53 protein-coding genes and 1 tRNA gene (2 of these 54 cut by a window edge) are annotated in these 57,671 nt (G+C 56.8%); 36 read left to right on the forward strand and 18 right to left on the reverse strand.

The features are described from left to right. The 4 genes in view from BM395_RS17750 to BM395_RS17765 are tightly spaced (each overlapping or abutting the next) and all read left to right on the forward strand, a layout consistent with a single transcriptional unit that may run on beyond the window. Positions 1-4,942, forward strand: the 3' portion of a protein-coding gene (locus BM395_RS17750) for a PAS domain S-box protein (protein WP_244529006.1). 218 nt of this gene lie to the left of the window's left edge; only the last 4,942 of its 5,160 coding nucleotides appear in the window; its start codon lies off the left edge, out of view; it ends in the stop codon at positions 4,940-4,942. Further along, positions 4,942-7,857 carry a CHASE domain-containing protein gene (locus tag BM395_RS17755; RefSeq protein ID WP_090514335.1) on the forward strand — a complete coding sequence of 972 codons (2,916 nt, stop codon included), beginning with the start codon at positions 4,942-4,944 and terminating at the stop codon, positions 7,855-7,857. The genes BM395_RS17750 and BM395_RS17755 overlap by 1 nt, the downstream gene beginning before the upstream one ends. Then, entirely contained in the window at positions 7,850-8,236 is a 387-nt protein-coding gene (locus tag BM395_RS17760) for a response regulator (RefSeq protein ID WP_090514338.1), read from the forward strand. The genes BM395_RS17755 and BM395_RS17760 overlap by 8 nt, the downstream gene beginning before the upstream one ends. Beyond that, on the forward strand, positions 8,229-9,866 hold the full coding sequence (locus BM395_RS17765; RefSeq protein WP_090514341.1) for a diguanylate cyclase: 1,638 nt from the start codon (positions 8,229-8,231) through the stop codon (positions 9,864-9,866). The genes BM395_RS17760 and BM395_RS17765 overlap by 8 nt, the downstream gene beginning before the upstream one ends. A 13-nt stretch (positions 9,867-9,879) precedes the next feature. On the opposite strand, the gene chrA is transcribed toward BM395_RS17765, so the two are convergent. Beyond that, the gene (gene chrA / locus BM395_RS17770) at positions 9,880-11,076 is read right to left on the reverse strand and encodes a chromate efflux transporter (RefSeq protein WP_090514344.1); all 1,197 of its coding nucleotides are present in this window, start codon (positions 11,074-11,076) and stop codon (positions 9,880-9,882) included. A gap of 361 nt (positions 11,077-11,437) precedes the next feature. Between chrA and BM395_RS17775 the strand changes: the two genes are divergently transcribed. From BM395_RS17775 to BM395_RS17815, 9 genes are all read left to right on the forward strand, one after another. Continuing rightward, positions 11,438-12,070, forward strand: coding sequence for a class I SAM-dependent methyltransferase (locus BM395_RS17775; protein ID WP_090514348.1), 633 nt, complete (start codon positions 11,438-11,440; stop codon positions 12,068-12,070). 142 nt (positions 12,071-12,212) lie between these two features. Beyond that, a complete protein-coding gene (modA, locus tag BM395_RS17780; protein WP_090514351.1) occupies positions 12,213-12,956 on the forward strand; it encodes a molybdate ABC transporter substrate-binding protein in 744 nt (247 codons plus the stop codon). Positions 12,957-12,973: 17 nt separating this feature from the next. Beyond that, entirely contained in the window at positions 12,974-13,654 is a 681-nt protein-coding gene (gene modB, locus BM395_RS17785; RefSeq protein WP_069902252.1) for a molybdate ABC transporter permease subunit, read from the forward strand. Then, on the forward strand, positions 13,651-14,754 hold the full coding sequence (gene modC / locus BM395_RS17790; RefSeq protein ID WP_090514355.1) for a molybdenum ABC transporter ATP-binding protein: 1,104 nt from the start codon (positions 13,651-13,653) through the stop codon (positions 14,752-14,754). Before modB ends, modC begins: the two co-directional genes overlap by 4 nt. Positions 14,755-14,916: 162 nt before the next feature. Then, the gene (gene siaA / locus BM395_RS17795) at positions 14,917-16,887 is read left to right on the forward strand and encodes a biofilm regulation protein phosphatase SiaA (RefSeq protein WP_090514499.1); all 1,971 of its coding nucleotides are present in this window, start codon (positions 14,917-14,919) and stop codon (positions 16,885-16,887) included. 48 nt (positions 16,888-16,935) lie between these two features. Continuing rightward, positions 16,936-17,478 (forward strand): biofilm regulation protein kinase SiaB, encoded by a 543-nt coding sequence (gene siaB / locus BM395_RS17800; protein ID WP_069902250.1) that lies wholly within the window; start codon positions 16,936-16,938, stop codon positions 17,476-17,478. 16 nt (positions 17,479-17,494) lie between these two features. Further along, positions 17,495-17,881: a biofilm regulation phosphoprotein SiaC gene (gene siaC / locus BM395_RS17805; protein ID WP_069902249.1), complete on the forward strand. Its 387-nt coding sequence runs from the start codon at positions 17,495-17,497 to the stop codon at positions 17,879-17,881. 4 nt (positions 17,882-17,885) lie between these two features. Further along, on the forward strand, positions 17,886-18,713 hold the full coding sequence (gene siaD, locus BM395_RS17810) for a biofilm regulation diguanylate cyclase SiaD (protein ID WP_204881719.1): 828 nt from the start codon (positions 17,886-17,888) through the stop codon (positions 18,711-18,713). A gap of 238 nt (positions 18,714-18,951) precedes the next feature. Then, the gene (locus tag BM395_RS17815) at positions 18,952-19,695 is read left to right on the forward strand and encodes a hypothetical protein (RefSeq protein WP_090514358.1); all 744 of its coding nucleotides are present in this window, start codon (positions 18,952-18,954) and stop codon (positions 19,693-19,695) included. 37 nt (positions 19,696-19,732) lie between these two features. On the opposite strand, the gene BM395_RS17820 is transcribed toward BM395_RS17815, so the two are convergent. From BM395_RS17820 to arsS, 10 genes are all read right to left on the reverse strand, one after another. Next, on the reverse strand, positions 19,733-20,245 hold the full coding sequence (locus BM395_RS17820) for an Mpo1 family 2-hydroxy fatty acid dioxygenase (RefSeq protein ID WP_090514361.1): 513 nt from the start codon (positions 20,243-20,245) through the stop codon (positions 19,733-19,735). Between the two features lie 94 nt (positions 20,246-20,339). Then, positions 20,340-21,653 carry an NAD(P)/FAD-dependent oxidoreductase gene (locus BM395_RS17825; protein ID WP_090514364.1) on the reverse strand — a complete coding sequence of 438 codons (1,314 nt, stop codon included), beginning with the start codon at positions 21,651-21,653 and terminating at the stop codon, positions 20,340-20,342. A gap of 334 nt (positions 21,654-21,987) precedes the next feature. Continuing rightward, the gene (locus tag BM395_RS17835; RefSeq protein WP_090514370.1) at positions 21,988-23,352 is read right to left on the reverse strand and encodes a glutamine synthetase family protein; all 1,365 of its coding nucleotides are present in this window, start codon (positions 23,350-23,352) and stop codon (positions 21,988-21,990) included. A gap of 382 nt (positions 23,353-23,734) precedes the next feature. Further along, the gene (locus BM395_RS17840; RefSeq protein ID WP_090514373.1) at positions 23,735-24,811 is read right to left on the reverse strand and encodes an FAD-dependent oxidoreductase; all 1,077 of its coding nucleotides are present in this window, start codon (positions 24,809-24,811) and stop codon (positions 23,735-23,737) included. A 119-nt stretch (positions 24,812-24,930) separates the two neighbouring features. Then, positions 24,931-25,644: a DUF3047 domain-containing protein gene (locus BM395_RS17845; protein ID WP_090514376.1), complete on the reverse strand. Its 714-nt coding sequence runs from the start codon at positions 25,642-25,644 to the stop codon at positions 24,931-24,933. Next, a complete protein-coding gene (locus tag BM395_RS17850) occupies positions 25,644-27,785 on the reverse strand; it encodes an FAD-dependent oxidoreductase (RefSeq protein WP_090514379.1) in 2,142 nt (713 codons plus the stop codon). The genes BM395_RS17845 and BM395_RS17850 overlap by 1 nt, the downstream gene beginning before the upstream one ends. After that, entirely contained in the window at positions 27,782-28,753 is a 972-nt protein-coding gene (locus BM395_RS17855) for a hypothetical protein (RefSeq protein ID WP_090514382.1), read from the reverse strand. Before BM395_RS17855 ends, BM395_RS17850 begins: the two co-directional genes overlap by 4 nt. A gap of 2 nt (positions 28,754-28,755) precedes the next feature. Next, positions 28,756-29,271, reverse strand: coding sequence for a redoxin domain-containing protein (locus BM395_RS17860; protein ID WP_090514385.1), 516 nt, complete (start codon positions 29,269-29,271; stop codon positions 28,756-28,758). After that, positions 29,268-30,665, reverse strand: coding sequence for an SLC5/6 family protein (locus tag BM395_RS17865; RefSeq protein WP_069902237.1), 1,398 nt, complete (start codon positions 30,663-30,665; stop codon positions 29,268-29,270). The genes BM395_RS17860 and BM395_RS17865 overlap by 4 nt, the downstream gene beginning before the upstream one ends. A gap of 11 nt (positions 30,666-30,676) precedes the next feature. Further along, on the reverse strand, positions 30,677-31,645 hold the full coding sequence (gene arsS / locus BM395_RS17870; RefSeq protein ID WP_212633033.1) for an arsenosugar biosynthesis radical SAM (seleno)protein ArsS: 969 nt from the start codon (positions 31,643-31,645) through the stop codon (positions 30,677-30,679). Positions 31,646-31,782: 137 nt separating this feature from the next. On the opposite strand from arsS, the gene BM395_RS17875 reads away from it, so the two are divergent. Beyond that, a complete protein-coding gene (locus BM395_RS17875) occupies positions 31,783-32,199 on the forward strand; it encodes a hypothetical protein (protein WP_090514393.1) in 417 nt (138 codons plus the stop codon). Positions 32,200-32,325: 126 nt separating this feature from the next. Then, positions 32,326-35,208: an EAL domain-containing protein gene (locus tag BM395_RS17880; RefSeq protein ID WP_244529007.1), complete on the forward strand. Its 2,883-nt coding sequence runs from the start codon at positions 32,326-32,328 to the stop codon at positions 35,206-35,208. Between the two features lie 71 nt (positions 35,209-35,279). Here the strand turns inward: BM395_RS17880 and gabT are convergent, their stop codons facing one another. Then, on the reverse strand, positions 35,280-36,560 hold the full coding sequence (gene gabT / locus BM395_RS17885; RefSeq protein ID WP_090514396.1) for a 4-aminobutyrate--2-oxoglutarate transaminase: 1,281 nt from the start codon (positions 36,558-36,560) through the stop codon (positions 35,280-35,282). 248 nt (positions 36,561-36,808) lie between these two features. Next, entirely contained in the window at positions 36,809-38,257 is a 1,449-nt protein-coding gene (gene gabD / locus BM395_RS17890) for an NADP-dependent succinate-semialdehyde dehydrogenase (RefSeq protein ID WP_090514399.1), read from the reverse strand. Positions 38,258-38,700: 443 nt separating this feature from the next. On the opposite strand from gabD, the gene BM395_RS17895 reads away from it, so the two are divergent. From BM395_RS17895 to BM395_RS17970, 16 genes are all read left to right on the forward strand, one after another. Beyond that, a tRNA-Arg gene (locus BM395_RS17895) sits at positions 38,701-38,777 on the forward strand. Between the two features lie 167 nt (positions 38,778-38,944). Further along, positions 38,945-40,171, forward strand: coding sequence for a tyrosine-type recombinase/integrase (locus tag BM395_RS17900; RefSeq protein WP_090514401.1), 1,227 nt, complete (start codon positions 38,945-38,947; stop codon positions 40,169-40,171). A gap of 101 nt (positions 40,172-40,272) precedes the next feature. Next, the gene (locus BM395_RS17905) at positions 40,273-41,172 is read left to right on the forward strand and encodes a hypothetical protein (protein ID WP_090514404.1); all 900 of its coding nucleotides are present in this window, start codon (positions 40,273-40,275) and stop codon (positions 41,170-41,172) included. Between the two features lie 120 nt (positions 41,173-41,292). Further along, a complete protein-coding gene (locus tag BM395_RS17910; protein WP_170860619.1) occupies positions 41,293-41,568 on the forward strand; it encodes a helix-turn-helix transcriptional regulator in 276 nt (91 codons plus the stop codon). Then, positions 41,565-42,212 carry a KilA-N domain-containing protein gene (locus BM395_RS17915; protein WP_090514410.1) on the forward strand — a complete coding sequence of 216 codons (648 nt, stop codon included), beginning with the start codon at positions 41,565-41,567 and terminating at the stop codon, positions 42,210-42,212. Before BM395_RS17910 ends, BM395_RS17915 begins: the two co-directional genes overlap by 4 nt. A gap of 3 nt (positions 42,213-42,215) precedes the next feature. Then, positions 42,216-42,521, forward strand: a complete 306-nt coding sequence (locus tag BM395_RS17920) for a helix-turn-helix domain-containing protein (protein WP_212633032.1) — start codon at positions 42,216-42,218, stop codon at positions 42,519-42,521. Beyond that, a complete protein-coding gene (locus BM395_RS17925) occupies positions 42,518-43,174 on the forward strand; it encodes a KilA-N domain-containing protein (protein WP_090514415.1) in 657 nt (218 codons plus the stop codon). The genes BM395_RS17920 and BM395_RS17925 overlap by 4 nt, the downstream gene beginning before the upstream one ends. 299 nt (positions 43,175-43,473) lie before the next feature. Then, positions 43,474-43,641: a hypothetical protein gene (locus tag BM395_RS23405; protein ID WP_170860620.1), complete on the forward strand. Its 168-nt coding sequence runs from the start codon at positions 43,474-43,476 to the stop codon at positions 43,639-43,641. After that, complete coding sequence (locus BM395_RS17930; protein WP_090514417.1) at positions 43,638-43,943, forward strand: hypothetical protein; 306 nt, start codon at positions 43,638-43,640, stop codon at positions 43,941-43,943. Before BM395_RS23405 ends, BM395_RS17930 begins: the two co-directional genes overlap by 4 nt. A 3-nt stretch (positions 43,944-43,946) precedes the next feature. Further along, the gene (locus BM395_RS17935) at positions 43,947-44,234 is read left to right on the forward strand and encodes a hypothetical protein (RefSeq protein ID WP_090514419.1); all 288 of its coding nucleotides are present in this window, start codon (positions 43,947-43,949) and stop codon (positions 44,232-44,234) included. Continuing rightward, a complete protein-coding gene (locus BM395_RS17940) occupies positions 44,227-44,697 on the forward strand; it encodes a hypothetical protein (protein ID WP_090514422.1) in 471 nt (156 codons plus the stop codon). Before BM395_RS17935 ends, BM395_RS17940 begins: the two co-directional genes overlap by 8 nt. Further along, the gene (locus tag BM395_RS17945; RefSeq protein ID WP_090514425.1) at positions 44,690-45,568 is read left to right on the forward strand and encodes a toprim domain-containing protein; all 879 of its coding nucleotides are present in this window, start codon (positions 44,690-44,692) and stop codon (positions 45,566-45,568) included. The genes BM395_RS17940 and BM395_RS17945 overlap by 8 nt, the downstream gene beginning before the upstream one ends. Beyond that, positions 45,555-47,348, forward strand: coding sequence for a DUF927 domain-containing protein (locus BM395_RS17950; RefSeq protein ID WP_090514429.1), 1,794 nt, complete (start codon positions 45,555-45,557; stop codon positions 47,346-47,348). The genes BM395_RS17945 and BM395_RS17950 overlap by 14 nt, the downstream gene beginning before the upstream one ends. An 817-nt stretch (positions 47,349-48,165) precedes the next feature. Next, positions 48,166-48,774, forward strand: a complete 609-nt coding sequence (locus BM395_RS17955) for a hypothetical protein (RefSeq protein ID WP_170860621.1) — start codon at positions 48,166-48,168, stop codon at positions 48,772-48,774. 190 nt (positions 48,775-48,964) lie between these two features. Further along, positions 48,965-49,489 (forward strand): hypothetical protein, encoded by a 525-nt coding sequence (locus tag BM395_RS17960; protein WP_090514435.1) that lies wholly within the window; start codon positions 48,965-48,967, stop codon positions 49,487-49,489. A 377-nt stretch (positions 49,490-49,866) separates the two neighbouring features. After that, complete coding sequence (locus tag BM395_RS17970) at positions 49,867-50,610, forward strand: hypothetical protein (RefSeq protein WP_090514441.1); 744 nt, start codon at positions 49,867-49,869, stop codon at positions 50,608-50,610. A gap of 52 nt (positions 50,611-50,662) precedes the next feature. Here BM395_RS17970 and BM395_RS17975 read toward each other — a convergent pair whose 3' ends face one another. The 5 genes from BM395_RS17975 to BM395_RS23410 all read right to left on the reverse strand — a co-directional run bounded on the left by BM395_RS17975 (position 50,663) and on the right by BM395_RS23410 (position 53,790). Next, the gene (locus BM395_RS17975) at positions 50,663-51,022 is read right to left on the reverse strand and encodes a hypothetical protein (protein WP_141124109.1); all 360 of its coding nucleotides are present in this window, start codon (positions 51,020-51,022) and stop codon (positions 50,663-50,665) included. 141 nt (positions 51,023-51,163) lie between these two features. Then, positions 51,164-51,772, reverse strand: coding sequence for a hypothetical protein (locus BM395_RS17980; RefSeq protein WP_090514445.1), 609 nt, complete (start codon positions 51,770-51,772; stop codon positions 51,164-51,166). Further along, positions 51,769-52,080, reverse strand: coding sequence for a hypothetical protein (locus tag BM395_RS17985; RefSeq protein ID WP_090514448.1), 312 nt, complete (start codon positions 52,078-52,080; stop codon positions 51,769-51,771). The genes BM395_RS17980 and BM395_RS17985 overlap by 4 nt, the downstream gene beginning before the upstream one ends. A 3-nt stretch (positions 52,081-52,083) precedes the next feature. Beyond that, complete coding sequence (locus BM395_RS23200; RefSeq protein WP_141124110.1) at positions 52,084-52,290, reverse strand: hypothetical protein; 207 nt, start codon at positions 52,288-52,290, stop codon at positions 52,084-52,086. Positions 52,291-52,323: 33 nt separating this feature from the next. After that, positions 52,324-53,790, reverse strand: a complete 1,467-nt coding sequence (locus BM395_RS23410) for a hypothetical protein (RefSeq protein WP_170860622.1) — start codon at positions 53,788-53,790, stop codon at positions 52,324-52,326. 602 nt (positions 53,791-54,392) lie between these two features. On the opposite strand from BM395_RS23410, the gene BM395_RS18000 reads away from it, so the two are divergent. The 5 genes from BM395_RS18000 to BM395_RS18020 all read left to right on the forward strand — a co-directional run. Beyond that, the gene (locus BM395_RS18000) at positions 54,393-55,580 is read left to right on the forward strand and encodes an alpha/beta hydrolase (protein ID WP_090514454.1); all 1,188 of its coding nucleotides are present in this window, start codon (positions 54,393-54,395) and stop codon (positions 55,578-55,580) included. 309 nt (positions 55,581-55,889) lie between these two features. Continuing rightward, a complete protein-coding gene (locus BM395_RS18005) occupies positions 55,890-56,300 on the forward strand; it encodes a type IV pilin protein (protein ID WP_090514457.1) in 411 nt (136 codons plus the stop codon). Next, entirely contained in the window at positions 56,294-56,776 is a 483-nt protein-coding gene (locus BM395_RS18010; RefSeq protein WP_090514460.1) for a pilus assembly FimT family protein, read from the forward strand. Before BM395_RS18005 ends, BM395_RS18010 begins: the two co-directional genes overlap by 7 nt. Next, positions 56,751-57,173 (forward strand): type II secretion system protein, encoded by a 423-nt coding sequence (locus BM395_RS18015; protein ID WP_141124111.1) that lies wholly within the window; start codon positions 56,751-56,753, stop codon positions 57,171-57,173. The genes BM395_RS18010 and BM395_RS18015 overlap by 26 nt, the downstream gene beginning before the upstream one ends. Before the next feature lies 1 nt (position 57,174). Next, a protein-coding gene (locus BM395_RS18020) for a PilW family protein (RefSeq protein WP_090514466.1) crosses the window boundary here: on the forward strand, positions 57,175-57,671 show its 5' portion. The gene runs 190 nt beyond the window's last position; 497 of the gene's 687 nt are visible here — the first part of the coding sequence; the start codon lies at positions 57,175-57,177; its stop codon lies off the right edge, out of view.

Genomic DNA, 57,671 nt, shown 5'->3' on the forward strand with positions numbered 1-57,671 from the left:
AACCATCGCCGCCGACTCATGGGTAACCGAGCTGGTGCGACAGGCCCACTCGCTGCGCCAAGGCGAGTTCAACCAGCGCTACCTCGACAGCATTCGCAACCAGCTCAAATCTCGGCTCACCCCACGCTGGCGCGGCATGCAGCAATACCAGCAGTTTCAATTGCTGATATTCCTGGCGCCCCAGGGCGAGATGTTCCTGCAGATTCCAGCGCAGTCTGGTGGCGAGCAGATTACCCATAAACAAATGCTCAGCGATGCACTGACCAGCCAACGCAGCGTGGCCGGCCTTAACCTGACTGAACACCAATTTGCCATCAGCGCCATCACGCCGCTGCATGTGCCGAACCTCAAAGTTGAAACCACGGTCGGCGCCGTCGAAGTGCAACTCGGCTTGCAAGCCAATATCAAGCAACTGGATCAGGAGTTGGATGCCGGCGTGGCCTTGCTCGGTAATCTGCCAGGCACCAGCGGCTCGCCAGAAACACAGTGGAAAATCATCAGCCACTCACGTGATCAGGTTTTGAACTGGCAACAGCGCGCAGCATTGCCAAAACCTTCCGCAGACAACACGTTGAAGCTGCTTGAAGACGATGGCCGCACCTACTTGCTCAATCAGGTACCGCTGTCCGGCTATTCGACCAGCGCTCTCGCTCCGGCGCCCATCAGCGCCTATGCCTTGGTGTGGCGCGACATCAGCGAACTCTATGCACTGCACATCAGTGATAACCAGTGGCTGGTCGGCAAATGGATTTTTGCCTGGCTAGGGGCTGAAGCGCTGTTGTTACTGCTGCTTCTGGCAACCCGCAACAGTACCCGCTCAATGATGCTCAGCCACCAGCATGCGCTGCAACAGAAGCACCAGCAAAGCGAATACTCACGCGAGCTGCTGACCATCATCACCGAAGCGCAGTCAGCCTACATCGATACCCAGAATCAGCAAACTGCCTTTGCCGCGTTGCTGCAACGCATCATCGGCTTGACCAGAAGCCAGGCCGGCATGATTGGCGAAGTCCTCAAGACTGACCACGGTTCGACGACTTTGCGCACCCTTGCGCGCCACGACAGCCGCTTGGGCGAAACCGAGAACTGCTACTGGCTCAAGGACGATGAGCATCCACAACAGCGCACGCTGGAGCAACTGCTGGAGCCGGCTATCCGCGGCGGCCAGTTACGCGTTAATCAACCTGAGCAATTGGTGAGCGATGAGCCGCAGGCAATCAGCTCATTGATCAGCCTGCCGATCCAGCATCAGGGTGAGGTCATCGGTCTGCTGGGCCTGGTCAACCGCGCTGCGGGCTATTCAAATGAGCTGATCGAGCAGCTACAGCCGCTGTTATCGACCCTGGCGCAATTGCTCGCCGCCTTGCAGCGCGACATTCAACGTGAGCATGCCAACCTGCGCATGCAGCGCCAGCAACAAGCCTTGCACGCACTCAATGAAATCGCCGCGTTATCGGGTAATGGTACTCAGCACCAACTGCGCAAAGCCTTGCAACTGGGCGCGAGTTTTTACCGGATGCCACTGGCAATCATCAGCCAGATCGAGGACCAGAACTACACGATAAAGGTGCAGGTTTCGCCCAATAATGAGCTGTACGACGGCCAGCATTTTGCCCTCGGCGAGACCTATTGCAGCCTGACGTTGCAACAAGACAGCGTGCTCGCAATCGAGGCCATGCAGGTGTCTGCTTATGCAACGCATCCCTGCTACGAACTGTTCGCACTGGAAAGCTATATTGGCTCGACTATCTGGGTGAATGGCCAGCGTTACGGCACGCTCAACTTCTCCTGCAGCAAGCCACACCCCACTTCATTCGACGAATCCGACCGTGAGTTCATGCGCCTGTTTGCCCGCTGGGTGGGCAGCACGCTGGAGCGCCAGCAGCAGGAGCAAGCCAAGCAAACCTTATTGGCGCGACTTGATGAGGCGCAGCAACTGGCCAAGCTGGGGCATTGGGAAGCCGATCTCGAAACCAGAGAGCTGTTCTGGTCGGGCATGATTTACCAAATTCTGGGTATCGCTCCCGGGCAGTACAAACCGAGCATGGACGATGCCTTGGTGCACGTGCATCCGGAAGACCGCGTGCGTGTAGACAAGAGCAACGAGCGGGCGCGTGCGGGCGAACCCGTGGCGATCAGTTACCGGATTATCTGCGCCAATCAGCAAGTGCGCTGGGTGCATTGCACCACCAAGCTACAAGCCAACCAGCAAGGTGAAATGCTCAAACTGACAGGCACCGTGCAGGACATCACTGAGCGGATGGAAACCGAAGCCATCAGCAAAGTTCAGAGCCAAAGGCTGGCGAACGTGATCGAAGGCACCCAACTGGGCACTTGGCAGTGGAATGTGCAGACCGGCGAGACCGTCATCAATGAACGCTGGGCGAGTATTCTCGGCTACTCGCTGGACGAGCTTGAACCCGTAACAATCGACACCTGGCTCAACTTGAATCACCCGGATGATTGCCGCCACGCGCAAGCCTTGCTTGAGCAGCACTTCAGCGGACAAACGGCGTACTACAGCGTGCAATGCAGAATGCTCCACAAGGCGGGGCACTGGGTTTGGGTGCAGTCGAGCGGGCGCCTCGAAAGCTCAACCGCCGATGGCCAGCCGCTGATGATGTACGGGACGCATACGGACATCAGCGAACAAAAGATTCGTGAGCAGGAAACCCAACAGACGCGCCGCTATTTACAGACCGTACTCGACTCGGCCATTGGTGTTTCAGTCATTGCCACCGACGCCGAGGGTTTGATCACCCTGTTCAACACCGGCGCTGAACGCCTGCTCGGCTATCAGGCTGACGACGTAATCGGCGTGCACACCCCATTGCTGTTTCACCTCAAAAGCGAAATTGACCAGCGCGCCCGCGAGCTGAACGCTGAGTCCGGCATTGCCGTCAAAGGCTTTGAGGTATTGACTCACCTGCCGCGTGCCGGCGAACCCGAAACACGCCAATGGACCTACCAACACAAAAGCGGACAAGCGCTGATCATCAACTTGACGGTCAGCGCAATCACCGACAGCGCCGGGCATGTCACTGGTTTTCTGGGAGTCGGGAGCGATATCAGCGCACTGCATTTCACCACCCACGCCCTGCAAAAAAGCGAGCAGCGTTTTCGCAGCATGGTCGCCAACCTGCCAGGTGTTATTTATCGCTGTGACAACGACGCGCAATGGACGATGCGTTACATCGGTGGCGAAATTGAAACCATCAGCGGCTATCCGGCCAGCGACCTGATCGACAACCATAAGCGTAGTTTTTCCAGCCTGATTCATCCGGATGACATGGAAACAACGCGTAATGCAGTCGAGTCGATCGCCCAGCACAAAGCATTCGAACTGACCTACCGCCTCGTGCATGCCGATGGTCATGCCGTATGGGTGCGCGAAAAGGGTCGGGGTGAGTACGACAGCGAGGGCAACCTGCTGTGGATCAACGGATTCATCTGGGACATCAGCACCCGCAAGGCGGTAGAAGATGAACTACAAGTTAGCCAGCAACGCTTCAGCAGCGCATTCAGCACCGCACCGCAAGGCATGGCCCTGGTTTCAATCAGCGGTGAGCTAATCGAGGTGAATGACGAGCTTTGCCGCATTCTTAAGTATGACCGTGAGACCTTGCTCACTACCTCGGTTGCGCAGATTACCCATCCGCAAGACAGAACCAGCGACACACAAAATATTCGCGATTTGCTTGCCGGGCGATCCAATGCCTACCAGATAGAAAAGCGTTATCTCGACAGCCAGGGCAAAACGCTATGGATATTGCTCAGCGTCTCACTGGTGCGCAACAGTCAGGGACAAGCCTTGCACTTCGTTTCGCAAATCCAGGATTTCACCCAGCGGGTCGCCGCAGAAATGGCCATTCGCGAGCGTGAACACTACTTGCGCACGCTGCTCAACAACGTCGTCGATGCCATTATCACGCTGGACAATCAGGGCATTGTTGAAACCTTCAACCGGGCTGCCGAGTACATTTTCGGCTACAGTCCGGCGGCCATTATCGGCCAACCTTTCAGCACGCTCATGCCGCCTGTACGGGACAACGATGCCTCCACAAAACCAGCGATAGAACTGCTTGCTGAGCTCTCTGAGCTGACCGGAAACACCCGCGAACATATCGGGCTCAAGTGCAGCGGTGAAGTGTTCGTGATGGAAGTTGCAGTGTCTGAAATTCACCATCAGGGCGAACGACGGTTGATTGCGGTGATTCGGGATATCAGTGAGCGCAAGCGCATCGAACAGATGAAGACCGAGTTCGTCTCGACCGTCAGCCACGAACTGCGCACCCCACTGACGGCCATTGCTGGCTCTTTAGGATTGATTAACGGCGGTGCACTCGGTGAAGTCCCGCAGACTATGCGATCAATGCTGCAAATTGCCGCCGACAACAGCGCGCGCCTGGGCATGCTGATCAACGACTTGCTCGACATGGAAAAACTGGTCGCCGGGAAAATGAGTTTTAACTTTCAGTCCCAGGCGTTGCAGCCACTGATTGAAAAAAGCATTGCGCTCAACCAGCCCTACGCGCAGCAATACAAAGTGCAGCTGGTTCAGGTTGAGCAATGCGCCAATGACTGGGTATCGATAGATGCGCAGCGACTGCTGCAAGTACTGGCTAATCTATTATCGAATGCAGCTAAATTTTCACACCCCGACAGCATTGTCGAAGTTCATGTCACTCAAGCCGAACAATCCGTTCGCGTTGCGGTGCGCGATCACGGCAGCGGAATTCCGCTGGCATTCCAGTCGCGGATCTTCAGTAAATTCTCGCAGGCAGATTCGACCAGCACCCGTCAGAAAGGCGGGACCGGGCTGGGTCTGGCAATCAGCAAGGAACTCATCGAACAAATGAATGGCCGCATCGGTTTCGAGTCAGTCGAAGAACAAGGCAGTACATTCTGGTTTACCTTGCCTCTACAGGAGCGATCAGTGTGATGAGATTATCGGATCGCTTCAGCAGCACTTTTGGCAGGCTGTTCAGTCGTCGCAACATGACGGCCTGGGTCACGCTGATTCTGAGTCTGTGCATCGTGTTCTTCATGGTCTACAAACTCCTGAGCAACCAGCACGAGGCCGCTGAACAGCAGTTCGATCTGCTCACGGAACAACTGAGCAGGCAAATCCACACCCGCATGGTCGACCATGAAAAGATCCTGCTGGCCGCCGCCGGGCTGATGGACGCCAGCAACAAGGTCACCCGCCAGGACTGGAAGCGTTTTACTGATCGCCTGCAACTCAGCGACCGTTATCCGGGCATTCAAGGCGTAGGGTTCAGCCAGATACTGCGCCCTGATGAAATTACCGAGCTGGAAGTCCAAATTCGCAACGAAGGCTTCTCCGATTTTAAGGTTCACCCGCAAGGTGAGCGCCAATGGCGCAGCGCGATCATCTACCTGGAGCCTTTCAGCGGCCGCAACTTGGCGGCATTTGGCTTCGACATGTTTTCCGAGGCACGGCGCAGCAAGGCCATGCTGGCAGCGGCCACCAGCGGTGAAAGCCGGCTGACCGACCGACTCACTCTGGTTCAGGAAACCGAAGGCAAAGTGCAGGCTGGCCTGCTCATGTATGTCCCGGTGTACCAACACGGCATGCCGATATCTAACCCGCAGGAACGCCTCAAGGCACTGCGCGGATTCGTCTACAGCCCGTACCGCATGAATGACCTGATGACCGGGATTCTCGGCAGCGCGTTGCGATCTCAGGACTTTGAAATTTATGCGGGCGAGCAAGTCGATCCCGAGCGCTTGCTTTTTAACAGCCACGAAAGCTTGCCGCAGCATTCGGAGCCGACCGATCGCAGCTTGCAGTTAGACCTTTACGGGCAGACCTGGACGCTGGTGTTTCATCGTGACCCGGCATTTACCGCAAGTTTTGAGCAGGGCCATAACCTGCTGCTCTGGCTGGGCATTTGTATCAGCCTGCTGTTGTTCTTTCTGGTCAGCAGCCTGAGCCAGCGCGGCGAACAAGCACGCTCAATCGCCAGACAAATGACCGAGCAATTGCGGCAAAAGAAAGAGGCCTTGCGGCGCAGTGAAGAGCGCCTTGAGCTTGCCATAAAAGGCAGTAACGATGGGCTCTGGGACCTTGATCTGGAAACCGACAAACTGTTCGCCTCACCACGCGCCACGGAAATGCTTGGCTACAGCAAAAATGCTCCTGCGCCGGACAACTGGCATGCGCTGATTCACCCGGACAGCCTGCAAAATACATTAGCGGCCATAGAGCAACTGCTTAAGAGCCGCAGAACTCATATCAATGCCGAGTGTCTGCTGTTACACCGCCAGGGATTTTCCGTGCCGGTATTGCTGCGCGGTTATATTTTGCGCAACGAACACGGTGAGGCGACGCGTATCAGTGGCACCAGCATGGACCTGACCGAACGCAAACGGGTTGATCGCATGAAGGTCGAATTCGTCTCGACCGTCAGCCATGAACTGCGCACCCCGCTAACGTCGATTGCCGGTGCACTGGGTCTGGTCAACGGCGGCGCACTGGGCGAAGTACCTGCCACCATGAAACAGATGTTAGACATCGCACATCAAAACAGCTTGCGCCTGTCCCATCTGATCAACGACCTGCTGGACATGGACAAGCTGGTTGCAGGCAAGATGAACTTCAACCTGCAGAATATCGACCTCAGTAAGCAGATAGATGATGCCATCTCCAGCAATCAGTCGTATGCCGAGCAACACGATGTGCAGCTGAGCAAACAGACCTGTGAGCCGATCACGGTACGTGCCGATGAAATGCGCGTGCAACAGGTGCTGGCCAACTTCTTGTCAAACGCCATCAAGTTCTCGCCCGCAGGCAGTCAGGTGGACGTGAGCTGTGAACGCCGGGATCAGCGGATGCGCATCAGCGTGACTGACTCGGGGTGCGGCATCGACCCTAAATTTCATGAACAGATATTCCAGAAATTCTCCCAGGCCGACTCCACCGATAGCCGCCAGAAAGGCGGTACCGGGCTGGGGTTGGCGATTAGCAAAGAGTTGGTTGAGCGCATGCACGGCAGTATCGGCTTCGAGTCGGTACCGGGCGCTGGGTCTACGTTCTGGTGTGAACTGCCAATCGCCCAGGCTTTTACAGAGGTTGATCAAACCTCTGCTCAGCACACACCACTGTTGCTGGTGGTAGAAGACGAGCCGGACATTGCCTTGTTGCTCGAGCAGATGCTCACCTCAGCCCAGTACAACGTGCGCATTGCGAGCAGTCTGGAAGAAGCCCGCGAACTGCTGCGCAAGCATAAATTTGATGCACTCACCCTGGACTTGCGTCTGCCCGACGGCAGCGGCCTCGAACTGCTGCGCGAGTTACGTCAGTGCGCCGCCACGCAAGCGTTGCCAGTGATCGTGGTCACGGCAACCGAGCATCAGGGTCAACTCGATTTCGGCCTCAGCTTCGAGGCGATTGACTGGCTCGGCAAACCGATTGATCAGCAACACCTGTTAAACAGCCTCAGTCACGCCTTGCGCAGCATGCCCAGCCGGCCGCGGGTATTACACGTGGAAGACGATGCTGATTTGCGTGCCGTGGTGGCCGAACAAGGTCGCCATCTGGCCGAATTCTATTTTGCCGGTAGCCTGGCGCAGGCCAGAAAATCTCTCGCCAGAGAGCATTTCGATATGGTCCTGCTAGATATTTCGTTACCTGATGGCAGCGGTCTTGAGTTGCTTGATGAACTGCATGCTCAGTATCCTCAACTGCCCGTGGTGGTGCTCTCTGCAAACGAATTACCGGCGGCACGCCTGGGCCAGGTACATAGCGTGCTGGCCAAATCGCGTACCGACTCCAATCACTTCCTCGGCTTGCTTTCGCGCCTGCTGACCGCCAAAGAGAATCAAGATGTCTGAACTACGCCGTATTCTCCATGTAGAAGATGACCCCTCTATTCAGGCGGTGGCCAAGGTCGCGCTGGAGGCCGTTGGCGGCTTCACCGTGCTTACGTGCGCCAGCGGCCAGGACGCGCTGGATCAGATACAAGGTTTTGCGCCGGACTTTATTCTGCTGGATGTCATGATGCCCGACATGGACGGCCCGCAGACTCTGAAGAATCTGCGCGCTATTGTCGACCTCTCGCAGATTGCCGTGGCCTTCATGACCGCCAAGGTTCAGCCGGATGAAATCGAGTACTACCGCACGTTGGGTGCGTTGGATGTAATTATCAAACCTTTCGACCCCATGCAGTTGGCAGCGCAAGTTCGCCGTATTTGGAGTCAGGCTTATGGATGAGAAAACCCCGCCGCTCAGTGAGTTGCAGCAACACCTGCAACTATTGAGCGCTAAATTTTCCGAGCGTTTGAAGCACGAACTGCCCGAACTCAGAGGCATGGCCCAGGCGCTGCGCAATACGCAGGATCCGGCAGATCGCAAACAACTGCTGACTCGCGTGCGTGAACAGCTGCACAAGCTTTCCGGCAGTGCCGGTACGTTCGGCTTCGGCACGCTCGGCAAGCAAGCCCGCGAACTGGAGTTACAGGCTGTCGAATGGCTGGAGCATCTGGTCAAACAGGAGCAGGGCCACAGCGCCTTCCTCGACCGGCTTGAAGAAATGACTCAGCAAAACTTCGTCATGGAACTCAATGCGGCCAGTGGGCAAACCGTCACGGCAGTGAGCCAGGCGGCGCTAAATCAGCGGCATATTTATATCCTTGAACATGAAGTGGAGCTGGGCGAGAACCTGCGTCAAACGCTGAACAACTTCGGCTATATCGCCAGCCATTTTGCCAGTGTCGAAGCGCTGGATGAGGCGATCCGGGAGCACATGCCCGATGCCTTGATTATTGAGTCACAGGGATTGGAATACGCCGCAAAACTACAGGCTCAACGCAACGACGCTCTGTCGCTGCTGGTGGTTGCCCCGCAAGACGACTTCAGCACGCAACTGCAGGCAGTGCGCGCCGGGGCAATGGGTTTCTTCTGCAAGCCGCTGAATTTCTCCCAACTGGAAAACCGCCTTGAGCGTTGCTTTGCACAGCAACAAGGCGACCCCTACCGCGTATTGATTGTCGATGACGACCTTGAACTGGCTACGCGCTACAGCCTGGTTCTGCGCGGCGCAAACATGCAGGTAGAGATTATCAATGACCCGGCGATGATCTTCGCCCACATGCGCGACTTCAATCCGGAAGTGGTGCTGCTCGACGTCAACATGCCAACCTGCAAAGGCCCCGAGCTGGCGCAAATTATTCGCTTCAATGACGACTGGTTGCGCATCCCGATCATCTATCTGTCCGCCGAAACCGACATCGTCCGGCAGATGAGCGCGCTGCTCAAAGCCGGTGATGACTTCGTCACCAAACCGATCTCGGATAACGCCCTGATTGCCACGGTGTTTGCCCGTGCCCAGCGCGCACGCCTGCTGAGTAATGCGCTGTCGCGCGACAGCCTGACCGGTTTGCTCAAGCATGCCGATATCAAGGATCAGCTCGCGGTAGAACTTGAGCGCACTCAGCGTAAGTCTTCGATTGCCAGTGTGGTGATGCTCGACATCGATCACTTCAAGCAAGTTAACGATAACCATGGCCACAGCGCCGGTGACAACGTCATTCGCTCGCTCGCCAACCTGCTGCGTCAACGCCTGCGCCGCGTTGACTGCCTCGGTCGTTACGGTGGCGAAGAGTTTCTGGCGGTATTACCCGACTGCGACGCTGAACAAGCGCTGCGCGTTCTCGACGAGATCCGCCAACGCTTCTCCGAACTGTGTTTTCTGAGTAAAGACGGCCAGTTTTCAGTCACGCTGAGCGCAGGCATTGCCATGACGCGCAGCGCCGACACGGCCGGCGAGTTACTTGAGCGCGCTGACAGAGCCCTGTACGCGGCAAAACATAACGGCCGCAATCAGGTTCAACTCGGCGGCTGACCCAACCAACCGGTCAGGCCAGCACGCCGGCGATTAACGCGCTGCCAATGACCACCAACCACGCTGGCAACTTGAAGTACATCAAGGCCAGCAGCGCAGCAGCCGCCAGCAGAATATCGGCCGGCTGCTCGATTGCGCTGGTCCAGACCGGCTGATACAGCGCTGCCAGCAACAGGCCGACCACTGCCGCATTCACGCCGGCAAGCGCGGCCTGTGCGCGCACGTTGCTGCGCACCTGTTGCCAGAACGGCAACGCCGCTGCCACCAGCAAGAATGACGGAAGAAAAATCGCCAGCAACGCAATAAGCCCGCCAAGCCAACCGGTCGGAAAACTGTTCATGGATGCGCCGAGAAATGCACTGAAGGTAAACAACGGACCAGGCACGGCCTGCGCTGCACCGTAGCCCGCGACAAATACGTCATTAGAGATCCAGCCGGGGCCAACGACTTCGGCCTGCAACAGCGGCAACACCACGTGGCCACCGCCAAACACCAGCGCGCCCGCGCGATAGAAACCGTCAATCATCGCCAGCGCCTGCCCGCCCACGCTGTAGGCAAGCACAGGTAAACCCAGCAACAAGACCAGAAAGAGTGCAAAGCACAGCACGCCCACACGCGGGCTGACGCTCACTGATAATTCATCGCTACTGTCTTTTGGCGCCGGGTGCAGCCATATCAGCCCGGCCACAGCGCCCAACAAAATAACGGCGAGCGGGCTCCACGCAGAGGGCACCAGCAACACCCAAGCAGCCGCCAGCACAGCCAGCAACTTACGCGGCCAATCCGGGCACAGGCTTTTACCCATCCCCCAAACGGCTTGCGCCACAACCGCCACGGCAACAACCTTGAGGCCATGCAACATGCCGCCTGAAACCAGCTCGCCGTATTCACTGATACCCAGTGCAAACAGAATTAGCACGATGGCCGATGGCAGCGTAAAGCCCGCCCAGGCCGACAGTGCCCCGGCATAACCTGCACGCGACAAACCCAGCGCCATCCCGACCTGGCTACTGGCCGGCCCCGGCAAGAACTGGCACAAGGCAACAAGGTCGGCGTAACTGTGTTCGCTGAGCCAGCGCCGGCGGCTGACGAACTCCTCGCGAAAAAAACCGAGGTGCGCCACCGGCCCGCCGAATGAGGTGAGTCCCAGCTTGAGAAATATCAGGAAAACCGACCAGCAACTCCGGTCGTGATTATGAATGTCGCGCATGCCCTGCCCTGTTAGAACCCACTACCGATTGCGCCAACATAGCGGACTCGGTAACAGCGGTATATCGTTCGATGACGTTGCGTGCAGCTTAAAAGAACCTGCAACAACGCAACCTAACCTACGCCGTTGGCGTTAACAGATGATGAATGCAATTCAGTCAGGTGAGTTTCTGGGCATCCGCCACTGACCTTGACCAACGCCAACTGAACAATACTGCCGCCCCTTTGGCGCCTTGGTACGCGTTGAGAGTTAGCGCGGTTGAATCCCGAGAGTCTACAAGTCTTAACCCGCCGCACATTACCTGCCGCACCAGCACTGAGTTACGATAACCAGACATCCACGCCCGTCAGGCTTATTTCGCATGCCGCTCACCCCGCAACAACTGGCCCTCATCAGCGCCTCGACCATCGGCCATTACGAAAGCCGCGCCGAAGCGTTTCGCGATGGCACGCGCGACCATGACGTGAGCCAGAACATTACGGCCCTGCTGCGCCACATCGATGCGCCAGCGCCGCTGCAAATCCTCGATTTCGGCTGCGGACCGGGCCGTGACCTGCGTACCTTTCGCGCTCTCGGTCATCACCCGGTTGGCCTGGATGGCTCGGCGAGCTTTGTTGAAATGGCGCGCACCGAAAGCCAATGCGAGGCCTGGCAGCAAGATTTTCTCGCACTGCAACTTCCCGCCGAACGCTTTGACGGCGTGTTTGCCAATGCAGTGTTATTCCACATTCCCAGCGAAGCCCTGCCGCGTGTTTTGAGCCAACTGCATGCCACGCTTAAACCCGGTGGCGTGCTATTCAGCTCCAACCCACGCGGTGACAATCAGGAAGGCTGGAATGCTGAGCGCTACGGCGCGTATTACGACCTGACGCACTGGCGCGAACTGATGCAGGCGGCCAATTTCAGCGAGCTTGAGCATTACTATCGCCCGGCCGGATTACCCCGCGAGCAACAACCCTGGCTCGCCAGCGTGTGGCGCAAAGCCAACGTCTGAGCCCGAGCAAACGTCCACAGCGAACCCGCGTCGATGCATAAGTAACAAATCAACAAATCGCTATATACAAAAGTAGATAGCGCTACTTAGAATCCAGTCCTACTCTCTGTCGCAGCAACAGACTCGGAACAAGGACCCGGCAATGCAAAAAACTCTACTCAGCGTTATCGGCCTGCTGCTCTCCGGCACGGCGTTGGCCGACCAGGTTCAGGTTGCAGTCGCAGCCAACTTCACCGCGCCGATGCAAGCCATTGCCGAGCAATTCAGCCAAGACACCGGCCATGAAGTGGTTGCCGCTTACGGCGCTACCGGCCAGTTGTATGCGCAAATCAACAACGGCGCGCCGTTCGAAGTGTTCCTCTCGGCAGATGACAGCACTCCGAAAAGACTTGAAGACGCAGGCGCCACGGTTGCCGGTTCGCGCTTCACTTACGCCACCGGCACGTTGGTGTTGTGGTCGGCCAAAGCCGATCAGGTAGACGCTGCAGGTGATGTACTTACACGCGGCCAGTTCGATCATCTGGCCATCGCCAATCCGCAAACGGCCCCTTACGGTCTTGCTGCCACACAGACCCTGGCCAAACTTGGCTTGAGCGAACAGATGGCAAACAAACTGGTGGTCGGCCAGAGCATCAGCCAAACCCTGCAATTCGTCTCGACCGGCAATGCCGAACTGGGCTTTGTCGCGTTGTCGCAGATTTCCAAAGACGGCAAGCTGACGCAAGGTTCGGCCTGGACAGTACCTGAGTCTTATTACCAGCCCATCAAGCAAGACGCCGTGCTGCTCAACAAAGGCGCTGCCAACCCGGCCGCCAAGGCCTTGCTCGAATACCTCAAAGGCCCGCAAGCCGCCAAGGTAATCAAGGCTTACGGTTATAAAATATGAGCATGAGACGCTAACCCATGCCCCTCGGCAAAGATGACCTCAGCGCGATTCTCCTGACACTGGAGCTGGCCTCGCTGACCACCGTGCTGCTGCTGTTGCTGGGCACGCCAATCGCGTGGTGGTTGGCGCGCACCCGCTCGTGGCTGAAAAAACCAATCGGTGCCATCGTCGCCCTGCCCTTGGTGTTGCCGCCGACGGTCATCGGTTTTTATCTGCTGATCAGCATGGGCCCGAACGGTTTTTTCGGGCAGCTCACCGAGAGCCTTGGCCTTGGAATATTGACCTTCACGTTTAGCGGACTGGTGATTGGCTCGGTGTTTTATTCATTACCCTTTGTCGTGCAACCGCTGCAGAACGCCTTCGAAGCCATCGGCAATGCTCCGCTTGAGGCGGCGGCCACTTTGCGTGCCAGCCCGCGCGACTGTTTTTTCAGCGTGGTCGTACCGCTGGCCCGCCCCGGCTTTATCACCGCAGCGATTCTTGGCTTTGCCCACACCGTTGGCGAGTTTGGTGTGGTGTTGATGATTGGCGGCAATATTCCGGGCAAAACCCAGGTGGTCTCGGTGCAAATCTACAACCACGTCGAGTCGCTGCAATACGCGCAAGCACATTGGCTGGCAGGCGGCATGCTGCTGTTCTCGTTCGTGATATTGCTGGCGCTTTACTCCAGCCGCCGCACACAGCAGGGCTGGCAATGAGTGCGGCAAATGGACAAATAAAGGCGCGCTTCAAGCTGGGTTACAGCGCTTTCAGCCTTGATGTAGACCTTGATCTACCCGGTCAGGGAATTACTGGCCTGTTCGGAGATTCAGGCTCGGGAAAAACCAGCTGCCTGCGCTGTGTTGCCGGGCTTGAACAAGCTGATGAAGGCTTGCTGGTGGTCAACGGAGAATGCTGGCAGGACAGCAGCCGGGGAATATTTCTGCCCACGCACAAACGCCCAATTGGCTATGTCTTTCAAGATGCCAATCTGTTTGCCCACCTGTCTGTCGAGGCCAATCTCCAATACGGTCTCAAACGCATAGCCAAAGCACAGCGCGAAGTGCCGCTGGCGCAAGCCGTCGAGTTGCTGGGTATCGGCCATCTGCTCTCGCGCATGCCGGCCAAGCTTTCCGGTGGTGAGCGCCAGCGCGTGGCAATCGCCCGCGCCCTGCTGACCAGCCCCAAATTATTGCTGATGGATGAACCGCTGGCGGCGCTCGATTTGAAGCGCAAAGCCGAGGTGCTGCCTTATCTCGAACGCTTGCATCTGGAACTGCGCATCCCCATTTTGTATGTCAGCCACGCACCCGATGAGGTCGCCCGGCTGGCTGACCATCTGGTGGTTTTGCAAGACGGGCGCGTTGCAAGCAGCGGGCCGCTCAAGGAGAGCCTGCTCAACGCCAACTTACCCTTTATGCATGACGACGATGCACAGGCGGTTGTCGATGGCGAGGTAAAGCATTACGACAGCGAATACCAGTTGCTGCATATCCAGCTTGAAAACAGCCCGGTCATGCTGCAAATAACTCACGCCCCGCTGGCCTCCGCAAGCGCAGTGAGAGTTAAGCTTAAAGCCCGCGACATCAGCCTCAGCCTGAGCCGTGCCGAGGACAGCAGCGTGTTGAATCTGCTGCCCGCAACAGTTGCAGGCTGGGTCATGCTTGAAGATCAGGCGCAGGTTCTGGTCACCTTGACCATCGGCAGTCAGCAAATTCTTGCGCGCATCACCCGCTACTCGTTCAACCTGCTGGGCATTCAGTTACACCAGCAGGTCTGGGCACAAATCAAGTCGGTTTCCCTGCTCGCCAATCAATAGCGCCTGCCATTGAATGATGTAGTTTGTGACGTGTCTCTCGCTGTGCCGACAATCGGCGGCCCTTAGCCACTGCATAAGTTTGCCTGTATTCCCAAGCAGCGGCACAATGCGGGTCACAGATCCGGCCCGCAGAAGTCGGTTATGAAACAAGGGATGTTGTGCATGGGAGCTCGTTGGGGGTTGCGCAGCAAGTCGGCGGTTGCACTGCTGTTGGCTTGCGTAGTGGCATTAATACCGGCATTACTGTTCGGTTGGGGAGCGATGAAGGATATCCGCGATCATTCTGCGGAAGCCTACGCACGCAATCTGACCCAGCTCAACCGCCAACACATTGCCGCGCCAATCAGCCGCGAACTGGCGCTGTCACAGCGTCTTGCCCATTCGCTGGGCACCCGCCAATGGCTGCAAGATGAAAGCAGCTCACTTAAACGCACGCGTTTTTTTGATGAAGCCGAAGGCTTTCGCAGCGAATTTCTCGACAAGAGTTACTTCGTTGTAGTCGACGCGACGCGCAATTATTACTCAAACACACCCGACAGCCCGGTCAGCCAAATCCGCCGCTACAAGCTGGGGCCGGAAAGTGCCGCCGATGCCTGGTACTTCAAGGCCCGCAACATTTCCGACGATTACCAGTTGCTGGTCTCGCAGAACGAGCGCGATCAGACCCTGCAAGTGCGCTTCAACGTGCTGGTACGTGACGCGCAGAGCAATTTGCTGGGCATGACCGGTAGCGATCTCAACCTGCAACCGTTCATCAAAGCCATTCTCAGCGACCTGGAGCCGGGCGTGGAGCCGATGCTGATCAACAGCAACGGCATTATCCAGGTCAGCAGCGATGCACATCCGGCTTACACGCAGCTGTACGACCTGCTAACCGACGAAACCGACCGCCCGGCACTGCGTAAAGCCATGGCCGAGGCCCAGCGCGAGCCAACGCGAGTGCAAACCCTGCACGCCGAGATTCAGGGCCAGCCGCGCTTGTTGGCGCTCAGCTATATCGAACCACTGCAGTGGTATGTTCTGACATCAGTCAACCTCAACGCTGCCCACCTCATCGACCAACGCTGGTTGTGGTTGCTGATAATCAGCCTGGCCGCGTTGATGTGTGTGCTGCTGCTGGGCTTTGGCTATGCGGTAGAAGGCCTGGTAATTCGCCCGCTGAAAGACCTCCAGCAAAGCGCCAAAGCGATAGCGGGCGGTAATTACGACGCACCGATTACGTCTCAGCGCGAAGATGAAATCGGTGAGCTGTCGAAAGCCTTTGCGAGCATGAGTGATCAGGTGCGTCGCCACACCGGCGAGCTGGAAGGCAAGGTGCTGGAGCGCACTCAGGAACTCGAAAAAGCCAACCGCGAAATGATCGCGGCGCACAAGAAGATCGATGACTCGATTGATTACGCCAGCCTGATTCAGCGCGCTATTCTGCCGGACCGCCAACTCGGTGCTTCACTGGGCGATGAGCACTTTGTGCTGTGGAAGCCGCGCGATATTGTCGGCGGCGACTTCTATGTGTACCGGCAGAATCAGGATGGCTATTTGCTGGGCATTTTCGACTGCGCAGGCCACGGCGTACCCGGCGCGTTGATGACCATGCTTGCGCGCGCCGCAATCGACCACGCAATTGATGTGGCGGGTGAACAGGACCCGGCGGCGATCTTGCGTGAAACCGACCTCGCGCTGCGCGGCATGCTCGGGGATGCCGTGCTGTCACGGGCGCTGGCGACCAATACCGACGCCGGCCTAGTGTGGCTTGACCGCTCGCGCAGCCGATTGCTATTTAGTGGCGCAAAGATTGCTTTATATGCGAGCGACGGCGAAACCGTAGAAGAACTGCATGGCGGTCGTCGGGCGCTTGGCGACAAACGTCAGGGCGAGTATCAGAATCACCAACTGACATTGCATCCGGGCTGGACGTACTACATGTGCACCGACGGCTTTCTCGATCAGGCAGGCGGCGAACAGGGCTTTGGCTTTGGCAACCGGCGCTTTACCGAGATGCTGCGCGAACATGCCCGACTGCCGTTAAAAGAACAATATGCAGTATTCGCCAGCCGGCTGGCTGAGTATCAGGGCGAGCTGCCACAACGCGACGATATTACCGTGCTGTCTTTTCGCTTTGATCCAGAGCAGTGATCGGGTGAGAGGCTTTGAGCCGAATGGCTCACCAACCAAGGGGCTCCTATGGAATCGTTAGACCTGTTAGCAATGCGCGAAGCCTACAACCGGCAGCGCGTCATGCTCTGCTTCAACGGTCCGATCTCGCGCAGCTTGATCGAGGAAATCGGCACTGCATTGCGTAACTATCTGCAAGCCGACCAGGCCAAGCCATCAGCGGCCATGGATGTGTTTGGGGTCTACATCGAAATGACTCAAAACATCAGGCACTATGCCACCCAGCAAGGCTTTAACGAACAGGACGCCTCGGCAACCGTGGCCATCGCCCGTGACGAAGACAACCATTATGTTGTCTCATCCGGCAATCTGGTCATGCTGGAAGATGGGCGCAAGTTGGTGGCGTTCGTCGAAACCCTGGCCAGCATGGACAAAGCCCAACTCAAGGCGGCCTACAAAGAACAACTGCGCAAGCCGCGTACTGAAGGTGCCGCCAGTGGCGCCGGCCTCGGCTTGCTGGACATCGCGCGTAAATCTAGTGCCTGCTTGCGGGCCAGCCTGCACGAGCAAACGGATGGCAAAGCCTTCTTTAGCCTCAGTGCAGTGATCTGACAGGGAGTTGAAGGACATGAACACCAGTGAATTGAACATTCCCAGTACCCAGTCGACCCCAGCGATTCAGGGCGATTGGCAAACTGGCATCTTGGCGATGCAGGGTGATTCCTACCCTGAAAACTCGTTCGAGTTGTTTGATCAGGTCATCCAGTGGGTTGAACGCTATCTCAATGACGAAGCGCGCCCGCTCAAGCTTGAACTGACCTTGCTGTATCTCAACACCAGCTCGATCAAAGCCATGATGGACATTTTCGACCTGCTCGAAGATGCACACCAGCAAGGCCGCAGTGTCAGCGTCAACTGGCACTACGACAACCGCAACGAGCGCGTGGCGGAACTGGCTGAAGAATTCCGCGAAGACTGCACCTTCGACTTCTCCATTCTGGCATTCGAAGAGTAAACCGATGAGCCGCGAACGCGAACTGGACCAAATGATCGAAAAACTGCTGGCTGAACCTGAGTATCAGGGTCATCCGCTGCACGCCGCACTTGAGCGCCTGCACCAGCAGAACATAGAACGCCTCGATCGTCTGGAACGCATCGCGCGGATCTCGGATGGTTACCAGTCGCTGGCACGCGAGCAAAACCTGTCGCTGTCGGAACGTTACCAAAAGCAACTGCGTAAGCTGGAAAAGGTAGCACGCATATCTGACCGCTATCAGCAGATGATGCGCGACCTCAATTTGGCGCTGCAGGAAGCCTCCAACCGTGACCCGCTGACCTCGCTGGCCAACCGGCGCATGCTGATTGAACGCCTCAAGGAAGAAGTGGGCCGTGCGGTAAGGCTCAAGCAACCCTTTGTTCTGGCAATGGTTGATGTTGACCACTTCAAACAGGTTAACGACACCTGGGGCCATGATATCGGCGACCGCATGCTCGAAGAAATCGCCCGGGTTTTACAGGCCGAGATCCGCGCCTATGACCTGTGCGGACGCTGGGGCGGCGAAGAGTTTCTGATTTTGCTGCCAGACACACACTTGTCTGATGTCGCACCCGTTATCGAGCGCGTACGCTGCGGCCTGGAATCCCTCTCCGTGCGCGTCAGCACTGAAACCCTGAGCGTTTCGGCAAGCTTTGGAGTTGCCGAACACCGCCCGGGAGAGAGCTACTCGCAAACCCTCAACCGCGCCGATGCCGCCCTGCTGGACGCCAAACGCGCTGGCCGCAACCGCTGCGTATTCGCCAGCGAACCGGCCGAGCCCGAGCTCAGCCCAATCCGCGCCGCGGACTGAGCAATCCCGCGCCAATCGTGGCCGCCAGGCACAACCGGTAACGCAGTAAAACCACCCACTTTGCACAACAGCTGCGATGAGGTTGGCGTTTTTTGCCGTGCCGATTGCAATAAACTGCCTAAAATCACTCTTTGGAGTAATTCTACCCGCGCGGCCACAAGGTACCCTTGAGGCTGGGTAACGTGTTACACCCGATACATCCGCAATGCTCACAAAAATAATAAGGAGCACCCCCGGAATGCGCTTAACCTCGTTTTACCGAAAGCTATTGATAGCAATTGTCGGCTTCATCGCCTGGCTGCCCCCGCAAACATTTGCCGCTGAGATCATTCCCCAGGAGCAAATACAGATCTACGCCTCTCGGGCCACCAGCAGCTTGCTTCTGCTGCGTGGAGAAGGCTTTCAGGAAGTACACAAACAACGCCTTGATAGCGACCTCGCCGCGCTGGCAGCAGCCATGAGTCAGGTCGAGCAACCCAGTGCTGAACTCACAGCCAGCCATGCAGCGCTGGTGACGCAGCTGCAAAATGGCGTGAGCTACGGGCCGGGCGACGAAAACGTTCCGTGGCGCTACCCGGAAGACCTGAGCAAATCGCTGCGCGAGTTTCTGCACGCCGCGCGCCAGCAGCCAAGCGAGGCGCACAGCGAACTCCCGGCAAAGATCGAATACCTCAGCGTGCAATACCTGAGCCGCTCGTACATGGGAACCTTCGAGATCGCGCGCGAGCAACCGGACACCTACCTCGGCCAGGATGAACGCCAACTGGTGCCGGATATCGACCAGGAATTGGCCAAGCTGGCCAAGACCGACACACCTGCTGCGCTGAAACTGCACGCGCGCTGGGAGTATTTGAAAGCGGCGTTGACTGATATGAACAGCAAGAGCAACACCTTGCAAAGCGTCTCTGGCCGACCTTTCGCGCCGATCACCGTAGATCGTCACAGCCGTGTTCTCACGCAAAACTGGATGGCCATGCAGTAAAACTGTGCGGGCCGGTTGGCGCCGGCCCGCGGCTTGATCAGGCTTTACGAATGCAGGTCGGCCCGGCGCTGGCAACCACCGAGCGCTCAAGATCCTTGCGCAGCCCCAGCAGGAACGCGGCTTCGGCCACGACAAACAGCGGGCCAACTGCCAAGCCCATGATGTCGTCGACAAAGGCCGGTTTACGCCCCTCAAAGTAATGCCCGACAAATTGAATCACCCAGCCGACCACGAACAAACCCAGCCCCCAACCCAACCACTGCGCAGTGGATTGTTGCGCCAGTGCCGCGCCCGTATACACGCAAAGGCCGAGCAGCAAGGTCATTAAAACACCCAGCGCAATATCCAGCCGCAAGTAGAACAGGCTTGCCGCACAGGCGACGACCAGCGCAGGCGAATACCACAATCCCGCCCACTCAAAGCCGGGGCGCGAAAGCACAATAGCCACGGCCAGAACGATCAGTGGAATACCAATAAAGTGGCTGATGATGTTACGACGATCACGGTGATAAGCCGCGTATTGGGCGAGGTGTTGTTCGAGCGTTTTCATGGCAAAAAACCTGCTGCATTATTATTAGAGGTGCACGATCGCACACCTCCAAATAAACCACCTACGCGGATGGATTGCAGCAGATTTCGCAGTTTTAGCGCAGTTTTTCCAGCATTTGGTAGTACCACATGCCGACCGCGAGCATTGGGTTGCCGAACACATCGCCCATTGGCACTTTGATGTGCGAGCAACCGGCGAAGGTATCGAAATTCTCCAGCGTGCCAGTCAGGGCGTTAGCCATGATTTCACCCATGATATGGGTGGTCGCAATACCGTGGCCCGAGTAACCCTGACAGAACCAGACGTTATCCGAGAGCTTGCCCAATTGCGGGATACGGTTGATCACGATGCCCATCGCGCAGCTCCACTGGAAGTCGATGGCAACCCCCTTGAGCTGTGGAAAAGTGGCCTCAATGCCGGGGCGCAGTTCGGCCGCGATATCGCGAGAATCACGCCCCGAATAGTTAGCGCCACCGCCGAACAGCAAGCGCTTGTCGGCCGTTAGCCGGTAGTAGTCGAGGACGAAACGGCAATCGTAAACCGCCAGATCATGCGGGTTGATCTGATCAGCCAGCTCGCCCAGTGGCGCGGTGGTAACAATGCCGCCCATGGCCGGGAAAATCATGCCCTTGAGCTTCTTCTTTTCCAGCTTGTGGTACACATCGCCCGCCAACAGCACCTGCTTGGCCTCAATCCGACCTTGCGCCGTGATGACCGCCGGGTTAGCACCATGAACAATTTCCAGCACCTCGGAGTGCTCGAAAATCAACGCACCCAGGCTCTCTGCCGCCTTGGCTTCACCGATGCACAGATTAAGCGGGTGCAGGTGCATGTTGCGGGTGTTCTTGATCGCGCCCTGATACAGGTCGGTTTGCAACTGGCCGCGGACACCTTCGCGGTCAAGCAGGGTCACATCGGCGCCCATACCGCGACGCACCGCTTCTTCGTAATCGGCCTGCAAATCCGTCATATGGCTCGGTTTGAAAGCAGCATGCAGATGGCCGTGCTTGAGATCGCAATTGATCGAATACTTCTCGACCCGCTGCTTGATGATCTCATGGCCGCGCCAGCGCAGATTCCAGACAAAATCATCAACCTCATCGCCCAGCTTCTTGCGCATCTGCTTACGCATTGCACCGTCACCTGAAAGGCTGCCCGTCACCTGCCCGCCATTACGCCCGGTCGCGCCCCAGCCAATTTTATTAGCCTCGACAATCGCCACCTTGAGCCCGCGCTCAGCCAACTCGACAGCACTGGCAACACCGGTAAAACCACCGCCAATAATCACCACATCAACACTGACCTGACCCTGCAGCGTCGGATAATCAGTCTCCTGATTAAGCGTCGCGGTGTAATACGACTTACAGCGCTCCGCCGCCGGAATCACGCCATTAACTTGAGCATTCATAAAAACCCCTCACAAAAAATTCAGCCAGCACTCAGGCCCAGCCTCAAAACTCTCAAAAAAATCCCGCCGAAGCCCAAAAGCCACCCAAACGCCCTCGCTCTTACCCTTGCTCCCGCCCTTGCCCTTACCCCCGCTTCCGCTTTCGCTCTCGCCTTTGCTCTCGCCCCCAACCACGATTCCCGCTGGAGCCTCTGAAAACGTAGCGAGCGACGGGAGTGCAAGGCAAAAACGGACTTTGAAGCGGAGTTTACAAACGTAAATGAGCATTCAAAGTCCGTTTTTAACGCCGCAATCCCTAAGCGCAGTAGTTTTCAGTGTCTCCACACCCACCCGGTTAGGTGGTGGTTAGATACCACCGCCAGTCTTGCTCGCTGACCTCGGCCGCAAACTGGCGATACTCCTCACGCTTAACCGCCAAATAAACCCGCAAAAACTCAGCCCCGAATGCATCCCGCGCCCAACTCGACTGCTCCAGTGCACGCAGCGACGCCAGCCAATCAGTTGGCAACTTTTCACCGGCCTGTGCATAACCATTGCCGGTGACCGGTTCGCCCGGATCTATCGACTCGCGAATACCGCGATGCATGGCCGCCAGAATCGCAGCCGCCGCCAGATACGGGTTGGCATCGGCGCCGCAAATACGGTGTTCGATGTGGCGTGTATTGGCCGGGCCGCCGGGTACGCGCAAACTCACGGTACGGTTATCCACACCCCAGGTTGGCGCCAGCGGTGCATAACTGTTGGCCTGAAAGCGTCGGTAAGAGTTGGCGTTGGGGCAAAAGAACAGCAGCGTGTCGAGCAGCGAAGCAAGCATGCCGCCAACGGTTTCGCGCAGCAGCGGTGTGCCGGCCGGATCTTCACTGGCGAACAGGTTATTACCCTGCGCGTCGGCCAGGCTCACATGCATATGCATGCCGGTGCCCGCCATCTTGCCGTAGGGCTTGGCCATAAAGCAGGCCTGCATGCCGTGCTTGGTCGCAACGCCTTTGACCAGACGTTTGTAGCGCACGGCCTGATCCATCGCCTCCAGCGCATCACCGTGTTCGAGGGTGATTTCAACCTGTCCCGGTGCATATTCAGAAATCGCCGTGCGCGCCGGAATGCCCTGCTCGCGGCAGCCTGCATAAAGATCTGCCAGAAACGGTTCAATCTGCTCCAGCTCGTGCAAACCATAAACTTGGGTGGTACGAGGACGCTCGCCGTTGCGGTCCAGTGCGGGCTGCGGGTGGCCGTTGCTGTCGCGTTTCTGATCGAGCAGATAAAACTCCAGCTCGCAGGCCATGACCGGATAGTAGCCATCGGCTTTGAGCTGATCGATTATCTTGACCAGCAAGTGGCGGGGGTCGGCGACGGTTGCCGGCATACCTTCTTGCGGGTGCATGCAGACCTGCACTGCCGCCGTGGGAATCTGCCGCCACGGCATGCGCTGCAAACTCCCGGATAACGGGTAGGCGCGGCAGTCGATATCACCCACATCCCAGACCAGCCCGGTGCCTTCAACATCCTCACCATTGATGCTCAGGCCCAGAATGGTGCTCGGCAGCGGTCGGCCACCGGCGTATACCGCGAGCAATTCATCGCGGTGCAACAGCTTGCCGCGCGGGACGCCGTTGGCATCGAGGATGAACAGCTCGAACATTTCAATATCGGGATTACTGGCGAGAAACGCCTGGGCTTCTGCGATGGGCGCAAAGTGCATGTGACTCTCTTTATTATCAGAATAATGGGTACAGGCATCACCCAGCCGCTCTTTGGGAGTGACGGGTAGCCAAAACAGGGGCAATTAGCGCCAGGTCGCGAGCGCAACCGGGCTAAGACTAGGCGCTGAGAGAGTCTGGTGGGCGCGCATGGCGGCAATGCCAAAGCGCCCAGAATGCGAGGATTTGCGGCAGCAGCGGATTAACCCGGTCGGCAACCAGACAGCTCCACGCGCACAAGGGCGAGGGAAATGGCTGCACGCGGTAAAAATCTGCAATCGAGTTCATGGCCATCAGGCTCGCACAGGCAGATACGCAAGTTAAATAGAAGTTACTGCACGTTTAGTTAGCTTAAGACTAAACAATATCGCACAGGCCTAACTTTCAGCCCTGCCACTGGTGACGCCGGATAAAACCGTAATCGAGATAATCCTTCCAGCGCCCGAATATTTGTCCACCGGCACTCCAGTTGCGCCAGCCGAGCAGCGCGCCGCCATCGCCTGTGGCCAGCAAGGCCAAGCTCTGCCGTTGCGGCCGGTAACGACGCAACGGCGTGCCGTGAAGCACCGCCGCCAGATTATTCGCCAGTACCGGGCCCTGACGCACGGCATAAACGCCGCTGCGCATAGCGCCGGGCAGCGCAGAACAATCACCGACGGCAAACACATGTGGGTGCGAGAAACTTTGCAGCGTTGGCGCGATGTTGACGAAGCCACGCGCATCACATTCCAGCCCACTCTGCGCCAGCCACGGCAATGCCGCCGCGCCGCTGGCCAACAACACTCTGGCGCCCTGCCAAACCGCTTGCTGCTCACTGAATAACTGATCGTTTTCGATATGGCTGATCGGGCAATATTCGCGCACATTAACCCGTCGTTGACGCAGGTGGCCGAGCGCGCGCAAGTGCAGGCCAGCGTTGTAGCCACTGAGCAAGCGCCCGGAGCAAAACAGTGCAAGATGCGGCACGTGGCGGGACATGGCCAGCGCCAGCTCCACACCGGCCGCGCCGCCGCCAATGATCGCCGTTGGCGCGGGGTCGTTTTTCCAGCGCTGCCAGCCTTGCAGAAACGACTCGAAGGGTTTGACCGCAAGGCACTCGATTGCAGTGCCCGATTGCGTGGGCTGACTCAGCGCGCCACCAACATTCAGCGACAACCATTTGCCCTGCAAGCAGGCGCCGCTGGCGAGTTGTACCTGACGCGTATCCGCTTGCAGCGCCGCGACTTGATCGACGATCAACTCGACTTTGGCGCCCCGACACAGTGGCGCCAGCTCAACCCGGCAATCATCTGCTGCATGCTGGCCGCTAATCAGGCCGGGCAACATCCCCGAATACCAGGCGTGGTGACCAACGCTGACCAGCGCAATACGCCCCTGCGGCCGCTCAAACATGGCCCAGCGGCGGAGTACGCCAAGGTGCGCATGACCAGCGCCAAGCAGTATCAGATCGTATTGCGTCATGAAAGCATTCCATCGCGTTGCTCAAACGCCAGGCGTTTCAGCGTTTGAATATCCGGGCACAGGGGTTAGACACGTTTACTGCGCTTTACGCGGCCGAGCATAGCTGATGCCGCGCAGTCTCAGGGCGCCGAGTTTTGCAGCACTGGTTTGGCAAAATAGCTCACCAGCGACTCGCCGGTATTATCGCTGTCTGCGGCAAATACAACGCCGAGAATTTTGCTAGGCGCCGAGCCAAAAGCGGCAATTGCGTCGGCGCGCAGATCGCGCTGCTCCTCTTGCCACTGCTGCACCGCAGTTTCAGGCCCGCGCAGCACGCGCATCTCAACTTGCTCGGTATACGCACTGCGCGCATGAGTGCCCGGTTTTTCGCGGTTATCCCAAACGTAGCTGAGTGTCGCAACTGGCAAGTTGGAATCGTAAAAGGTCCGCGCCAGACGAATCTTCTGCCGTGTCAGAAACGGCAAGGTATCGAGCGGATAGTCCAGCAGCACGTAAACCCGCGCCGCGTAATCATCGCCCTCGCGGGTGGCAAATCGCGCAGCCTTGAGGGTTTTATCAATACGCCATTGCCAGCTCAGCTGCCAGGCTTTATCGCCGGGTAAATCCAACGGAAATAACAGCCCGCCAGCGGCCGAGTCGGCGCGAATCTGCAAGGCATTGCGCCCGTCGATATCAACTACAGAACGCTGCGGCGGTTGCAGTTTGGGAATATCGGCAACGCGCCACGGCGTCGTCCAGCTGCTCTCGCCGGCACTTCCCGCCCACGGTGTAATCATGTTCTGTGCCTGCGCCAATGGCGCCAGAAGCAACAGCGACAAGAGCAGCTTTTGCATTAACTTCTCCGCCAAGTATGAAACCGTTCAACCCAACGCAACACGCCTTGCGGCGCATGCGCACGCTTCCACTCACCAGCAGCGTATTTATTCGCCTCGCTCATGGTCGGATACGTGTGAGTGGTGCCAAGAATCTTGTTCATGCCCAGATTGTGCTTCATCGCCAACACATACTCGGCAAGCAACTCACCGGCATGTTCGCCGGCAATGCACACACCGAGAATGCGATCTTTACCGGGCTCGGTAAGCACTTTGACATAGCCATGCGCGGCCTCGTCGGCGATGGCCCGGTCAAGGTCGTCGATGCCGTAACGCGTCACTTCAAATTCGATACCTTGCTGGCGGGCTTCGTTCTCAGACAAACCAACCCGGGCGATTTCAGGCGAGGTAAAGGTGCAATACGGGATAACGCGATAATCGACCTTGAAGCGCTTGAAGCCGCTGAACAAGGAGTTCACCGCCGCATACCAGGCCTGATGCGCCGCGACATGGGTGAACTGATACGGCCCGGTTACATCGCCAACCGCATACACGTTGGGAAAGCGTGTGGCCATGTATTCGTCGGTTTCCAGCGTGCCATTCTTGCGCACCACCAGATCGAGATCTTCGGCTCCATAACCCGTGACATTGGCCACCCGGCCCAGCGCCAACAGCAGGCAGTCGAAGGCAATTATCACCTCTTCGCCGGTGTCCTGATGCCGGGCGATCATGCGCTGCTCGCCATCCACGCACTCGAAACGCTCGGCCTTGTGGCGCAGGCGCAAGTCGACGCCATCTGCACGCATGCTGGCCATCAACAATTCACTGGCATCGATGTCTTCGCGTGGCAGCAAGCGCTCATCCAGCTCAACCTGAATCACCTGACTGCCGAGACGCTGAAAGGCTTGCGCCAGCTCACAGCCGATCGGCCCGCCGCCCAGCACCAGCATCCAGCGCGGCTGCTCACGCAGGCTCCAGATGGTATCCGAGGTGTAAGCACGGACCTGATCGAGACCGGGAATGTTCGGCACCAGCGGGCGAGCGCCCGCCGCAATGATCAGGCTACGGCTGCTGATGGTTTTGCCGTTGACTTCAACTGTCCACGGCGAGGTGATTTTTGCCTCGCCGGTGATCACCTCAACGCCGAGGCCGTTGTAACGCTCGACCGAGTCGTGTGGTTCGATGTCTGTAATCACGCGCTGCACGCGCTCCATCACGGCGGCAAAATCCACCCGCCCGCTGACGTCACTGAAACCCAGCGCAGCGCCCTTGTTCAGCTCATTGGCCAACTTGGCCGAACGCAACAACGCCTTGGACGGCACGCAGCCGGTATTCAGGCAATCGCCGCCCATCTTGTGCTTCTCGATCAGGCTGACCTTGGCCTTTACCGCCGCGCCAATATACGCGCTGACCAAACCGCCCGAGCCTGCGCCGATTACCAGCAGGTTGCGCTCAAAGGTGTCCGGCCGCGCCCAACCCGAATACACACGACGCGCCTTGATCATGCTGAGCAATTTGCGCGCAATCAGCGGAAAGATGCCCAGCAGCACAAATGCGCCCAGTACGTCGGGCGAGAGAATACCGCTTAGCGAATCGAGCTGGCCCAGTTCGCGGCCCGCATTCACATAAACCAAGGTGCCGGGCACTATCCCGAGCTGGCTAACCCACCAGAATGTGCGCGTTGGCAGACGCGTCAGGCCCATTGCCAGATTGATCAGGAAGAAGGGAAAAATCGGCACCAGACGCAGGGCAAACAGGTAGAACGCGCCTTCTCGCTCAATGCCCTGATCGATACTCGCAAGGCGTTTGCCGAATCGGGATTGCACCCAGTCACGCAACAGAAAGCGACTGCTGAGCATGGCCAGTGTGGCGCCCAGCACTGACGCAAATGAAACCAGCACAAAGCCTTCAAGCAAGCCGAACAGCGCGCCGCCGAGCAGGGTCATCAAGGCTGCGCCCGGTAACGACAAGGCGGTAACAGCTACGTACGCCGCAAAAAATACACCGGCCGCCAACAATGGCTCAGCGCTGACCTGTGCATTCAGCGCTGCTTGTTGGGCCTTGATGGCGTCGAGGCTCAGATACTGGCCCAGATCGAAAACGAAGAAACTGCCAATAAGCGCCAGAATCACACCCATCAGAACTAATTTACGGCTATTCATGATTCCAGCGCCTCCAGTGCGCATAGGGTCTGGCACAGGCTGAAGCCTGCCAGCAGCGCGGACTGAGGAGTATCTTCAGTCGCGCCAAGTACTCGTGCTCGGTAAGACAACGCGCCCGGGCTTGCGTGCGGCCATTGCCGATCGAAATCGGCCAGAAATGCGCCATGGTCGTAATTCAGTGCCAACGCCTCGATATACAAGCCGTCACGCTCGGCCCGGTACAACGCCGCCGGATGTGGATGCGTGGCAATGCGGCTGATCACGCCGTAGCGGCCATTATTGAAATTGGGCAAGCCACTGGCGCCGTTATTGATCAACGCGCCGTGTTGCAGGTTGAGCGCCACCGCCGAGCAGGTGTGACTGGTCGCCAGCACCTCTATGTTGTGCGTCTCGAACCACTGATCAAGCTGCTCTCTGCGCGCCTCGCTGGCCAATGCGTCACGCGAGCAACTCCAGCCTGCCAGCGACTGCTCATCGCCATGACTGATCGCCACGCGGCGACCGCCCACCGTCACCAGCGCAGTTGCGGGGCGCGCCGCCAATCTGGCCGCCATGCCGCTGATGCCCTGCACGGTGTTGTTGAGTTCGGCCTGAATCGCATTCGAGCGGCTCACCACGGCGTCGTCCACACTGGCCGGATAAGCGCAGCCACAACCTGCACCACTGGCAGAGTCGCGGCCCAACTCAGTTTCGACATTGCCGCGCAGGGCGATATGCGCCTGCAGGCCCTGCTCGATGGCCATGAATATCTCGGGATCGCGATCAAACCAATGTGCATCGCCATTGAACGCAACCCGCGCTGCTGGCTCGGCTTGCAGACGCTTTTGTAACGCGGCCAACGCCTGACGATTGCCATACAGCCCGCCAACCACGTACAACACATCAGTCGCAAGGTTGGCGGAGCTGCTGAATACCTGCGGCGGCAGGCGATAGTCCAACGGGCAATCACGCCCCGCACGCAGGTTCATGCTCAGGCTTCTCCGCGCGCCGGGTAGTTGTTGTTGATGACGTATTCGATGGCACCGAGAATCTCGTCGAAATGCGGCCGCGCAAACGGCATGGTGTTCACCGCCGACATATACAAGGTGCCGTCTGGGCGCACCAGAAAGACTCCCGGCTCGCCAAACAACGCCGGCTCTTTTTCGCCCTTGCCGGTCGAGACAAACAAGCCCCAGTTACGCGCCTCTTCAATGCTCACGCCATACCCCAGCGGCACGTTGCCGATAGCCCAGGTTTGTTGAGTTTTTTCCGCACGCTCATGGCTGTCGGTAGACAACGCCAGCACGGTCACACCCAACGCGTTGAAACGCTCGATCAGCCCATTGAGTTCCTGCAAGGATTTACGGCACAGCGGGCAGTGCAGGCCGCGATAAAACACCAACAGGGTGAAGTGTGCGGGGGCCGGAGAATTCAGCTGCCACTGGCCCTCGGGCATCAGCGAGACATTGAGTTCAGGCACAGGTTGACGCGGGATCAGAGTAGTCATGAAAGCATCCTTGATTGAGTGGAAGGTGCGCACCAGCCGGCGATCACATAGCCCAGCGTGCAAAGGATTAATCCGTACAGATTGACGCCCAGTAACAGCGCGTACTTACCATCGCCAATCGCCCAGCTTTGCGGCACCCAGCCCAGACTCAGGCCCACACCTAAAACGATGCCGCACCAGAAACTCAGGTGAAAACCAAGGCGCGTCGGTTTAACCCAACCATGCAACAAGAACACAGGCGCCAAACCAATCACCATAGTGCCACTGATCGTGGTGGCCTTGAGAATGTCGGTGCCCGCGATCATCGGCAGATTGCCCAACACGGCAAATACCATCATTACGGCCATGCCGACGCCGATGGCTTTCTGACCGAGATCGCGGCCTGCCATTTGCGGCAATTCACGACCCACCAGCTTGGCCAGGCTGGAAAAGGTCGAGTCGAGGGTCGAGCCCGCCGCCGACACCATCACCACGGTCATGACCATCAAGGCGCCCACACCGAGGGTTTTCGCCAATGCCGCCGGCACGTTATCGGAGGCTGGCAAACCGGTGAGCTGTGCATGCACGCCGATCAGACTGAACGCCAGAATTGCGAAGAAACCCAACACGCCGGCAATCAGGAACGAGCGGCGCATGGTTTTCTCTTCGCTGATAAAACCGCGGTCGGTCAGCACCGGGTCGTGAAAGCCATAGCTGAATATCTGCAAGCCCGCGACCAGCAGCAGGTCGACGCCGCTGTCGAGCGCCCAGTGGCTGGTGCTCGCCAACTCGCGCGGGGTATGCGCAGGCAGCACCAGCCCGAGCACCCAGATCAGTGCGACAACAAAAATAGCCGCTTGCGCTGCGTCGGTGAGGATCGAGCTGCGCAACCCGCCACGCAGGCTGTAAGCAAGCGTGACGGCGGTGAACAGCAAGGCCGCCACGATGAACTCGGTACTGCCGGAGTCGCCGTAATAGCCGCCGACCACCGCCGTGTTGCTCCAGACCTCATTGAACAGACGAATCAGAATCGCCGCCGAGAAGGCCAGCGCCGCACCACGCCCGTAGTTGCTGCTGAGAAAACTCACCAGACCGGTCGCTGCAAAGCGCCGCCGCAGGCGATAAATGACAAATCCGGCCAGCGGAATCGACAGCCAGTAAGTGGCGTACGCCAGACCGCCTATCAGGCCGTAACTGGCACCCAGATTGGCCGCATTGGTGACCGATTTGGCAAAGATCCAGCTGATGAAAATGCTCGACGTCAGTAACCACGGCGCCGCACTGCGACCCTGATTGTCCTCACCGTTGAAGAAGCCGCCGACGGTCACCGCACGTGGCGACAACACGATCATCAGCACGCCGTAGACCAATAGAAAGCCCCAGAAAAACAGCCCAATAGCCGAGTTGGGTTGCATAGCGATGATCCTTAAGAGTTAAGAGCGCCAGCACAACTGGAACCTTGCCCGGCGGTGCAGGCAAAGCAGTGATCACGGGTGACGATGGCATTTCCGGACAGCGAGGTATTGAGCAGGTCCCGCAAGTGCGGGCGTTGGCGGGCAATAACCTGCCCGGCAATTTCCAGCGGCAGGTCAAGCATCTGGTTGAAGTCGCAATCGTATAAATAGCCTTGCCAATCGACACTGACCAGCGAGCGGCACATCACGTTAGGCAGATTCTCGGCCCTGTAGCTGTCACGCAACAACTGCATATAGTCGTTGAACTGCCCCTTGCTCACGAGAGTGCTGCCAAACCGTGCAATAGGTTGGTTGGTGATGGTCAGCAGGTGATTGAAAACGATGCCGAAATCTTCCGCCAGATGGCTTTTGTAATCGGCTTCCAGCGCCACTTGCGGGGGCGGCAAGCTGGCTCCTTGCGGGTTATACACAAGGTTGAGAATGAGGCCACTGCCGGGTTGGCCGTAGCCTAGCGCATTGAGTTTTTGCAGGCCGATGATGCTGGCGTCGAACACGCCGTCACCGCGTTGTTTGTCGACGTTGTCGCGCGAATAGCAGGGCAGCGAAGCAGTAACCTCAACCTGCTGCTCGGCCAGAAATTGCGCAAGGTCTTCATAGCCGGGCTCGCTGAGAATGGTCAGGTTGCAGCGATCAATGACGCGCAAACCTTCGCGGCGCGCGTGCGTGACGATTTCGCGAAAGCGCGGGTGCATCTCGGGCGCGCCGCCAGTCAAATCCAGGGTATGTACAGGATGCGCGTCGATCACCTGATGCAGCAGTTGCAGGCTGTCGTCAGTCATCGCCTCTGTGCGCGTTGGCCCGGCATTCACATGGCAATGCAAGCAGCGCTGATTACACAGGTAGGTTAAATTGATCTGCAGGGCTTCAAGCGCACCACGAGTAATCGGCGGGAAAGCCAGATCATCCAGCAAAGGTAGCATTGCGCGCACAGTAAACTCCAAAAATTAATCTAGGCAATAGAGCTGTAAAAGCTGAATTAATTACAAGCGCAGACAATTATTTTCAGCATAACTGCTATACAAAACTATGCGTTCACAACCAAGCAATGAGGTTTCCGATGTTACGCCTATGCCTGTTCTTCGTTGCCGGATTTCTTGCGGTAATTTTCTTTCATCAGCCGATTTTAGGGCTTCTGCATGGTGCCGGAATTGTTCCGGTCGCCCCTTTCAATATGGCGCAAACCGCACCTTTGGGTGTGCCATCGATACTTTCTGCGGCCTTTTGGGGTGGCGTCTGGGGCATAGTCATGCTCTCGGTTTTCTGCTGGCAGGCAGACCAGCCGCAGCCGTGGCTGAAAGGCCTGTTTTTTGGCGGCATTGCGTTGACATTAGTAGCGTTAATTGTTGTTTTCCCGCTTAAAGGAATGGGCTTTAATTTAAGCCAATTGCCTGGACGTTTTTTTATCGGTTTTCTGGTAAATAGTGCCTGGGGAGTGGGCACTCTGATATTCGCCCGCACCCTACTCGGCAAATAAAAAAGCCACGCGCTCAGGCGACTGGCGAACTTGCAGCACTTTCAAGCTCTCGGTCACCCTGCTAACGGCAGCGGTGCCCCAGGCAAGAGAGCCGAGTTACCCCGAATATTCTTGCGGACGCCTACTTTGCCATTTATCAATCTGCTGCTTTCACTGCTCCTGCTGGCCTTCAGCGTCGCCGTTCCCGCGGCTACGCTGCCAATGCAGACAATGACTGCCGAGCAATTGGTTAATCCGGTAGATATCAAACAAGTACTCGTACTCGAAGACCGCAACTCGGCGCTCACCGCCAACGAGGCGCTCAATCAAATTCGCAGCCAAGGTAAGTTAGTCGCCGGCACTCCGCGTCTGGGTTACTCCGACAGTGCCTGGTGGGTGGCATTCGAGCTGAATGCGCCGCCTGCCATGCAGCTGGAGATGATCATTGATCAAGCTTTCACCGACGACATTGAACTGTGGTTGTACGACCGCGACCGTCTAATTGCGCCGATTTACAGCGGCGATCACCTGCCATTCCTGCAGCGGGGCGTGCCGTTTCCACGCTTTATGCTGACTCTGCCAAGGCTCGGCGTAGGCCCGCATACTCTGCTGCTGCGGGTTCATAGCGCCTCGGCCGTGAGCCTGCCAATGCAGTTGGTGAGCAGTGAAAAAAACACCCTGTTGGTGGCCGTAAACTGGCTACTCGGTGGCCTGTTGATTGGCGGTCTGATGAGCCTGGCCGTTTTTTACATGCTCAAATTCCGCGCGCTGCGTGAACAACAACTGGGCTACTTCTGCATTACCGCGCTGGCCTTGTGTGCTTACAGTGCCAGCTTGCATGGCGTAATTGATCTGCTGTTCAGTCAATGGCCGTGGCTTTCCAAGCGCTTGGTGCAGGTTGCCAACCCGCTGATGCTGATCTTCAGCACCTTGTTCATCATCAGCGCGCTGCGCCTGAAACTCGGCACTGCGCTGCGACTGGCACTGAATGTGTTGATCGCCATCATCGTGCTGGTGAGCTTATGGAACGCGCTGTACAGCGACGATTACCGCGGTTACCAGGCCTTTAACCTGGTCCTGTTGCTGGTCGGCCTGTTCCAGGCATTGGTGGTCACACTCAGCTTGATCAAAGGGCTGCCTTATTCGCGCGGCTATTTCCTCTGCTGGATCAGTGCGCTGGTGATGATGACCGTGCTTCCGCTGGGACGTCTGGGCATTATCAACCTGCCTTCAGATGCCTATGCCCTGCAGACCTTTTTGCCGCTGCTGAGCATGCTGCTTTTCAGCGCGGTACTCGACCGCCAGCTTGAAAACGTGCGCAAGGCATTGCTCAGCAGCCAGTCGCAAGCCATCGATAACCTTGAGCAATACCGCGCCTTGTTCAATAGCGCACGCGAAGGCATTTTCCGCTGCACGCTCAACGGCACCCTGCTGGAAGCCAACCCCAGCCTGATCCGCTTTCTCGGCTCAACGCCCGGAGACGGAAGCTGGCAAGCACTGCCCGTGCAAAAGCTGCTGGGTACAACGCAATGGACCAAGCTGGTGGCAAAACTGGACGCCGCACACCCGTCGGTGAGCCAGGAATGTCAGCTGCGCGACCTTAATGGCAAGCGTCATTGGGTCTACCTTTCGTTGCATCTGCGCTCAGCCCATACCTGTATTGAAGGCATCATTTTCGACCTCAGTGACCGTCGCCAGCTCGAAGACCGCCTCAAGCATCAGGCAGCACATGACTCACTGACTGGCTTGCTCAATCGCCGGGAACTCGAACGTCTGCTCCAGCTGAGCCTGCTGAGCAACGACACCAGCCGTTTCAGCCACCTGCTGTACATCGACCTCGATCAGTTCAAGCAGGTAAACGACCTGTGCGGCCATTCGGCGGGCGATCAGTTGCTCAAGCAATTGTCCGCGCATATGCAAAACATGCTGCCGAAGAGTGCGCAATTGGCGCGCATTGGTGGCGATGAGTTTGTCGTGCTGCTGCGCGAACAAGATCACTTCGTCGCGCTGGGACAGGCCGAGCGTTTGCGCCGCAGTGTCGAACAATTCGTTTTCATCTGGGAAAACACCCCGTTCCGCCTGCATGCGAGCATCGGCGTGCTCACCCTCAGCCAGGATATTTGTGACTGGGAAACCGCTCTGCGCTGGGCCGACAGCGCCAGCCAGCAGGCCAAGGTGCTGGGCCGCAACCGGGTTCAACAGTTCAACCCGACTGACGGCGCACTGCAAGAGCAGCAACGCCAGTTGCAATGGATCACCCGCCTGCAAGAAGCCATGCGCAGCAATCATTTCGTGCTTTTTTACCAGCCGGTCATGCCCCTGCAAACAGTGCACGACGAACTGCATTATGAGTTGCTGCTGCGTTATTGCGACCCGGCGACTGGCGAGTTCATCAGCCCCGAGCGCTTCATGCGCGCGGCTGAACGCTACAGCCTGCTGGTCGATATCGACCGCTGGGTGGTGCGCAACCTGTGCCAATGGCTGAGCAATAACCCGGAGCACCTGCAGCAGCTTGGCCAGGTCAATCTCAACCTCAGCACGCATTCGTTGCTTGATGCCAGCTTCCACATCTTCTTGTCGCAGGAGTTGATGAGCAAAGGAATTCCGCCACACAAAGTGTGTATCGAAGTCACCGAAATGGTCGCACTGGGTGAGCTTGCGGTGTCTACCAAATGGCTGAAAAGCCTGCGCAGTCAGGGCTTCAAAGTGGCGCTGGACGACTTCGGCAGCGGTTTTGCGTCCTACGCTTACCTGCGTCATTTGCCGTTGGATATTCTCAAGATCGACGGCAGCTTTATCCGCGGCATCGAACACGATCGCATCAATCAGGCGATGGTTGGCTCCATGCAGCAGATTGCCAAGCAACTCGGCCTGCAAACAGTCGCTGAATTTGTCGAGACCCAAGAATCGCTCGAATGCCTGCGCGCGCTGGGTATCGACTATGGACAAGGCTACTGGATTGCCGAGCCGGCGCCGCTGAGCAGCCTGACCAAATCACTGCCCACCGCCTCCGCCCGTTTCGGCCTTTAACTCAGCCTGAATTGCAGGCAAAAAAAGACCCGCCAACGCTTAACGCTGGCGGGTCTTTTTAGCAACTAGCCTCAGGCCAGTTCGTCAAAGCACTCAGCGATAATCGCCAGGCCCTGATCAAGCTGTGCGTCAGGTGCAGTTACCGGCACCAGCACGCGCAGAACGTTGCCGTAAGTACCGCACGACAGCAGGATCAGACCCTTTTCGCGTGCCTTGGCAACAACCTGACCTACCAGAGCAGCAGCTGGCTTGTGGTGGTCGCCATCTTCAAACAGCTCAACAGCGATCATCGAACCCAGTGCGCGCACGTCACCGATCGACTTGTGCTTGGCCTGAATAGCCTTGAGGCCAGTGACCAGACGCTCGCCGACAGCCTTGCTGCGATCCAGCAGGTTCTCTTCTTCAAACACTTCCATGACCGCCAGAGCAGCCGCGCAAGCAATCGGGCTACCGGCATAAGTGCCGCCCAGACCGCCCGGCGCGATAGCGTCCATGTATTCGGCCTTGCCGCACACGCCCGCCAACGGGAAGCCACCAGCAATCGACTTGGCGAAAGTGGTCAGGTCGGGAGTAACGCCCATCTGCTCCATCGCGAAGAAGGTGCCGGTACGGCCAGCGCCAGTCTGTACTTCGTCAGCGACCAGCAGGATGCCGTGCTGGTCGCACAGGGCGCGCAGACGCTTCATGAAGTCTTTTGGTGCCACGTAGAAACCACCTTCGCCCTGAACCGGCTCGATGATGATCGCAGCGATGTCTTTAGGCTCGGCATCGTTCTTGAAAATGCGCTCGATGCTGGCAATTGCGTCGTCAGTGCTGACGCCGTGCATTTCACACGGATACTGCGCACGGAACACGCCGCCCGGCATCAGGCCCATGCCTGCCGAATACGGAACAACCTTGCCGGTCAGACCGAGGGTCATCATGGTACGGCCGTGGTAGCCGCCGGTGAACGCGATTACGCCGGCACGGCCAGTAGCAGCGCGGGCGATTTTAACGGCGTTCTCAACAGCTTCAGAACCAGTAGTGACCAGCAGGGTTTTCTTGTCGAAATCGCCTGGCACTTTGGCGTTGATCTTTTCGCACACTTCAACGTACGGCTCGTAAGCCAATACCTGGAAGCAGGTGTGGCTCAGCTTGGTCAGTTGTTCCTGCACGGCAGCAATAACTTTCGGGTGCAGGTGACCGGTGTTGAGCACGGCGATACCGCCGGCGAAGTCGATAAACTCACGACCTTCAACGTCCGTTACGGTTGCGTTCAGCGCTTTCTCAGCGAAGATCGGGTGGATCTGACCTACACCGCGTGGAACGGCAGCAGTACGGCGTTGCATCAAGGATTCGTTGGTCTTGCTCATGACTTCCTCATTCGCCACTCATCGTGTGGCGTGGTTCAAGGACAAAGCAGCTCGACAACCTGCGACGCATGCATTCGATGATCGACTGCGTCGCCGTTGCCCGGCTACAGGGGTGGTTTAAAACTTGCCGGCGCCACGCTAATCGGGCGTCTGGCAAGACGGTGGCCGGTAAGGGCGTCCAGTTGGCTCTTGCCAGTGAACAACCCTCACCCACTCACCCGCGCAATATCACTATTGCACGCAGGTAATCAGATGCTCAGGCAGAGGTATTTGATTTCCAGGTAGTCTTCGATGCCGTACTTGGAACCTTCACGGCCCAGGCCCGAAGCCTTGATGCCGCCGAAAGGCGCGACTTCGTTGGAGATCAAACCGGTGTTAACACCGACCATACCGTATTCCAGCGCTTCTGCAACACGGAACACACGGCCCATGTCACGCGCATAGAAGTACGATGCCAGACCGAACTCGGTGTCGTTGGACATGGCGATAACATCAGCCTCGTCCTTGAAGCGGAACAGCGGCGCCAGCGGGCCGAATGTCTCTTCTTTGGCCACCGCAGCATTGCGCGGCACGTCGACCAGAATAGTCGGCTCGAAGAAGCTGCCACCCAGGCTGTGCTGCTTACCGCCAGTCAGTACTTTGGCGCCTTTGCCAACGGCGTCTTCGATGTGCTCCTGGACCTTGGCGACGGCTTTGTCGTCGATCAGCGGGCCAGTGGTCACACCGTCTTCCATACCGTTACCGATATTCAGCTTGGCCACTGCAGCCTTGAGCTTCTCGGCGAAGGCATCGTAAACGCCATCCTGAATGTACAGACGGTTTGCGCAAACACAGGTCTGGCCGTTGTTGCGATACTTGGAAATCAGCGCGCCTTCAACAGCGGCGTCCAGATCAGCGTCGTCAAAAACGATAAATGGCGCGTTGCCACCCAACTCCAGCGACACTTTCTTGATGTCTTGCGCACATTCGGCCATCAACTGGCGACCAATTTCAGTCGAGCCAGTGAACGACAGCTTACGTACGGTTGGGTTGCTGGTCAGCTCGCCGCCAACATCGCCAGCGCTACCAGTGATAACACTCAGCACGCCTTTCGGAATGCCGGCACGCTCAGCCAGAACAACCAACGCCAGTGCCGAGAACGGAGTCTGCGAGGCAGGCTTGATGACCATGGTGCAGCCCGCTGCCAGAGCAGGACCGGCTTTACGGGTGATCATCGCAGCCGGGAAGTTCCACGGCGTAATCGCGGCGGTCACACCGATTGGCTGCTTCATCACGATCAGGCGCTTGTCTGGCTGGTGGCCAGGAATCACGTCGCCATAAATACGCTTGGCTTCTTCTGCGAACCACTCGATAAACGAGGCCGCGTAAGCAATTTCGCCCTTGGCTTCAGCCAGCGGCTTGCCCTGCTCCAGGGTCATCAGGCGACCCAGGTCGTCCTGGTTTTCAATCAGCAATTCGTACCAACGACGCAGCTTGTTCGCGCGCTCTTTGGCAGTCAGTGCGCGCCAAGCCGGCAGTGCACGGTCCGCTGCTTCAATAGCGCGGCGGGTTTCGGCAGCGCCCATCTTCGGTACAGTACCGATGATCTCACCCGTGGCCGGGTTGTTGACCTTGATAGTCTGACCGTTGTCCGCATCAAGCCAGGTACCATCAATGTATGCCTGCTGACGGAACAGCTGGGTGTCTTTTAATTGCATGACAGTCTCCTCTTCCCGACACCAGCGTCGGATGGTTAATGGTGGCGCCGGGGGTAAAAACCCATTGAATAAATGCAAAATAAAACGCTAACGCTTCATCCCGCTTATAGAATTCGAAAGGACTCTGTCGCAGGAGTTCCGGATAGTCGCAGCAGGAGCGTTTGAAATCTCAAACGAATCCTAGGGTCGCAAGGGGTAAAGGGCAATAGTCTGTGCAAAAAAATGTACAAAAATAAGCGGTTTTTTATTGTTTACCGATAAACGAAACCACAAAACGCTATTTATGTGCAGAATCACGAACAATGCGCAGGCATGGACTCAATCGCCATAGATGCGTATCATTGCGCCCGCACTGCAAGCGCTCCCGCGCCCCTCGCCACTGCTAAAGCCAATGGTTTTACAGCAGCCGATTGCAGTCTAGGGCCAACGGCCTGCTTCATTACGCACCAGTAGCTCAGCTGGATAGAGTACTGCCCTCCGAAGGCAGGGGTCGTGGGTTCGAATCCCGCCTGGTGCGCCAAATAGCTGTTTACTGCTGTATCAAGCAGTCTACGAAACACCTCAAGAAGCCCGCCCTGTGCGGGCTTTCTTGTATCTGGCTGTTTACATCTATCTACGCCTAGACCTTCCCGGCGTGTATGCCAGTGTGTATGCTGGGCTTAAATTAGAACTGACGGCATACACACCATGAAACGTTCAGAGATTAAACGCCGCCCGTTAGCTGACACAACGCTAGCCAGCCTAGAGCCTGAAAGTACCGTCTATCGAGAGCCTGACGGGCAAGGGCTTTATTTCCGAGTGAAGCCCAACGGCGGCAAGTCATGGGAGTTGCGCTACAAGAAACCAGACGGCAAATGGTCATGGCTTGGCCTTGGGAGCTATCCAGAAGTCAGCGGAGCAGGTGCAAGGCTAAAGGCAAACAACTTGCGCACTGATGCGGCAGATGGCGTCAATCCACTTACGGCCAAGCACGCACGCAAGGCTTCCGAACTGGAGTCGGCCAACAGTACGTTTGAGTCTCTGGCGCTAGAGTGGATAAACATCCGCCGTCCGGGATGGGCCGACAGTACAGCTAAGCGCACCATTGGCGCTCTTGAGCTGCACGCTTTCCCAGTGTTTGGAAAACGCGTATATACCAGCATACTGCCCATCGAATGGATGGAGTTTCTACAGGGCATGGAAAAGCAGGGCATCATTGAGCAGATGCGCCGGGTACGCCGTACCTGCCGGGAAATCTACGATTTAGCGCGGGTCACTGGGCGCGCTGTACATAATCCGCTCGATGGGCTCAATCGCTTCCTTCAGTCCAAGCCCTCAGAAAACTATGCTCACGTCACTGCCGATGACTTGCCGCCGTTATTACGTGCCATCAATGCATATCCTCACGCCCATGACCTACGCCTTGGTCTGCGTTTACTGATGATGACCGGAGTACGCCCAAGCGAGCTACGCGAGGCGAGGTGGGATGAGTTCGATTTGAAGGCAGGGCTCTGGATGATTCCTGCTGAACGAATGAAGAAACGCCGCCCGCATAGCGTGCCACTCTCTAGCCAAGCGCTTGATGCTCTTGAGCAATTAAACAGAATCACTGGCGCGTACCCTCTATTGTTCCCCGGTCGCAATGAGCGCACCAAGCCACGCAGCAACATGGCCTTTAATATGGCGTTGCGCCGCATGGGTTACGCAGGCCGGCAGACCGGCCACGGCTTTAGGCACATCGCGTCAACGATCCTGCGAGAGAACGGCTTTGCTAAAGATCATGTTGAGGCCCAGCTCTCGCATGTCGAGGATGGGGTATCAGGCGTTTATAACAAGGCAACTTATTTAGAGCAGCGGCGCACGATGATGCAATGGTATGCCGACCACCTCGACACACTAGCAGCTGGCAATGTGGTGAGCATCAAACGCGCATAAAGGTTTTTGGCTGGCCTAGCCCGACGGGGCGAAAAGTGGGCACCCACCCGCCTGACCAGCTGATCTATTCAGCATGGGTAACGCCTTGGGAGGCGAGCGCTATGAGCTTCTTTACTAACCCGCTCTTTGATTCATTTGTAAGCCACGGTCTTCATTATCCGATTAGACGACTTTCTGAACTTCAATCTAGAGCGAAACACCTTTTACACGGACGAACAGACAAAGAGATCGAGAACGCGAGAAGTACAATTTACTGGCTACTGGAAGACTACTTCAACGACGAAAAGGAATACTGGATACGCAGCCAACTAGAGTGCGGAGGCCACATACTGGGATACCTTCACGAAGAAGAACGCACAGAGTCAGCACTCCGAGAATTAATAACTAACAATACCAATCCAGATATTGAAGGAGTACTGGACTTCCCCCAAGAGGAAAACACAAAAGAAGTTGATGCTCTTGAGCATATTCTAATGAACACTGACATAGATGACGCGGACTTCCCAAACGCTAACGCATACGAATATCTAGCCGTGCTTGCACTGGACCTGATAAACAGAGCAGTTGAGGCAGTTAGTGACAGAGATTTCCCAGACGCGCTTAAAGATGACATGCCAATGGTGTTGCTAGCAGGCATTGGCAATGACGCTGTAGATATTACCGAAGTCGTTTGCATAGCTGAGTCACATAAGGCGCGCCAATACGCTGAAATCAAACACCTCGCAGAGTTAGCCGCAGGATTGGTAAGGCATGAAATCCAGCTAGGCACCGAAGCCGACGTACTCGCGAAAAAAAAGGTGTCAATGGGCGCGAGAAAAGCAGCAGGCGCCCGCCATAGTGAAGCCAACACCCAAAAGCTCAATGCTCAAACCGAGTGGGATAGTGTCAAAGGTACATACAGCAGCATTGCAGCGTTTGCCCGGTATCGCCACAAAGCATACGCAGTTACCGAACGCACGCTTTACGGCTGGATCATCGCCCACCGAAAAACGAAAGCCTAAGCTGTACAGTGTGCGCGCAGACTGTACAGCGTGCGCGCACACCGGACTGCCCCCGCCCCACAACCCCCGCCAATCTATTCCTGTGCCAGTCAATATCTACCAGACACAGGAACTAGCCACATGGACAACATCCGCACTATTAAGGCAGCCAGTTGCGCGGCAAACCTTCTACAGTTCGACCCCGCGACTACCATCATCCGTATGCCTGAATTTGAGATCATCGTCGGGTTAGCCCGCCCGACGATCTACAAGCGCATGAAAGACGACCCGACCTTCCCCCGCCCGGTGCCGCTTAGCGACAGCAAGTCGCGTGGTGCGCCTGTGGGTTGGGTGCTGGGGGAAGTTCAGGAATGGGTGCGCAAGCGCATTGCACTGCGTACTGAGGTGACAGCATGAGTTCAATTACTGTCAGCGCTCACGGCACAACCTTGCTTGCCATTGACGAACAGACCGGCTATTTCAACGCCAGCCTCTTAACTCGGCAGAACAGCAAAAACCCGAAAGAGTTCCTTTGCACTTTTGAGGCTTACTCACTGTTGAATGCGGCAGCTGCGACGCTTGGCGAGTCGATCAACGAGAAATGGCAAGACCTACAGTATGTGAGAAACAACAAGCCTCAATACTTCGATGCTCTCAAAGATGCAAAAGTGATCATTGGGTATGCAGGGACGCCAGGGATGCGCGTATCGCCTGGTAAGAACATTGCAGGCAGCATTCCTGATTATCAGCCGGGGCTTTGGCTTCACCCTTATTTAGCGGCGCCCTTTGTTCGCTGGATGGAGCCCTCCAGCTACACCTACCAAAAAAGCACCCTCGCCCCTTTGGTAGATCAGGCTCTCGAGAAATATCAGAACCAGCCCGTAATTGAGAAACCTGTTTGCGAAATTGCGCACACCTTCTCTGGCTTAGTTACCCCTGAAGAGATGGAGCAAATCAAAGTAATTGACCGGATGTTGATCGAGGACGGCGCCTCCGATAACGAGCGCTATCAACTGATCAATGACCGCGTTGATCTGTTAATTCAGGCACGGGAGAGTTAAATCATGGGCAAAAATAAAGCCGACCAACAGGCCAGCTCTAAAAATTCTCACCTGAATAATACCAGTGTTCATGCTCAGCGCGCCCGACTACTAGAGCGATTCCATCAAGTCGGCTCAGTTACTACCATCGCCGCGCGCAATGACCTGAACATCATGATGCCCGCCGCCCGCGTGAAGGAGCTACGCGAACTGGGGCACCCCATCAAAACACATCGCATCACCATGACCGATGAGCAGGGCCGCACTCACCAAGGTGTGGCGCTGTACTACATCGGCGCACTACCGGCAGACAGTGAGGTGAGAGCATGAGCGTCCGAATAGTCCCATTCAGCTACGAAGGTCAGGCCGTGGCGTTCAACGCTGACGGATGGATCAATGCAACCCAAGCGGCTGAACGCTTTGGCAAGGTTCCCAACGAGTGGCTGCGTCTACCCGATACCGAGCGCTATCTCGACGGAATGAAACGTAGATACGGGGAAATCCCGTATGTAAAAACCAGTCGCGCCCGCGCTGATCGTGGTGGCGGCACCTGGCTACACCCAAAACTTGCAGTGAAGTTTGCACGCTGGCTTTCCGTGGACTTTGAGATCTGGTGTGACGAGCAGGTTGATGGCCTGTTACGCGGCGAATCGAAACCATGGTCAGCCGCTCGCCATGAAGCTGCAATCGGCCACAAAGCGGTGTGTGATGCCCTAGCGTTTAACTTTGAGATTCAAGGCAAGACCGCCAAGGCGCACCATTACATCAATGAGTCGCGGCTGATTAACAAAGTCATCACCGGCTCATTCGCTGGCCGCGACCGTGACCAGTTGAGCGAACGTGAACTGGAGATCGTGACCCTTGCTGAGTTGCGCGATACGGCGTTAATCGGCGCTGGTTTGGCCTATGCCGAGCGTAAAGCCAACTTGCTGTGCTACGTCCGCGAATTGCAGAGCAAGCATCAACGGAGGGTTGCAGCATGATGCACAGACAATCTTTCTCGGCTATTGCCAAGCATCACACCCCGACCTATAGTTCACCCGTCGTCACATTGCTGGCGACCGGGTTTTGCAGCCCGAACATCGTTAGGCGCATGAGCGCCACCATTCCGAAAGCTGGCGCTTTTTTTGTGTCTGCCGTTTCGTTTTATGGTGGCTGTGCGCGGGGCGCTCTCGAGCGCGCCGGGTGCCTAACGTCCCGGTCTGCAAACCTGCGTACAGCCGCCACCCAATCCCGTTTTGCAGCGGGTAGTAGCGGCTCCCCAACGTTAGGAGCCACACCCATGAAAAACACGAACGCCCTCAATCCGTCCGCCTCACACGCCCAAGCGTGGAAAGCCCGCGCTATGGCCGCACTACGCGCCGACTCAAGCCTGAGCACACGACTTGCGCGGTATAACGCAGCAATGGCCCGTGCTCGCCAACTGGAAGCCGCTGGAGGTGCCGTATGAACCCTTGGAGCGAGAACCTAATTAGCACCGCCAGCTTTGACAACATGCCCCACGCGCAACTCGACGCAATCAGCCGCAGCGCTGAAAGCCAGAATATGACCCTTTGCCAAGGTGTAGCCGCAATTGGCACCGTGCTAGCCGTCGCAGCACAGAACGAGGACGCGGGTTTAAGCATGGCCGCAGTAGCAGACCTAGGTTGGTTACTTGAAAGCCTAGGCAAGCTCAGCGCGGCAATCACTGACCAAGGTAACGCAGCACGCTCTTATAGCGACTGGCACAACGCCCAAAAGCGCGAGGGTTAACCCATGCAAATTAAAAACGGCACCCATGTGCCGACGGGATCGGCTTGCCCGAAGAAAGCCACAGAGCTGTTTTATGTCAGCCACCCCAAGGCTGCGCGGGCATTGCTGGGGCCGTTTCTTACTCAAGCTGACGCTGAGTGTGGCCGCATCGTTATGCGCAGCCCTGACGCTGTTGTGACCGCTTGCATGGTTGAGCAGGTAGACGACCTAACCCATTGGCACGCGGTGAACAATGCGCAGGTTTGCCGTGCGTTTGCTGGTGCCGCTCAACTGAGGGTGAGCTATGAATAACGCCACATCACTATGCCCGGTGAGCATGGTTCATCACTACACCACCGAGCGACATCACCTTCCGTTGATTCTGGCTGACGGCGAACTAATACCCAGCAATGCCGGTGCCGAGCACGAAGCGCCGTTGCTGTGGTTTTCCCGTGCCGTGCGCTGGGAGGCGACCGCAACAAAAATGATTCAGGGGGCTGATGGTCTGCGCCTGCTGACATTCAATGAACAGCTCGCCTCGCTCGGCTGTGTGCGGTTCTCGCTGCGCGCTGATGATCCGCGCCTGCTGAATTGGGTAGACGCCTGCAAAGCCGCCGGAATGAGCAGCACCACCCGGCGCAAGCTGGAAACGGTAGGCCGCAAACGCGGTGGCTCGCCTGCTGACTGGGTGGCTGTGCGTAGTTCCGTGTCGCTTGCTGATGTTCGCCTGCAACGCTTCGACGGGGCTTCATGGGTGGGGGTAGATCATGGATAACATCGTTATCGCATTCCGTGACGCGCTGCAAAGTGCCTTTGGCCAACTTGATTGGTTGCCAGTACCTGATGGCGAGATTCACCGCTTCCGTGTTCCCGACGACAAGTCAGGCAGTCAAAACGGTTGGTACATCATCTATCCAGATGGCATTGCATCGGGTGCGTTCGGTAGCTGGAAGACGGGCGGCACCAATACATGGTGTAGCCGTGAGCCGGTGGACGCCCGCGAAGCCGAGCAGGTACGACAGCGCATCGAGCAGGCACGCCGCCAACGCGAAGCTGAGCAGCACCAACGCCAGCAAGCCGCAGCCGAGTACGCAAATCGCCTATGGCGTGACGCTCGTCGCGCCGATCCCGATCACCCCTATCTACTTGCAAAGGGTGTTCGCCCGTATGGGTTGCGCCAACGTGGCGATGAACTGCTGGTGCCGTTGTACGCAGACGGTGCGCTGGTGAACCTGCAACGCATCAAACCGGACGGGAGCAAGCGCTTCTTGTTCGGTGGCCGTATCAAGGGCAGCTATTCGCCACTAGGCAGCATCACACTCGGCAAGCCGCTACTTGTCTGTGAAGGCTGGGCAACGGGCGCAACGCTTCACGCAAACGGCTACACCGCCGCCTGTGCGATGAACGCGGGAAACCTGACACCTGTTGCGCTGGCACTGCGAGCAAATCACCCAAACATCGAAATAATCATCGCCGGCGACGACGACCGCATGACCGAAGGAAACCCCGGACGCACCGCAGCAAATGCCGCCGCCATTGCGTGTGGCGGGCTTGTCACCTTTCCCGAGTGGCCCGCCGACTCCCCGCAATCACTCACAGACTTTAACGATCTAGCAGCTTGGAGCCGCCAACATGAGCAAGCCTGAGAAGAAAGTAATCAGCCTGCGCCCAGAAGCGCCCAGAGTCGAACCTGACCGGCCTTGCTGGGGCGTGTATGAGCATTGGGTAACGAATGAGAAAGGCCGCAGCTTGCGCCCCGGTGTGTACTGGCACGGGTTTAAACGCACCAGCGCCGATGATAACGATGAAGACGAAACAGACCGACCGATCACAGATGAATGGATCGCCACGCCCGTGACGGTCGCAGCTCGCACCACCAACACCGACGATGGCAGCGAAGGCAGATTTCTGCGACTGGTGACGGAGAACGGCGTAAAGGAATGGATCATTCCCATGGAAGTGTTCGGAGGGAGTGGTGAAGAAGCCAGACGGGCTTTGTTCGGCATGGGCGTAATTATCGCGCTCAAGAAGCGTAGCCAGTTCATGGAGTACCTACTCGAACAACGCCCCATCGAGGTGTTCGCCACCACCTGCCGTCCGGGCTGGCATGAGTCAGGCGCATTTGTACTACCGGGTCGCACCATTGGCAGCGATAAGGTGCGTTATCAGTCCAGCGTTAAAGGCCAAAACCTGTTCAGCCTCCGTGGGGATCTGGACGGCTGGAAAAACGAAGTAGCCGCCAAGTGTGTTGGTAATCCGGTGCTGACACTCGCTATTGGCTGCGCACTGGCTGGGCCGCTGTTGAGCCTCGTCGGAGTGCTGGGTGGCGGTGTTCATCTGGTGGGCGACAGCTCAAGCGGCAAATCACTGGCACAGCTAATCGGATCATCAGTATGGGGCGACCCCGGCATATTCGCTGCGAGCTGGGATATGACTAAGGGCGGCTTAGAGATTGAAGCTTCAAGCCGCAATGACACCATGCTGCCCCTGGACGAAATCAAACGAGCCGACCCCAAGCGTGTGCAGGAAATGGCTTACTCACTCGCCAACGGTCAAGGCAAAGGCACCATGACACGCGACCGAGAGGCCCGTGGAAAGCTGAGCTGGCGTTTGCTGGCACTCTCAAGCGGTGAGCGCTCCTTATCAGAGCACGCCGCTATTAGCGGTAATGCCGCCCATGCTGGTGCTGAGCTACGCATGGTGGACGTAAACGCCGGTACTCGCACACACCGCGCCTTCGACGAGCTACACGGCTTGGAAGGTGCTGACTTTCACCGCCTGTTGACCGTCGCAGTAGGTAATCACCATGGCCACATTGGGCCGGTGTTTGTAGAGCAGCTAATCGCCAGCAACGACACACCCGGCCTATTGGCTGACTTTGCAGGTATTCGCGCCCAGTTCATCGAGGACAACGCACAGGCCGGACGTGTAGCCGACCGGTTCGCCGTCATCGCACTGGCTGGTGAAATGGCGATTGCTTACGGCCTGTTGCCATGGGCGCCGGGTAGCGCACTGGCTGACTGCCAACTGCTGTATGGCGAGTGGCTGAGCCGAGTAGGCAGCGGCAATGCCGAGGATCGCCAAATACTGGCTGGCATCCATGACTTTATAGACAAGCACGGCACCAGCCGATTCTCAGACGTGAATGATTCGATACCTGACACCAAGGTGTTTAACCGTGCTGGCTACTGGGAGTCGGCTGGCACCAATCGGCTGTACTTGTTCAACAAGTCGTCGTTAATTGAGGCCGCACACGGGTATGGCTTAGCCCGAATCATTAAGGCACTGGAAGGCGCGAAGGCACTCACCAAGTTTGACGCTGATCGCGCACGCAGAACCAAGAACTACCGCATTCCCGGCGGTGGTCAATCACGCCTGTATGTCATCGATCCTACCACCTTGGATAACGAGGGGGCTGGAGCATGAGCAGACCTAAATTAGCCCTAACCCATAAAGCCCAATTTCACAGGAACCTAGAATCGGTGGCAACAGTGGCAACAGTGGCAACGGCCTTGCGGGGCGGGCCTTTCAGCCGTTGCCACCCAATAAAAGAAGTGGCAACAGGTGGCAACACAAACACGTTTCTGAATATAAGAGCCTGCCGTCTACCTTTCATTTGGTTATCACTGTTGCCACTAAAAATGAAGTGGCAACAGATTGGCAACATTTTTAGCCTCTGTAAGGCCCGTGCTAGAGCGGTTGTTGCCACCGTTGCCACTGTTGCCACACTTTTTGAAACTAGAGGAACATGTGTATTAGTGTTTTTGCAGTCTGGGGGCAAGCCATGAGCTTACTTTCTGGCCTGTTTACCGAACGGGAGAAAGCGCCCGCGCCACGTTTTGTTGTGATTGAAAACGTGGCGCGCATGCCAGAGTGTGAGAAACGCCCCACCGTGGCGGAAACACCACACACAAGGACGCCCGCGCCGATCCATACCCCGCAACCGGTGGCTGATCCCGACCAGCCTCAGCACTTCATTCAAACCGCCGTCACTGCCTCGCCTGAGTGGTGCCACGCCCGAGACCAATACATGAACCACATTATGGCGTGCCGAGGCTGCTACGCGCCTGCTAGCCGCTATTGCATTGCTGGTGCTGAGTTGCGACAGCGGTATGACCACACGCCAATGTCTATTGGAAAACCATAGTGGGCACGCCAAATGGAAACGATGTGATCACTCATAGAAACACCTCTACGCGCGCGCGTATTGCACCCGAAACGAACACACACCGGAGCGCATCCAATGACACACAGATTTATAAGGACGCTACTTCGCATCGTGGAGAAGCCCAGCACCAGCAAGCGCGACACACTGACCATCGCCCGTCGTTTGTTGCGCGTCACCTGCCAGCACCGCCGCGAAATACTGGACGAACGCCACGCCATGCGACGACAGGCACGCCAGCTGCGCCAGTTCCTACCGTTCACCAAACAACAAGTGGCCGCGATGGATAACCAAGCGCGGGAACATAAAGCAGACCTATTGAAGAGCGCCAGCATGACGATGACGGCATATGGTGGCTGGCTGTTGCGCGACCCCGAAGGCATTGCAACCGCGCTAGGCTTCGATCAACTGGCCGACCACCTGAGTATCAACCCGGTACATCGAGAGCAGGCACGGCGCGAAGGTGGCGAGACATTAGAAGGGCTGGTGTTTATCGCACGCATGGAGGACAGCGCGACCAGCTTCGGTGATGAATGGGGCAATGGAGGCCCGCTGTTTGAGGCGTGCCATGCAACTATGGTGGACTTTATCCGTGCCTGCCCTGAGCACCTGCTACCTGACCCGTTCGCGCCGGGTGAGGTGTTCGGGCCTAAGTTGCCGCCAAAGCTGTGCATCGTCAGCGAGTAGGATCATTGCCCGCGGCACGGAATGCGACGTATATAAAAACGTGGCGCAGGCAATCCAAGCACTCGCCGGGACTATGCTTAAATTGGTGCGCGTACGCTATGCCATCACTTAAACGGAATTACTTTAGAGACGAAAATATACGCTGTGTGGTATCAAAGTAGCATTGCCCGACGCTTTCCATGGAGGCCACGTGAAGGCTGCAGACGACCACTTCCAGCTCTACGAAAAAATTTACTTTTTTGAAGCAGAACGTAAAGAAAAGCTGATTGTTCGGCTTAACCTCCCCCTTGCAATGCTAGTGGCTTTGCTCAGTTTCCTATCTTACCTTTTAGGTAAAGCTCCACCGTCATCTGAAACGACGGGATTATTTTTTTGGGTTCTCTATCTATATTCCTGCATGTGCGTCGCCATGGGTATTTGGCATTTTGCAAAAGCTTGGCGGTTGCGCGTAAACGACTTATCAATACCGACCTTATTTAAGTTAGAAGAACACCGAAAAAAGCTAATCTCCTATTACGGTGACGGCGGAGAAGAAACTGCCAATAGTCTTTTTATCCAGACGATTGCTGACTACTACGTAATGGGGGGGACAACCAATTCAGAAAACAACGACCGCCGCGTGGAAGAGCTTGATCATTTATCTAAATTCGTCATTTGGGCTATTGTTTTCTCTATTCTTTCATTTATCCCATTTTTCCTTTTCAATCATCCGTGAGAATATCGAATGACCGACACAGATGCGCCACCACCACCGCCACCAATGCGCAACGTCAAAGGCGAGGTGCCATTGCCGACGCGAGATACGCCGCCCTCCCGCCAAATACCTCAACGACCAGCATTACCACGGCAGTCCTGACCGCTATAGAATGGCTGTTATAATCAGGGTTCAATCTCGCTAGAAGGGGCCGCTCTCTGCGGCCAAGGAAGGCATGCGAGTATGGGAGAATGCTAAAGCATTGAGCTATGACGAGCATGATATCTCCATTGTGAATAAGAAAATCATCACAAGCATATGGCGCTTTGCCATAGAAGTAGGTAATCTCGCGCGCCAATCAACGCTCTTCGCACATGCTGATCAAGGAACGATGCTGAATGACCACAACAATCTACGACAGAGCAATGGCGATGATCACCTGCGATTCGCGCTGGTCTATTCCTGATGACCGCTTTGGCGTTCTGTATGTGGATGAGGCAGAGTTCTCGAAAGTAGAAATTGCCGGCGGCCATACATTTGTATTTGCTGGCAAGTCAAATGTGATCCATGCTTGGAAAGTCTTTCTGCAAGCGAGGGATCGTGGTATTGCTATGGCTGAGCCTACGATGGACGGAATCTCAGCTCTTGTTGCTGAGCTCAGAACTGGCGCACTGAAATTTTACTATGGACAGGATATTGTGCTTCCTGGCCAAGACGATCCATATACGGTCTTCGCCGGTACTGGATCTAATCATGCGGCGCGCTGCTGGGAGTCTAACAAGTGCCCAAAACTAGCCGTCACTTCAGCCATGAAATTCGACGTATGCACGGGCGGCGAAGTTCGATATGTTGAACTAAAGTCTGGCAAGCACAACCTAACAACCTGCAAAGGCGCTAATTCGCTAAATCAGGCTTTTCTAAATAAAGGAATGGTTATGTTCAATCGCAACGAGACCGAAAAAGGCCCTGTACCGTTCAAGGATGCAGCCGATATCGACCCGAGCGTAGCCGAGTGGTACAAGCAAGCGGCAAGCGGCTCAATTCTCGATAATATCCAGGCACCATGTGATGCCATGTTCAGCAAGCCGAGCGCCGAAGAGCGTGGGCGCATGAGCGAAGTGCTGAAGGATATTTTCGGCTGACCCTTACCGTAGTGAGAAAAGCCCCGCCAATGCGGGGCTTTTACATTTCTGCTTAGTGGTGACCTTCGCGCTTTGAGCCGCACATGTTGCACACGCTGTAATCACCATGCTTGCCAGAGCGATGAGACATTGTTCCCGCACAGTTCATGCAGCCTCCATCAAGAGCGCCAGTTTCCCAGCGATACAGCTGCCAAGCACGCCAAAGAAACCACACCACCCCACCCACACAAGCGGCCAACAATGGCCAGCGCGCCATATCCCATATGCCGCGTGCAATATTCGCAACCATTTTGCTTTCTGAATTTGCGCCGCTGCTCAGCGCCCACATTGCGACCATCACCCCAAAAATTACAATTACCGGTCCTGCGAAAAGCTGTATCGATCGCTCGATAGCCGTGATGTTTATATCCACTCAATTCCCCTTAATTACAGTGATATGAACTGGCCATCATCATAGCTATCAGTCCCGAAGATACAAACCAGCACCAGCGACAAGGTAGATAAAGCCGCCTCAGTGAGACCATTATGGCGCACCCAGAATACAACTCGCCCACTAGCCGGGGGCGCCCTCAAGTAACCGCTTGAGCCTAGATTCGTAGGTCTCTTCATTCGATTGTTCATCAAGGTTGTAGGCTTGGCGCTCCAGCGCAATGAGCGTCTTGAGCGTGTCCGACATTTCTTTCATTACTTTCGACCGCCCGGGAAGCGCAATTACCTTGTGATATAGGTCATTGAGTTTGTCCTGTCCGTTGTCGTCAGGGCTGGCCAGCAACTCGCCTAGCTGGGCGAATAACTCACGCCCTTCGGTCATACCCTCCAATTCCGCAAGCAACGCAGTGGCCAACCGCCGAGAGCGTGCAATATCAGTTCTGTGGCTCATTCGCACATCGGCGATTACAGTGGCGCCGTTCTCGATTAACTGCTTCTCAGTTTCCAGGCTTATGGTGGAACACCTTGTGGAACACTCCCGCTTGGAAACAATCGTCTCGGCTCTGGCCAACACCCTCGCCTTGAGGTCTCTATCCCACCCTTCACGCTTTGCACGCCGGTTAATGTTGGTGTGACTGGTGCCGTGAGCCTTGGCAATCTCCCGCACCGACAACAGGCCAACACGGTATTGGTGCTCGATCTTTTCCCAGTCCACTGGGTTATCGAAGCTCATGCGGCCACCTCCAACTTATTGATCGCCTTTTGTATGCACAGATCCATGTGATTAACCTGTACTTCGAGATCCACCATGTTACGCATGGCGCACGATATATCCCGCAACGCCTCTGCATGTTCAGGCAGTTTATCCACTGAGGTGAGTCTCGACGCCCCGGCACCGTAGCAATCGTCCAGCGTTTCAGACAGTTGGCGCATGAGGATGCTGAGCACAGAAAACGCCCGTTCAAGTTCCAGCTTATGGCGCTGCGACACTTCGCTGAGTTGGGTTAGCATTTCTCGTTTCATTGCATTGGTGGTAGTCATGGCCTATCTCCCGCGCTCGCTTGCTGTGGTGCGTCGCAGTTCCGGTTTTAATGCCTCACTCCAAGGCCAGCCACGATAACGGCGCTGGCGCACTGTGGCCCACTTCAAACCCATATCGTCGGCCCACTCACGGGCTGAGCGTGTGACTTCGGCGGTCATCGTCACGTTTGTAGTTTTAGAGCAGAACGGCTCATCTTTGATCAAGTGCATGGTTGACTCCCCTCGTAACAGCTAGCGTTGGTGTTAACCGTCTACAGATACCCCTTGTTTTGCGAGTAGGTCTTTAACTTCCTTAACGCTCATGCCGTTAGCCTTGGCGGTCTGCTCCACCTCGCTTGCGCTAACCGTCGTTCGCCCGCCAGTGCCGGCACCGGCCCCATCAACGTACTGCTGGGTAACGGTATCAAATACCTTGGAGGCGTCTTTCCCGCCAAAGTCGTTTGTGCCGCCCGCGACGGTGATGTATCGCTTGCTGTCATTGCCGGTCAGCGTGCGATAGGCGTTCTCGTAAGCTGCTCGCTCGGTGCCTGCTAGCGCTGGATCTGCCAGGCGAGCACGGATTGCCTCAAGGCGCTGCGCCGATTGCAGGTTGAGCGCACCCTGCTGTAGCGACTGGCCGGATACATCGCGCTGCAATGCTTCCGTTAGTAATCGGCTTTGCTGATCTTGGATGCCTTGCTGCGCCTGCTGGTTTGCTAGGTCGGTATTTGCTTGGCGGTTTTCGAGTCGGGTGTTTGCTATCTCTGCAATAGTGGGTGCTCTTGAACTGTCACGCACAACGGTCACGCGCCCACCACCCTCACCTACTTCGCCGCGACGCGACGCCTGAATCATCTTTTCGCGCTCAGCAAGTGCGCGCTCATTGCGGTCATAGGCCAATTTGGAGTCGCCCTGGCTGGCTTGCGAGAACACACCAATGCCATCGCCAATGCGCGAACCTTTGAAATCACCGGAAGCCCCAGCCACATCGCCAGCGGCATTACTGAACTCAGACGCACCACCAGCGCCAATGCGCGCAACGATATTTCCCGCGCCAGTCTGGCTGAACGTACCGGGTGATTGGTTCGCCTTTACTAGATCATGAGTGGGACCTGGGAGAATCTGATTCGTTGCGGACGCGCTTTGCTGAATAGCCGGCACCACTTGTGCCTGCCGCACTCCGAGCGCATTACGGACAAGTGACTGACCACCCGATACTGCATCACTTGCGAGACCTCCAACCTTGGAATAGCCATCGTCGCGAAATGCGCCAACCGTGTCTGAAAAGTAGTTTTCACCACCCGGTAGTGTCTCTGGATTTCCACCCGCCAGACTTGCAAGACCAGACCGACCAGCATCCAGCGCCTTAGCTGGTAACGTACCGAGCGTACCCGCCGCCGACTGAAGAGCGCCCGTCTGTAACCGCTTGAGGTTCTCTAGCGCTCCTATTGCAATTGCTCCACCTATAGGGCCGGGCTGCTCCGACGTATCGACTGCCCCACGCGGGCCAACCACAGGCTGTCTAGCCGCAGCCTGCATTTGAGCTGCGCGTGCTGGATTGTCGCCGCTGACACTTTGTTGTGAGGGCTGAGCCAACTGCTGAGTGCTACCTGAGATTGAAGCCGAGGGCGTTAGCGCCCTTAGCAAAGAATTTGCACCGCCTACAGCGGCATGCTTTTTAGCTTGACGAATATCGCCATTATTTGTGAGGTAAGGATTTTGGACGGTCATGGTGTTACTCCGTAGGTAGGTTCCATACGAAGCACGCTATGTCACTGTCGAGGATGCGCAAGCCCAATAAAACGGTTATTTCACGGTTACATAATTGACTAGGCACTCGGTTTAATTGGGAGAAATTTTTGAAGGCAATCGGGGTGAAATCCCCTCCAGCAGCCGGCACCGTGTATGCCAGCATGTATGCCAACAACTAACAAAAAACATAAAATCCTTTAAATACAATATCTTGAATAACAGGTTAGAGGCTCGCCTGGGCCATATTAAAAGGCTCGGTTGAATACCGGGCCTTTTTATTGCGTGCTCGTTATTGAGTCACGGTGCCATCTCCGGCTCAGTAGCAATAGAGTATTGCTTGGTTCAACTGTGCCGCCCTCCGAAGACTCTCAGTTCCTGCTCGGCTATGCTTGGTTTAGATGTCGAAATAACAATGGCAGCCGCAATTCCACACAAACAATTTAATCGTGCGCGGCGGCTCCTGCCTTTTTCTTGTGCGGTGGTACTTATTTTGCGTTTATCCACATGCTGGTCCATGCTGGTCCCTGCTGTCCCTGAGTTGGCTCTTGGCAGGCTGCAGCAGCCCAACACCGCTTTCGTTGATGAGCACGCCGGTTATTTATCTGGACGGTGCCATAGATCCATTCGCGCATTTGCAGGACAGTGCCCGGCAGCCACCGATAGACGTTTTCTTTGCCACCAACCGCTCCCCAGATGGGGAAGACAGTTACGGTAATGAGGTCGCTGACAGCCTCTACGTAGGCCAGGCCGTTGTGCGCCTGGGGTCGGACCAGAACTCATGGGACGAACTTTATCTGGCCTCGCGAACAGATAGGCGTGCCAGCGACATCCCGCTGCAACTCAAGGAGGTAGTAACGCAGGGGGAAATGGCGTTGGACGCGCCGCCGCCAGCGCCACTGCCTCCCGCATTGCAGGCCTATGCCGATGCAATCAATCAGGAGTTGGAAAAAGCGCAGGACAAGGAAATCATCGTTTACGTGCACGGCACCAAAGTCGATTTTGCCAATGCCTGCGAACTGATCGCAGAGGTGGATCACTTTGCCGGCAGGGATTTCGTCGGCCTTGCGTTTTCGTGGCCGAGCCATCAGAACATTGCCAGTTACTTGCTGGGCATTGATGTAGACCGGGCAAGGCAGTCGAGCACGGCCTTGGCACGGTTGATTCAGTTCTTGGGAATTCACACTACCGCTGAACGCATCAATCTGATCGGCTACAGCGCTGGGGGCCGCGTGCTCTCAAAGGCGCTTTATGAGCTGCAGCAAGACTATCCGGGCCTGGACCACGCCCAACTGCAAACTCGTTTTCGCATCGGCGCCACTGTGTTTGCCGCTGCCGACGTGCCAGAAGAAACCTTCGAAGAGCGCCTGCCCAGCGTCAGCCTGATGGCCGAGCAGGTGCTGATCACCACCAGCGACAATGACGATGCACTGCGTTACGCCCACTGGCTGATGCCGGGTGGTGTGCGTGTGGGTACAGAAAGCGCGAGCCAGCCACTCTACAACTTCACTCACAGCCACCATCTGAGCAACGTCAACGTGCTGGACTTGTCCTACGACCACCAGCGCCGTGGCTTCGACATCAGCGGCCACCACTATTGGTATCGGCACGCCTGGGCGAGCAGTGACGTGATTTTGCTGATGCGCACCGATATGCCACCGGCGCGGCGCGGACTATCAGCCACCAGCCATCCCGCTGTCTGGTACATGAGCAGCGATTATCCAAGCAGCGTGCGCGATGCCACCCGCCGCGAACTAGATGGCCAGTGGTGACCTCTTAATCACACATATGCGCCGTGCGTGCACAGCAACGGAGATCATCCTGCGCCTGTAGCAACGCGCACACCCAATACCCTGCAACGCAGGATCGAGTGAAACTGAGCATTCGACAGCATGACAGGGAGGCTTAACGTCCTTGTGCGACGATCCATAAAGCTCGGTCGTACGAAGTACGATCAACACCTCTCCCGCCTCTCACTTCACACCCAATTGACGCCTGTATTTTGGCGTTTCCTTGAAATTTCCGCGCTTTTTGTGTAATGTGAACTGCTTCACATTTTTCTGCATGGAGGGTATTCACGCGTGAAAAGACTTACGCGGAATGGCTTCACCCTGCTTGAACTCGTTATCAGCATTGCAATCATCGGAATCCTGGCAGCTATCGCGCTTCCTGCGTATGACTCCTACATCACCAAGAGCAAGGCTAACGCCGCTCAATCCGATCTTGCCGCCCTGGCCTTGAATTTCGAAAACGCCTTTCAACGCCAATTGGCCTACCCGGTGGCTACAACAACCAGCACCGCACAAACCAAAGCGTTGTTCACAGGATGGGCGCCAGCTCAGAGTGATTTCACTTACACAAGCGAGTCGACAACCACGACCTATACGCTGACCGCCACAGGCAAGTCAGGCAATCTCAGTAGTTGTGTGATGTCACTCGACAATCAAAATGTTCGCACGGTCAGCGGCTGCCCCGGAGTGACGTCATGGTAAAAGCACGCGGCTTTACCTTGGTCGAGCTGATGGTGACGGTTACTGTCATGTCGGTCATTCTGCTCGCCGCTGTGCCACTCACAATGGGCTGGAGCAGCAGCGCACGCCAGCTTGAAACCGCCAATCTACTCAAACAGGGCGTGTCACGGGCTAAAGCAACGGCCCTCAGAAATCCGGGTGGTGTCGGCCTTGAAAGCCCCGCCGCAGCACTGTGCCTGAGCAACGACACGCTCTCGCTGGTCCGCCAGGACAAGGCCGGCACATTCAGCTGCTCACCCAGCAACAGCTCGTACTCAATCTGGTCGGCGAAAGTTCCTGAAGGTGTTGCTGTGCAAGTTGGCGGGGCGGATTTCCAATGCCTGGCCATGGATAACCGCGGCCTTGCGGTCAATCAGTCTGGCTGTGCTACGGCGGCAGCCAATTCCATCACGGTCTCTACGGGAGGTCAGGATGCTATCGAGGTCCCGATCATTTAAGGCAGCTCGCCATATCCCACAATCACGCCAACGCGGTGATGTTTTACTTGAAGCCCTGATTGGCACCTTGCTGATGGGCATCGTGGGATTAGGCTTGGTCTACTCCGCCAGCAAAGTCGAAGTCAGCCACAGCCAAGCGAATGCCGGCAATTTGGCAATCAGCCAAATGCGCAGCCTGCTTCAGCGTTACGGGCCTTCCTTGTGCGACGTTGAAGCCAGTAAGGCAGTTGTCCTGCTACCGCCAAATGAAACCAACGTGGCGCTGGATGTGCAGTGCTCAAACACCACGGTCACCGTACAAGGTGTCGCCATCGCCAATCCGCCCAAGGCGGTGGTTTTGGCCACCCCACCGAGCGCCAACAACTACTTCGGTGGTGTGTTGAAGGTAGGCGAATAACATGCGTCGCTCAGCAGGTTTTACCCTGATAAGCATGATGGTCGGGCTGCTGATCTCATCCATCGCGATTTTAGGGATGATGTCGCTGTATAAAACCCTGGTCCACAATGCTGCCGACTCCATTGTGCGCTCCACGCTGGATGGCCAGGTTTCGTCGGCATTGCTGACAGCCCAGATGGAGCTGCAAGGTGCTGGCTTTGCGATTCCAGGCGCAACTGCCAATAACGACTTGGTGATTCTGGCCAACGCTTCTCTTGCTGCTGACGGCAATTTGAACGGCAACAAACTGACCATCACCAGTGCCAGCCCCGGCTCCGAGGGCAACGCCATTATCTGGGGCGCTGACATCTCCGGCGCGGGTTACCGATGCTCTGGTCTGCTCGCCCAAAATGGCGGCCTGACCTTGCTCCAGCCAACCCCATGCAGCGCTGCCAACGCCTATTCAGGCGCCGCATGGAATGGCGTTCAACTGATCGCTGAAAACACGCTCAATGACGA

This window comes from Pseudomonas marincola (assembly GCF_900116605.1).
In the GTDB taxonomy this organism is placed as follows: Bacteria; Pseudomonadota; Gammaproteobacteria; order Pseudomonadales; family Pseudomonadaceae; genus Aquipseudomonas; species Aquipseudomonas marincola.

What these genes read in the sequence shown, in the direction of transcription:
- BM395_RS17755 (WP_090514335.1), top strand. Translation starts at nt 4,942, where the DNA reads ATGAGATTATCGGATCGCTTCAGCAGCACTTTTGGCAGGCTGTTCAGT.
- BM395_RS17760 (WP_090514338.1), top strand. Translation starts at nt 7,850, where the DNA reads ATGTCTGAACTACGCCGTATTCTCCATGTAGAAGATGACCCCTCTATT.
- BM395_RS17765 (WP_090514341.1), top strand. Translation starts at nt 8,229, where the DNA reads ATGGATGAGAAAACCCCGCCGCTCAGTGAGTTGCAGCAACACCTGCAA.
- chrA (WP_090514344.1), bottom strand. Translation starts at nt 11,076, where the DNA reads ATGCGCGACATTCATAATCACGACCGGAGTTGCTGGTCGGTTTTCCTG.
- BM395_RS17775 (WP_090514348.1), top strand. Translation starts at nt 11,438, where the DNA reads ATGCCGCTCACCCCGCAACAACTGGCCCTCATCAGCGCCTCGACCATC.
- modA (WP_090514351.1), top strand. Translation starts at nt 12,213, where the DNA reads ATGCAAAAAACTCTACTCAGCGTTATCGGCCTGCTGCTCTCCGGCACG.
- modB (WP_069902252.1), top strand. Translation starts at nt 12,974, where the DNA reads ATGCCCCTCGGCAAAGATGACCTCAGCGCGATTCTCCTGACACTGGAG.
- modC (WP_090514355.1), top strand. Translation starts at nt 13,651, where the DNA reads ATGAGTGCGGCAAATGGACAAATAAAGGCGCGCTTCAAGCTGGGTTAC.
- siaA (WP_090514499.1), top strand. Translation starts at nt 14,917, where the DNA reads ATGGGAGCTCGTTGGGGGTTGCGCAGCAAGTCGGCGGTTGCACTGCTG.
- siaB (WP_069902250.1), top strand. Translation starts at nt 16,936, where the DNA reads ATGGAATCGTTAGACCTGTTAGCAATGCGCGAAGCCTACAACCGGCAG.
- siaC (WP_069902249.1), top strand. Translation starts at nt 17,495, where the DNA reads ATGAACACCAGTGAATTGAACATTCCCAGTACCCAGTCGACCCCAGCG.
- siaD (WP_204881719.1), top strand. Translation starts at nt 17,886, where the DNA reads ATGAGCCGCGAACGCGAACTGGACCAAATGATCGAAAAACTGCTGGCT.
- BM395_RS17815 (WP_090514358.1), top strand. Translation starts at nt 18,952, where the DNA reads ATGCGCTTAACCTCGTTTTACCGAAAGCTATTGATAGCAATTGTCGGC.
- BM395_RS17820 (WP_090514361.1), bottom strand. Translation starts at nt 20,245, where the DNA reads ATGAAAACGCTCGAACAACACCTCGCCCAATACGCGGCTTATCACCGT.
- BM395_RS17825 (WP_090514364.1), bottom strand. Translation starts at nt 21,653, where the DNA reads ATGAATGCTCAAGTTAATGGCGTGATTCCGGCGGCGGAGCGCTGTAAG.
- BM395_RS17835 (WP_090514370.1), bottom strand. Translation starts at nt 23,352, where the DNA reads ATGCACTTTGCGCCCATCGCAGAAGCCCAGGCGTTTCTCGCCAGTAAT.
- BM395_RS17840 (WP_090514373.1), bottom strand. Translation starts at nt 24,811, where the DNA reads ATGACGCAATACGATCTGATACTGCTTGGCGCTGGTCATGCGCACCTT.
- BM395_RS17845 (WP_090514376.1), bottom strand. Translation starts at nt 25,644, where the DNA reads ATGCAAAAGCTGCTCTTGTCGCTGTTGCTTCTGGCGCCATTGGCGCAG.
- BM395_RS17850 (WP_090514379.1), bottom strand. Translation starts at nt 27,785, where the DNA reads ATGAATAGCCGTAAATTAGTTCTGATGGGTGTGATTCTGGCGCTTATT.
- BM395_RS17855 (WP_090514382.1), bottom strand. Translation starts at nt 28,753, where the DNA reads ATGAACCTGCGTGCGGGGCGTGATTGCCCGTTGGACTATCGCCTGCCG.
- BM395_RS17860 (WP_090514385.1), bottom strand. Translation starts at nt 29,271, where the DNA reads ATGACTACTCTGATCCCGCGTCAACCTGTGCCTGAACTCAATGTCTCG.
- BM395_RS17865 (WP_069902237.1), bottom strand. Translation starts at nt 30,665, where the DNA reads ATGCAACCCAACTCGGCTATTGGGCTGTTTTTCTGGGGCTTTCTATTG.
- arsS (WP_212633033.1), bottom strand. Translation starts at nt 31,645, where the DNA reads ATGCTACCTTTGCTGGATGATCTGGCTTTCCCGCCGATTACTCGTGGT.
- BM395_RS17875 (WP_090514393.1), top strand. Translation starts at nt 31,783, where the DNA reads ATGTTACGCCTATGCCTGTTCTTCGTTGCCGGATTTCTTGCGGTAATT.
- gabT (WP_090514396.1), bottom strand. Translation starts at nt 36,560, where the DNA reads ATGAGCAAGACCAACGAATCCTTGATGCAACGCCGTACTGCTGCCGTT.
- gabD (WP_090514399.1), bottom strand. Translation starts at nt 38,257, where the DNA reads ATGCAATTAAAAGACACCCAGCTGTTCCGTCAGCAGGCATACATTGAT.
- BM395_RS17900 (WP_090514401.1), top strand. Translation starts at nt 38,945, where the DNA reads ATGAAACGTTCAGAGATTAAACGCCGCCCGTTAGCTGACACAACGCTA.
- BM395_RS17905 (WP_090514404.1), top strand. Translation starts at nt 40,273, where the DNA reads ATGAGCTTCTTTACTAACCCGCTCTTTGATTCATTTGTAAGCCACGGT.
- BM395_RS17910 (WP_170860619.1), top strand. Translation starts at nt 41,293, where the DNA reads ATGGACAACATCCGCACTATTAAGGCAGCCAGTTGCGCGGCAAACCTT.
- BM395_RS17915 (WP_090514410.1), top strand. Translation starts at nt 41,565, where the DNA reads ATGAGTTCAATTACTGTCAGCGCTCACGGCACAACCTTGCTTGCCATT.
- BM395_RS17920 (WP_212633032.1), top strand. Translation starts at nt 42,216, where the DNA reads ATGGGCAAAAATAAAGCCGACCAACAGGCCAGCTCTAAAAATTCTCAC.
- BM395_RS17925 (WP_090514415.1), top strand. Translation starts at nt 42,518, where the DNA reads ATGAGCGTCCGAATAGTCCCATTCAGCTACGAAGGTCAGGCCGTGGCG.
- BM395_RS23405 (WP_170860620.1), top strand. Translation starts at nt 43,474, where the DNA reads ATGAAAAACACGAACGCCCTCAATCCGTCCGCCTCACACGCCCAAGCG.
- BM395_RS17930 (WP_090514417.1), top strand. Translation starts at nt 43,638, where the DNA reads ATGAACCCTTGGAGCGAGAACCTAATTAGCACCGCCAGCTTTGACAAC.
- BM395_RS17935 (WP_090514419.1), top strand. Translation starts at nt 43,947, where the DNA reads ATGCAAATTAAAAACGGCACCCATGTGCCGACGGGATCGGCTTGCCCG.
- BM395_RS17940 (WP_090514422.1), top strand. Translation starts at nt 44,227, where the DNA reads ATGAATAACGCCACATCACTATGCCCGGTGAGCATGGTTCATCACTAC.
- BM395_RS17945 (WP_090514425.1), top strand. Translation starts at nt 44,690, where the DNA reads ATGGATAACATCGTTATCGCATTCCGTGACGCGCTGCAAAGTGCCTTT.
- BM395_RS17950 (WP_090514429.1), top strand. Translation starts at nt 45,555, where the DNA reads ATGAGCAAGCCTGAGAAGAAAGTAATCAGCCTGCGCCCAGAAGCGCCC.
- BM395_RS17955 (WP_170860621.1), top strand. Translation starts at nt 48,166, where the DNA reads ATGACACACAGATTTATAAGGACGCTACTTCGCATCGTGGAGAAGCCC.
- BM395_RS17970 (WP_090514441.1), top strand. Translation starts at nt 49,867, where the DNA reads ATGACCACAACAATCTACGACAGAGCAATGGCGATGATCACCTGCGAT.
- BM395_RS17980 (WP_090514445.1), bottom strand. Translation starts at nt 51,772, where the DNA reads ATGAGCTTCGATAACCCAGTGGACTGGGAAAAGATCGAGCACCAATAC.
- BM395_RS17985 (WP_090514448.1), bottom strand. Translation starts at nt 52,080, where the DNA reads ATGACTACCACCAATGCAATGAAACGAGAAATGCTAACCCAACTCAGC.
- BM395_RS23200 (WP_141124110.1), bottom strand. Translation starts at nt 52,290, where the DNA reads ATGCACTTGATCAAAGATGAGCCGTTCTGCTCTAAAACTACAAACGTG.
- BM395_RS23410 (WP_170860622.1), bottom strand. Translation starts at nt 53,790, where the DNA reads ATGACCGTCCAAAATCCTTACCTCACAAATAATGGCGATATTCGTCAA.
- BM395_RS18000 (WP_090514454.1), top strand. Translation starts at nt 54,393, where the DNA reads ATGAGCACGCCGGTTATTTATCTGGACGGTGCCATAGATCCATTCGCG.
- BM395_RS18010 (WP_090514460.1), top strand. Translation starts at nt 56,294, where the DNA reads ATGGTAAAAGCACGCGGCTTTACCTTGGTCGAGCTGATGGTGACGGTT.
- BM395_RS18015 (WP_141124111.1), top strand. Translation starts at nt 56,751, where the DNA reads ATGCTATCGAGGTCCCGATCATTTAAGGCAGCTCGCCATATCCCACAA.